Annotated in this window: 55 protein-coding genes, 1 tRNA gene and 2 pseudogenes (1 of these 58 only partly in view); 30 read left to right on the top strand and 28 right to left on the bottom strand. The window is 70.0% G+C overall.

The features are described from left to right. The 4 genes from ACFYW7_RS12375 to pdhA form a co-directional block, all read right to left on the bottom strand. Nucleotides 1-929 carry the 5' portion of a DUF6457 domain-containing protein gene (locus ACFYW7_RS12375; RefSeq protein ID WP_389501638.1) on the bottom strand. 244 nt of this gene lie to the left of the window's left edge, so 929 of the gene's 1,173 nt are visible here — the first part of the coding sequence; its start codon is at nt 927-929; its stop codon lies beyond the left edge, outside the window. A gap of 197 nt (nt 930-1,126) precedes the next feature. Further along, complete coding sequence (locus tag ACFYW7_RS12370; RefSeq protein WP_389500953.1) at nt 1,127-2,665, bottom strand: dihydrolipoamide acetyltransferase family protein; 1,539 nt, start codon at nt 2,663-2,665, stop codon at nt 1,127-1,129. Next, nucleotides 2,665-3,669, bottom strand: coding sequence for an alpha-ketoacid dehydrogenase subunit beta (locus tag ACFYW7_RS12365; protein WP_389500951.1), 1,005 nt, complete (start codon nt 3,667-3,669; stop codon nt 2,665-2,667). Before ACFYW7_RS12365 ends, ACFYW7_RS12370 begins: the two co-directional genes overlap by 1 nt. Continuing rightward, on the bottom strand, nt 3,666-4,835 hold the full coding sequence (gene pdhA, locus ACFYW7_RS12360) for a pyruvate dehydrogenase (acetyl-transferring) E1 component subunit alpha (RefSeq protein WP_389500948.1): 1,170 nt from the start codon (nt 4,833-4,835) through the stop codon (nt 3,666-3,668). Before pdhA ends, ACFYW7_RS12365 begins: the two co-directional genes overlap by 4 nt. A 174-nt stretch (nt 4,836-5,009) precedes the next feature. Between pdhA and ACFYW7_RS12355 the strand changes: the two genes are divergently transcribed. Beyond that, nucleotides 5,010-5,510, top strand: a complete 501-nt coding sequence (locus tag ACFYW7_RS12355; RefSeq protein WP_389500945.1) for an Lrp/AsnC family transcriptional regulator — start codon at nt 5,010-5,012, stop codon at nt 5,508-5,510. A 132-nt stretch (nt 5,511-5,642) separates the two neighbouring features. Here ACFYW7_RS12355 and ACFYW7_RS12350 read toward each other — a convergent pair whose 3' ends face one another. Further along, the gene (locus ACFYW7_RS12350) at nt 5,643-6,233 is read right to left on the bottom strand and encodes a TetR/AcrR family transcriptional regulator (RefSeq protein WP_389500943.1); all 591 of its coding nucleotides are present in this window, start codon (nt 6,231-6,233) and stop codon (nt 5,643-5,645) included. Beyond that, a complete protein-coding gene (locus ACFYW7_RS12345; protein ID WP_389500941.1) occupies nt 6,230-7,744 on the bottom strand; it encodes a 3-hydroxyacyl-CoA dehydrogenase in 1,515 nt (504 codons plus the stop codon). The genes ACFYW7_RS12350 and ACFYW7_RS12345 overlap by 4 nt, the downstream gene beginning before the upstream one ends. Before the next feature lie 148 nt (nt 7,745-7,892). On the opposite strand from ACFYW7_RS12345, the gene paaN reads away from it, so the two are divergent. Beyond that, a complete protein-coding gene (gene paaN, locus ACFYW7_RS12340) occupies nt 7,893-9,617 on the top strand; it encodes a phenylacetic acid degradation protein PaaN (protein ID WP_389500939.1) in 1,725 nt (574 codons plus the stop codon). 39 nt (nt 9,618-9,656) lie between these two features. On the opposite strand, the gene ACFYW7_RS12335 is transcribed toward paaN, so the two are convergent. Genes ACFYW7_RS12335 through ACFYW7_RS12325 form a run of 3 tightly spaced genes read right to left on the bottom strand, consistent with a single transcriptional unit; the run spans nt 9,657 to nt 12,495 of the window. Next, complete coding sequence (locus ACFYW7_RS12335) at nt 9,657-10,406, bottom strand: TrmH family RNA methyltransferase (protein ID WP_389500937.1); 750 nt, start codon at nt 10,404-10,406, stop codon at nt 9,657-9,659. Next, nucleotides 10,403-11,650: an HTTM domain-containing protein gene (locus ACFYW7_RS12330; protein WP_389500935.1), complete on the bottom strand. Its 1,248-nt coding sequence runs from the start codon at nt 11,648-11,650 to the stop codon at nt 10,403-10,405. Before ACFYW7_RS12330 ends, ACFYW7_RS12335 begins: the two co-directional genes overlap by 4 nt. Then, entirely contained in the window at nt 11,650-12,495 is an 846-nt protein-coding gene (locus ACFYW7_RS12325; protein ID WP_389500933.1) for a DUF5819 family protein, read from the bottom strand. The genes ACFYW7_RS12330 and ACFYW7_RS12325 overlap by 1 nt, the downstream gene beginning before the upstream one ends. Before the next feature lie 553 nt (nt 12,496-13,048). Between ACFYW7_RS12325 and paaA the strand changes: the two genes are divergently transcribed. The 6 genes from paaA (at nt 13,049) to ACFYW7_RS12295 (ending at nt 17,925) form a co-directional block, all read left to right on the top strand. After that, nucleotides 13,049-14,089 (top strand): 1,2-phenylacetyl-CoA epoxidase subunit PaaA, encoded by a 1,041-nt coding sequence (gene paaA / locus ACFYW7_RS12320; RefSeq protein WP_389500931.1) that lies wholly within the window; start codon nt 13,049-13,051, stop codon nt 14,087-14,089. Then, entirely contained in the window at nt 14,086-14,373 is a 288-nt protein-coding gene (gene paaB / locus ACFYW7_RS12315; protein ID WP_389500929.1) for a 1,2-phenylacetyl-CoA epoxidase subunit PaaB, read from the top strand. The genes paaA and paaB overlap by 4 nt, the downstream gene beginning before the upstream one ends. Continuing rightward, entirely contained in the window at nt 14,370-15,089 is a 720-nt protein-coding gene (gene paaC / locus ACFYW7_RS12310) for a 1,2-phenylacetyl-CoA epoxidase subunit PaaC (protein WP_389500927.1), read from the top strand. The genes paaB and paaC overlap by 4 nt, the downstream gene beginning before the upstream one ends. Then, nucleotides 15,083-15,625, top strand: coding sequence for a 1,2-phenylacetyl-CoA epoxidase subunit PaaD (paaD, locus tag ACFYW7_RS12305; RefSeq protein ID WP_389500925.1), 543 nt, complete (start codon nt 15,083-15,085; stop codon nt 15,623-15,625). The genes paaC and paaD overlap by 7 nt, the downstream gene beginning before the upstream one ends. Continuing rightward, nucleotides 15,625-16,689 carry a 1,2-phenylacetyl-CoA epoxidase subunit PaaE gene (gene paaE / locus ACFYW7_RS12300; RefSeq protein WP_389500923.1) on the top strand — a complete coding sequence of 355 codons (1,065 nt, stop codon included), beginning with the start codon at nt 15,625-15,627 and terminating at the stop codon, nt 16,687-16,689. Before paaD ends, paaE begins: the two co-directional genes overlap by 1 nt. Nucleotides 16,690-16,791: 102 nt before the next feature. Then, nucleotides 16,792-17,925 (top strand): acyl-CoA dehydrogenase family protein, encoded by a 1,134-nt coding sequence (locus tag ACFYW7_RS12295; RefSeq protein ID WP_389500921.1) that lies wholly within the window; start codon nt 16,792-16,794, stop codon nt 17,923-17,925. A gap of 37 nt (nt 17,926-17,962) precedes the next feature. Here ACFYW7_RS12295 and ACFYW7_RS12290 read toward each other — a convergent pair whose 3' ends face one another. From ACFYW7_RS12290 to ACFYW7_RS12275, 4 genes are all read right to left on the bottom strand, one after another. Further along, entirely contained in the window at nt 17,963-18,310 is a 348-nt protein-coding gene (locus tag ACFYW7_RS12290; protein ID WP_389500919.1) for a rhodanese-like domain-containing protein, read from the bottom strand. 36 nt (nt 18,311-18,346) lie between these two features. Then, entirely contained in the window at nt 18,347-19,360 is a 1,014-nt protein-coding gene (locus ACFYW7_RS12285) for a hypothetical protein (RefSeq protein ID WP_389500917.1), read from the bottom strand. A gap of 127 nt (nt 19,361-19,487) precedes the next feature. Then, nucleotides 19,488-20,906, bottom strand: coding sequence for a DUF2252 domain-containing protein (locus ACFYW7_RS12280; RefSeq protein ID WP_389501635.1), 1,419 nt, complete (start codon nt 20,904-20,906; stop codon nt 19,488-19,490). A gap of 383 nt (nt 20,907-21,289) precedes the next feature. Continuing rightward, nucleotides 21,290-21,664, bottom strand: a complete 375-nt coding sequence (locus ACFYW7_RS12275) for a winged helix-turn-helix transcriptional regulator (RefSeq protein ID WP_389500915.1) — start codon at nt 21,662-21,664, stop codon at nt 21,290-21,292. Nucleotides 21,665-21,935: 271 nt separating this feature from the next. Here ACFYW7_RS12275 and ACFYW7_RS12270 point away from each other — a divergent pair, with 271 nt between their 5' ends. Next, a complete protein-coding gene (locus tag ACFYW7_RS12270; RefSeq protein WP_389500913.1) occupies nt 21,936-22,589 on the top strand; it encodes an FMN-dependent NADH-azoreductase in 654 nt (217 codons plus the stop codon). 1,064 nt (nt 22,590-23,653) lie between these two features. Continuing rightward, entirely contained in the window at nt 23,654-23,980 is a 327-nt protein-coding gene (locus ACFYW7_RS12265) for a MerR family transcriptional regulator (RefSeq protein WP_389500883.1), read from the top strand. 514 nt (nt 23,981-24,494) lie between these two features. On the opposite strand, the gene ACFYW7_RS12260 is transcribed toward ACFYW7_RS12265, so the two are convergent. Together ACFYW7_RS12260 and ACFYW7_RS12255 are read right to left on the bottom strand one after the other, a co-directional pair. Next, complete coding sequence (locus tag ACFYW7_RS12260) at nt 24,495-24,656, bottom strand: hypothetical protein (RefSeq protein ID WP_053676175.1); 162 nt, start codon at nt 24,654-24,656, stop codon at nt 24,495-24,497. 233 nt (nt 24,657-24,889) lie between these two features. Further along, the gene (locus ACFYW7_RS12255) at nt 24,890-25,528 is read right to left on the bottom strand and encodes a type III effector protein (protein WP_389500911.1); all 639 of its coding nucleotides are present in this window, start codon (nt 25,526-25,528) and stop codon (nt 24,890-24,892) included. A gap of 129 nt (nt 25,529-25,657) precedes the next feature. On the opposite strand from ACFYW7_RS12255, the gene ACFYW7_RS12250 reads away from it, so the two are divergent. From ACFYW7_RS12250 to ACFYW7_RS12240, 3 genes are all read left to right on the top strand, one after another. Beyond that, the gene (locus ACFYW7_RS12250; RefSeq protein ID WP_389500909.1) at nt 25,658-26,089 is read left to right on the top strand and encodes an Hsp20/alpha crystallin family protein; all 432 of its coding nucleotides are present in this window, start codon (nt 25,658-25,660) and stop codon (nt 26,087-26,089) included. A gap of 93 nt (nt 26,090-26,182) precedes the next feature. Then, nucleotides 26,183-26,578, top strand: a complete 396-nt coding sequence (locus ACFYW7_RS12245) for a DUF2267 domain-containing protein (RefSeq protein ID WP_389500907.1) — start codon at nt 26,183-26,185, stop codon at nt 26,576-26,578. Between the two features lie 68 nt (nt 26,579-26,646). Further along, nucleotides 26,647-27,084, top strand: coding sequence for a DUF2267 domain-containing protein (locus ACFYW7_RS12240; protein WP_389500905.1), 438 nt, complete (start codon nt 26,647-26,649; stop codon nt 27,082-27,084). A 157-nt stretch (nt 27,085-27,241) separates the two neighbouring features. On the opposite strand, the gene ACFYW7_RS12235 is transcribed toward ACFYW7_RS12240, so the two are convergent. Beyond that, nucleotides 27,242-27,802, bottom strand: coding sequence for a hypothetical protein (locus tag ACFYW7_RS12235; protein ID WP_389500903.1), 561 nt, complete (start codon nt 27,800-27,802; stop codon nt 27,242-27,244). 270 nt (nt 27,803-28,072) lie between these two features. Here ACFYW7_RS12235 and ACFYW7_RS12230 point away from each other — a divergent pair, with 270 nt between their 5' ends. The 5 genes from ACFYW7_RS12230 (at nt 28,073) to ACFYW7_RS12210 (ending at nt 32,523) form a co-directional block, all read left to right on the top strand. Beyond that, nucleotides 28,073-28,858 carry a hemolysin III family protein gene (locus ACFYW7_RS12230; protein ID WP_389500901.1) on the top strand — a complete coding sequence of 262 codons (786 nt, stop codon included), beginning with the start codon at nt 28,073-28,075 and terminating at the stop codon, nt 28,856-28,858. 775 nt (nt 28,859-29,633) lie between these two features. Further along, nucleotides 29,634-29,837 (top strand): cold-shock protein, encoded by a 204-nt coding sequence (locus tag ACFYW7_RS12225; protein ID WP_389500898.1) that lies wholly within the window; start codon nt 29,634-29,636, stop codon nt 29,835-29,837. A gap of 326 nt (nt 29,838-30,163) precedes the next feature. After that, nucleotides 30,164-31,705, top strand: coding sequence for a DEAD/DEAH box helicase (locus ACFYW7_RS12220; protein ID WP_389500896.1), 1,542 nt, complete (start codon nt 30,164-30,166; stop codon nt 31,703-31,705). Nucleotides 31,706-31,751: 46 nt separating this feature from the next. Beyond that, nucleotides 31,752-32,156: a CBS domain-containing protein gene (locus ACFYW7_RS12215; RefSeq protein WP_389500894.1), complete on the top strand. Its 405-nt coding sequence runs from the start codon at nt 31,752-31,754 to the stop codon at nt 32,154-32,156. Between the two features lie 55 nt (nt 32,157-32,211). Beyond that, nucleotides 32,212-32,523 carry an SCO5918 family protein gene (locus ACFYW7_RS12210; protein ID WP_389500892.1) on the top strand — a complete coding sequence of 104 codons (312 nt, stop codon included), beginning with the start codon at nt 32,212-32,214 and terminating at the stop codon, nt 32,521-32,523. Between the two features lie 103 nt (nt 32,524-32,626). Here ACFYW7_RS12210 and ACFYW7_RS12205 read toward each other — a convergent pair whose 3' ends face one another. Together ACFYW7_RS12205 and ACFYW7_RS12200 are read right to left on the bottom strand one after the other, a co-directional pair. After that, on the bottom strand, nt 32,627-32,986 hold the full coding sequence (locus ACFYW7_RS12205) for a hypothetical protein (protein WP_389500889.1): 360 nt from the start codon (nt 32,984-32,986) through the stop codon (nt 32,627-32,629). Nucleotides 32,987-33,492: 506 nt separating this feature from the next. Next, complete coding sequence (locus tag ACFYW7_RS12200; RefSeq protein ID WP_389500885.1) at nt 33,493-34,335, bottom strand: RNA polymerase sigma factor SigF; 843 nt, start codon at nt 34,333-34,335, stop codon at nt 33,493-33,495. Nucleotides 34,336-35,346: 1,011 nt separating this feature from the next. On the opposite strand from ACFYW7_RS12200, the gene ACFYW7_RS12195 reads away from it, so the two are divergent. From ACFYW7_RS12195 to ACFYW7_RS12185, 3 genes and pseudogenes are all read left to right on the top strand, one after another. Then, nucleotides 35,347-35,673: a MerR family transcriptional regulator gene (locus ACFYW7_RS12195; protein ID WP_389500883.1), complete on the top strand. Its 327-nt coding sequence runs from the start codon at nt 35,347-35,349 to the stop codon at nt 35,671-35,673. A 163-nt stretch (nt 35,674-35,836) separates the two neighbouring features. Beyond that, a pseudogene (locus ACFYW7_RS12190) lies at nt 35,837-36,042 on the top strand (Tn3 family transposase); the annotation flags it as partial. Nucleotides 36,043-36,132: 90 nt separating this feature from the next. Beyond that, nucleotides 36,133-36,336: a hypothetical protein gene (locus tag ACFYW7_RS12185; RefSeq protein ID WP_389500880.1), complete on the top strand. Its 204-nt coding sequence runs from the start codon at nt 36,133-36,135 to the stop codon at nt 36,334-36,336. A gap of 502 nt (nt 36,337-36,838) precedes the next feature. On the opposite strand, the gene ACFYW7_RS12180 is transcribed toward ACFYW7_RS12185, so the two are convergent. After that, nucleotides 36,839-36,924: transfer RNA gene (locus ACFYW7_RS12180), tRNA-Leu, on the bottom strand. A gap of 589 nt (nt 36,925-37,513) precedes the next feature. Here ACFYW7_RS12180 and ACFYW7_RS12175 point away from each other — a divergent pair. The 6 genes from ACFYW7_RS12175 to pknB all read left to right on the top strand — a co-directional run bounded on the left by ACFYW7_RS12175 (nt 37,514) and on the right by pknB (nt 45,667). Beyond that, on the top strand, nt 37,514-38,356 hold the full coding sequence (locus tag ACFYW7_RS12175; protein WP_389500877.1) for an FhaA domain-containing protein: 843 nt from the start codon (nt 37,514-37,516) through the stop codon (nt 38,354-38,356). A 10-nt stretch (nt 38,357-38,366) separates the two neighbouring features. Further along, the gene (locus ACFYW7_RS12170) at nt 38,367-38,891 is read left to right on the top strand and encodes an FHA domain-containing protein (RefSeq protein WP_389500875.1); all 525 of its coding nucleotides are present in this window, start codon (nt 38,367-38,369) and stop codon (nt 38,889-38,891) included. A gap of 128 nt (nt 38,892-39,019) precedes the next feature. Continuing rightward, complete coding sequence (locus tag ACFYW7_RS12165; RefSeq protein WP_389500873.1) at nt 39,020-40,558, top strand: Stp1/IreP family PP2C-type Ser/Thr phosphatase; 1,539 nt, start codon at nt 39,020-39,022, stop codon at nt 40,556-40,558. Nucleotides 40,559-40,584: 26 nt separating this feature from the next. Next, a complete protein-coding gene (locus tag ACFYW7_RS12160; protein WP_389500871.1) occupies nt 40,585-42,027 on the top strand; it encodes an FtsW/RodA/SpoVE family cell cycle protein in 1,443 nt (480 codons plus the stop codon). Then, a complete protein-coding gene (locus ACFYW7_RS12155; protein WP_389500869.1) occupies nt 42,024-43,499 on the top strand; it encodes a peptidoglycan D,D-transpeptidase FtsI family protein in 1,476 nt (491 codons plus the stop codon). Before ACFYW7_RS12160 ends, ACFYW7_RS12155 begins: the two co-directional genes overlap by 4 nt. Nucleotides 43,500-43,666: 167 nt before the next feature. After that, nucleotides 43,667-45,667, top strand: a complete 2,001-nt coding sequence (gene pknB, locus ACFYW7_RS12150) for a Stk1 family PASTA domain-containing Ser/Thr kinase (protein WP_389500867.1) — start codon at nt 43,667-43,669, stop codon at nt 45,665-45,667. Between the two features lie 106 nt (nt 45,668-45,773). Here pknB and ACFYW7_RS12145 read toward each other — a convergent pair. Further along, nucleotides 45,774-46,037 (bottom strand): annotated as a pseudogene (locus ACFYW7_RS12145) (sortase domain-bontaining protein); the annotation flags it as partial. Between the two features lie 121 nt (nt 46,038-46,158). Here ACFYW7_RS12145 and ACFYW7_RS12140 point away from each other — a divergent pair. Then, nucleotides 46,159-47,190, top strand: a complete 1,032-nt coding sequence (locus tag ACFYW7_RS12140; protein ID WP_389500864.1) for a restriction endonuclease — start codon at nt 46,159-46,161, stop codon at nt 47,188-47,190. 110 nt (nt 47,191-47,300) lie between these two features. Here ACFYW7_RS12140 and ACFYW7_RS12135 read toward each other — a convergent pair whose 3' ends face one another. The 6 genes from ACFYW7_RS12135 to ACFYW7_RS12110 all read right to left on the bottom strand — a co-directional run bounded on the left by ACFYW7_RS12135 (nt 47,301) and on the right by ACFYW7_RS12110 (nt 52,178). Then, complete coding sequence (locus tag ACFYW7_RS12135) at nt 47,301-48,062, bottom strand: class E sortase (protein ID WP_389500862.1); 762 nt, start codon at nt 48,060-48,062, stop codon at nt 47,301-47,303. An 86-nt stretch (nt 48,063-48,148) separates the two neighbouring features. After that, a complete protein-coding gene (locus ACFYW7_RS12130) occupies nt 48,149-49,243 on the bottom strand; it encodes a class E sortase (RefSeq protein ID WP_389501632.1) in 1,095 nt (364 codons plus the stop codon). A gap of 488 nt (nt 49,244-49,731) precedes the next feature. Further along, nucleotides 49,732-50,370 carry an aminodeoxychorismate/anthranilate synthase component II gene (locus ACFYW7_RS12125; RefSeq protein WP_365869323.1) on the bottom strand — a complete coding sequence of 213 codons (639 nt, stop codon included), beginning with the start codon at nt 50,368-50,370 and terminating at the stop codon, nt 49,732-49,734. After that, on the bottom strand, nt 50,367-50,528 hold the full coding sequence (locus ACFYW7_RS12120) for a hypothetical protein (protein ID WP_389500860.1): 162 nt from the start codon (nt 50,526-50,528) through the stop codon (nt 50,367-50,369). The genes ACFYW7_RS12125 and ACFYW7_RS12120 overlap by 4 nt, the downstream gene beginning before the upstream one ends. A gap of 31 nt (nt 50,529-50,559) precedes the next feature. Continuing rightward, a complete protein-coding gene (locus ACFYW7_RS12115; protein WP_389500858.1) occupies nt 50,560-51,330 on the bottom strand; it encodes a class E sortase in 771 nt (256 codons plus the stop codon). A 68-nt stretch (nt 51,331-51,398) separates the two neighbouring features. Continuing rightward, the gene (locus ACFYW7_RS12110) at nt 51,399-52,178 is read right to left on the bottom strand and encodes a DUF881 domain-containing protein (RefSeq protein ID WP_389500856.1); all 780 of its coding nucleotides are present in this window, start codon (nt 52,176-52,178) and stop codon (nt 51,399-51,401) included. 142 nt (nt 52,179-52,320) lie between these two features. On the opposite strand from ACFYW7_RS12110, the gene crgA reads away from it, so the two are divergent. Then, on the top strand, nt 52,321-52,575 hold the full coding sequence (crgA, locus tag ACFYW7_RS12105) for a cell division protein CrgA (protein ID WP_389500854.1): 255 nt from the start codon (nt 52,321-52,323) through the stop codon (nt 52,573-52,575). A 291-nt stretch (nt 52,576-52,866) separates the two neighbouring features. Here crgA and ACFYW7_RS12100 read toward each other — a convergent pair whose 3' ends face one another. Continuing rightward, nucleotides 52,867-53,778: a rhomboid family intramembrane serine protease gene (locus ACFYW7_RS12100; protein ID WP_389500852.1), complete on the bottom strand. Its 912-nt coding sequence runs from the start codon at nt 53,776-53,778 to the stop codon at nt 52,867-52,869. Nucleotides 53,779-53,930: 152 nt separating this feature from the next. Then, nucleotides 53,931-54,464, bottom strand: a complete 534-nt coding sequence (locus ACFYW7_RS12095; RefSeq protein WP_389500850.1) for a peptidylprolyl isomerase — start codon at nt 54,462-54,464, stop codon at nt 53,931-53,933. Between the two features lie 393 nt (nt 54,465-54,857). Here ACFYW7_RS12095 and ACFYW7_RS12090 point away from each other — a divergent pair, with 393 nt between their 5' ends. After that, complete coding sequence (locus ACFYW7_RS12090; protein ID WP_389500848.1) at nt 54,858-55,559, top strand: DUF5324 family protein; 702 nt, start codon at nt 54,858-54,860, stop codon at nt 55,557-55,559. The last annotated feature ends 138 nt before the right edge of the window (nt 55,560-55,697 follow it).

The following is a 55,697-nucleotide window of genomic DNA, read 5'->3' as shown; positions in this document are numbered from 1 at the left end:
CCGTGCGCGGCGTCGCGGGCCAGGTCGAGCAGAACGCCGACGTCGACGTCCAGGTCGATGCCCAGCTCGTCCTTGACCGCGGAAATCCATTCATCCAACACGTGTCCATGCTCCCTGATGCGTGCCCGAGCGGCGGCGATGTCGTCCCAGGTGTCGCAGTCGAAGGACGCGACGGGGTCGGAGATACGAGTGAGGTCGAGGGCGGCGACGAGGCCGCGCAGCGGCAGCCCGCCGAGTCCGCCGTGCGCGGCGGCGAGCACGTCCAGCTCACGGCGCAGCGCGTCCGCGCGATACACGGCCACGAGCGGCTGATCCCGTCCGCCGGGATCGGTGAGGAGAACACCCTCGGGACCGGGGTGCTGCCGGTCGCCGGCGGGGCGGGGCTCTGTGGCCCCGGTCGAAATCCCGTACGTGCCGCCCGCCGGGCGGCTGCCTGGGGTGATTCCCGTGCGGCCGGTGTCGGGGGCGCCGTCGGAGCCGGGGCCCTGCCCGTCGCCGGCCTGCCGGGGGTCGGCCTGCCCGGGGTCGGAGGAACCGGGCGACGTCAGACGCGTGCCGCCCGCCCGGCGGGGGTCCGGTTCCGGGGTGGTTCCCGGTCGGAGCGGGTCCGGGGGGCCGGCCGGAAGCTGGGGCGGGCTGCCGCCGGTCCGGAGGGCGTCCAGCAGGGTCCGTACCGTCCTCGCCTCCAGGAACGGCAGGTCGGCCGAGAGGACGACGACGTACGGAGCCGTGGTGCGCCGCAGTCCGGCGTCCAGCGCGGCGAGCGGTCCCCCGCCGGGCGGGTCCTCGCGGGCCCATTCCACGGGGCGCGCGGTGGTCCTGGGCGGGGCCACGACCACCGTGCGGGTGGCCCCGGCGCAGGCGGCCAGCACCCGGTCCAGCAGCGCCCTGCCGCCCACGCGCACGCCGGGCTTGTCCGCGCCGCCCAGCCGTCGCGCCGCTCCGCCCGCCAGCACGACGGCGTCGTACACGGCATCGGTTCCGGACGTGCCCGGCGGGCCGGAGCCGCCCGGTCGCCCGGTCGCGCCCTCGGACTCGTACGCGGTCATGCCCCGAGTATGGGCGTCCGAAGGATCATTGCCACCCCCGGCACCACATGGGGACGGGGGTGGCCGGACCATCGGGGCTACAGGGTCCGCAGCAGCACCGCCGGCTGTTCCACGCAATCCGCCACATACCGCAGGAATCCGCCCGCCGTACCGCCGTCGCACACCCGATGGTCGAAGGTGAGCGAGAGCTGGACGACCTGACGCACCGCCAACTCCCCCTGGTGCACCCAGGGCTTGGGGATGATGCGGCCGACGCCGAGCATGGCCGCCTCGGGGTGGTTGACGATCGGCGTGGAGCCGTCGACACCGAACACCCCGTAGTTGTTCAGCGTGAAGGTGCCGCCCGTGAGGTCACCGGGCGTCAGCGTCCCGGTCCGGGCCGCCTCGGTCAGCCGGCCGAACTCCGCGCTCAGCCCCTCGGAGTCCCGCGTGTGCGCGTCCCGCACGACGGGAACGACGAGTCCCCGTTCGGTCTGCGCCGCGAAACCCAGGTGCACGTGGTCGAGCCGCACGATCTCCCGCGCGTCCATGTCGACCGTCGAGTTGAGCTCGGGGAACCGGGCCAGCGCGGCGGTGCAGATCCGGGCCAGCAGGGCGAGCAGGGAGATCTTCGGTCCGCCGGCGGCGTTCATCGCCCTGCGCGCCCGCATGAGCTCCGTCGCGTCGGCGTCCACCCAGCAGGTGGCGTCGGGGATCTCGCGCCGACTGCGCGAGAGCTTGTCCGCGACGGCCCCTCGGACACCCCGCAGGGGGACACGGACACCGTCCGGGGCGGCGCCCCGGGAGACACCGGCCGCACCGGGTACGACCGGCGCGACGTCCCCGTACGCGGGGTACGAGGGTGCCGCGACCGGCGGGTCGGGAACGAACCCGGCCGCCGGAGCGTGGTGCGGCTCCCTGACGGCGGACCGCAGTTGCCCGGTCGCCGCCGCGCGCAGCGCGTACTCGACGTCGGCCCGCAGGATGAGTCCTTCGGGGCCGGAGCCCTCCAACTCCCGCAGATCCACGCCGTTCTCTCGGGCGAGCCGTCGCACGAGGGGCGAGATGACCGGCACGGGGCCGTCGCTCCGTGCAGCGGTCACGCCGTTCCGGGCGGATTCCGCGGGGCCGGCCGAGGCGGGCCGTGCGGCACCGACGGGCTCGGGACGGACCGTCCCGGGCCGGCTTGCCGGAGTCTCCGTCACCGCCGGGGACGGTGTCCCCATGGGTGCGTCGGCCGTCCGTCGGCCACCGGCCGCGAGACCGCCGGCCGGGCGGACCCTCCGGCGCCGTGCCGGGGGTGCTCCCGTGCCGTAGCCCACCAGCACGTTCCCGGAGCCCTCGGCGTCCGTGCCGTCCGCGCTGTCCGTGACGGTCTCACCGACGTCCGGCGAGCCGACGGCGACGGTCAGCAGCGGTGCCCCCACGGGCATTTCCGTGCCCTCCTCGCCGAAGCGGGCGGTGACCACGCCGCCGTAGGGGCAGGGGACCTCCACCATCGCCTTGGCCGTCTCGACCTCGACGACGAGCTGGTCGACGGCGACGACGTCGCCGACCTCCACCAGCCAGCGGACGATCTCCGCCTCGGTGAGTCCCTCCCCGAGATCGGGGAGCTTGAACTCCAGAACCTGTGCCATCAGCTGTCCGCCTCCCACTGCAGACGCCCCACGGCGTCCAGGATCCGGTCGACACCGGGCAGGTGGTGCCGTTCCAGCATCGGCGGCGGATACGGGATGTCGAACCCCGCGACGCGCAGCACCGGCGCCTCCAGGTGGTGGAAGCAGCGCTCCGTGACGCGGGCCGCGATCTCCCCGCCCGGGCCGCCGAACCCGCCCGACTCGTGCACGACGACCGCTCGTCCGGTCCGCCGCACCGACGCCGCGACCGTCTCGTCGTCGAACGGCACCATCGAGCGCAGATCGACGACTTCGAGGTCCCAGCCCTCGGCCCGCGCCGCCTCGGCGGCTTCGAGGCACACGGGTACGGACGGCCCGTACGTGATGAGCGTGGCGCTCCGGCCCGAGCGCCGCACCACCGCGCGGCCTATCGGCTCAACGGCCGGCGGCTCGTCCGGGTTCCAGGAATCCTTCGACCAGTACAGCCTCTTGGGCTCCAGGAAGACGACCGGATCGTCGGAGGCGATGGCCTCGCGCAGCAGCCCGTAGGCGTCGGAGACGGTGGCGGGCATGACGACGTGGAGCCCCGGGGTCGCCATGTAGTACGCCTCGGAGGAGTCGCTGTGGTGCTCGACACCGCCGATGCCGCCGCCATAGGGGACGCGGATCGTGATGGGCATCGGCATGGCGCCCCGCGTGCGGTTCCGCATCTTCGCCACGTGCGAGATCAGCTGCTCGAACGCCGGGTAGGCGAAGGCGTCGAACTGCATCTCCACGACCGGCCGCAGGCCGTACATGGCCATGCCGACCGCCGCGCCGAGAATGCCGGCCTCGGCGAGCGGGGTGTCCGTGCAGCGGTCCTCGCCGAACTCCTTGGCGAGCCCGTCGGTGACCCGGAAGACGCCGCCGAGGGCGCCGACGTCCTCGCCCATGACGTGGACCGCCGGGTCGGCGGCCATGGCGTCCCGCAGGGCGCGGTTGAGCGCCTGCGCCATGGTGGCCGGCTTGAGGGCAACGGTCGTCATCGCCCGGCTCCTTCCGGGCCGTGCGGGCCCGCTTCGTGCGAGCCGTCCGCCTCGGCGTCCAGCTCCGCTCTCAACTGGGTCTCCTGCTCGAGCAGTTGAGTAGTGGGTTGGGCATACACATGGGCGAACAGGTCCATGGGGTCGATCACCGGGTCCTGGTTCATGCGCTCGCGCAGGTCCGCGGCCATCTTCTCGGCGTCGTCGCGCACCGCCTGCAGGGCGGCCTCGTCGAGCAGACCGCGCTCGGTCAGCTCGCGCTCCAGGAGCAGGATGGGGTCGTGGCCGCGCCAGGTCTCGACCTCGGAGTCGCCGCGGTAGCGGGTGGCGTCGTCGGCGTTGGTGTGGGCGTCGATGCGGTACGTCACGGCCTCGACGAGGGTGGGACCGCCGCCGGCACGCGCGTGGGCGATGGCCTCGCTCAGCACCTGGTGGACGGCCACCGCGTCGTTCCCGTCGACCAGGCGGCCCGGCATCCCGTAGCCGACGGCCTTGTGGGCCAGCGACGGGGCGGCGGTCTGCTTGGCGAGCGGGACGGAGATCGCGAACCCGTTGTTCTGCACGAGGAAGACGACCGGCGCCTGCCAGACCGCGGCGAAGTTGAGCGCTTCGTGGAAGTCGCCCTCGCTGGTGCCGCCGTCGCCGACCAGGGCGAGCGCGACCACGTCGTCCCCCTTGAGGCGGGCGGCGTGCGCGAGGCCCACGGCGTGCGGGAGCTGGGTCGCGAGGGGGGTGCACAGGGGGGCGATGCGGTGCTCGTGCGGGTCGTAGCCCGTGTGCCAGTCGCCGCGCAGCAGCGTCAGGGCCTGGACGGGGTCGAGCCCCCGGGCGACGGCGGCGAGGGTGTCGCGGTAGCTGGGGAAGAGCCAGTCGCGCTCCTCCAGGACGAGTGCCGCGGCGACCTCACAGGCCTCCTGTCCCGTGCTGGAGGGGTATACGGCGAGACGGCCCTGCTTGGTGAGCGCGGTGGCCTGCGTGTTGTACCGGCGGCCACGCACCAGCTCCGTGTGCAGACGGCGCAGCAGGGCCGGGTCGGCCTTCGCGGCCGCCTCGGTGCCGAGGACGCGGTGGGGCAGCGCGTCGGGCAGCAGCGGCGCGGGGTCGGTGCGGGGCTGCCAGGCGGGCGGCGGCGTGGGCCGGTAGGCCCCTCGCTGCTCCATGACCGTCATGACGGCACCTCCTCGTGGGAGCGGCTTCAGACGCGTCACGGGTGTGACGGGCCTCACCTACCGATTGTTCGGTCGTCGGCACATTTTGGCTACAGGCGCCGCCAGGCTGTGGACAAACGGTTCTGCAGAGCCTGAGATGGACGCAGTACGTCCATGGTAGAGAGGCGGGGGGACATGGCACCTGAACAAATGGCCGAGCCGCCGGAGGCCGGCTCCGTCGCGCCGCCCGCCCGTCCGCTCGACGCGATCGACCAGGACATCCTGCACATGCTCCAGGCGGACGGCCGCGCCTCCATACGCTCCGTGGCCGAACGCGTCCATGTGTCACGGGCCAACGCCTACGCGCGGATCAACCGCCTCATCGACGACGGCGTGATCCGCGGCTTCGGTGCGCGGGTCGACCACGAGCGGGCCGGGCAGGGCACCTCGGCGTACATCACGCTCAAGATCGTGCAGAACTCGTGGCGCACGGTGCGGGAGCAGCTGAGGGTGCTTCCCGGGGCCTCGCACATCGCTCTGGTGGGCGGTGACTTCGACGTGCTCCTGCTGGTCCACACGCCGGACAACCGGTCGCTGCGCGAGTTGGTGCTCACCCGGCTGCAGGCCATCCCGGAGGTGCTCAGCAGCCGGACGCTGCTGGTCTTCGAGGAAGAGGACCTGGAGCCGGAGGGCTGAGCCTCCCGGACCCGCCCCGGGACCTCCCCGCCGACCGGGCCGACAGGCCCCCGAGCCGCGCGGCTGCCCGACTCCCGGTTCTCGACCCCCGCCGAAGCCCGGCGGAGGCCCGCCCGGCCGGCTCCCGGCGCCTCACGACTCCTTCCGGAGCCCCCCGAACACCAGCAGCACCACGGCGTCGGCGACCTCACGCGCGCCCATGCCCCGCGCGTCGGGCCGGTACCACTCCACGAGCGAGTTGATCATTCCGAAGACCAGCCTGGTGACGAGCCGGACCTCCACGTCACCGCGTACGTCCCCGTCGGCGGCCGCGGCCTTCAGCAGCTCGGCGACCCTGTGGTCGAAGTCGCGGCGCCGCTCCAGGGCCCATCGCTCGGCGTCCGTGTTGCCGCGGACCCGGAGCAGCAGCGTCACGTAGGGCAGCTCGGAGGTGAGCACCTCGACCATGCGCCGTACGACGTACTCCAGGCGCTCCACGGCACGTCCCTCGCGCGCGTGCTCCTCGTCGAGGATCTCGAAGAGGCCGTCCAGTGCCCGGCTCACCGCGCGCCGCAGCAGCTCCTCCTTGCCCGCGACGTGGTGGTAGATCGACGACTTGGAGATGCCCGCCGCCTTGGAGAGGTGCTCCATGGAGGTGCCGTCGTAGCCGCGTTCGTTGAAGACCCGGACGGCGACGGAGAGCAGTGTCTCGGGGGTGTACGTGTCCCGCTTGGCGGTGGTCACGCGGTGCCCTCCCGCTTCCCGGTGGCGTACGCGTGACGGTAGAGCGCCAGCGACGGCGCGTAGCGCCCGGAGGGGTCGCGCACGTGGAGTTCGTCCAGGACGTCGTACGACCAGTTCGTGCCGAGCCTGCGGCTCCACTCGAAGGGGCCCAGGGGGTAGTTCACGCCGAGACGCATCGCGGTGTCGATGTCCTCCTCGGTGGCCACCCCCTTGGCGACGGCGTCGTGCGCGAGGTCGACGATCCGGGCCACCGTGCGGGCCACGATCATCCCCGGGCAGTCCCCGATGACGCTAACGTCCTTGCCCAGCGCCTGGAAGAGGCCGATGGCCTCGGAGAGCGTCTGGGGGGCGGTGTCCTGGGAGGCCGACAGGGCGATCCGGGTGGCCTTGCGGTAGTCGAGCGCGAGGTCGAAGTAGACGACGTCGCGGAACTCGACCGAGGTCTGGCCGTCGGCGAGGACCAGCTGGCCGCCGCTCGGCAGCACCAGGCGGGTGCCGTGGTCCTCCTCGTCCTCCCGGACCTGGATGCCCGCCTCGCGGATCAGGCCGAGGACCTCGGCCGCGGGTCCCAGGTCGCCCTCGGCGACGACGTAGGCGGGTGGCTGCGCCTTCTCGGCGGTGTGCGGCTCGGCCCGCTCGGCGTCGTCCCCGTGGTCGTACCAGCCGTGTCCCGTCTTGCGGCCGAGCCGGCCCGCCTCGACGAGCCGCCGCTGGGCGAGCGAGGGCGTGAAGCGGACGTCCTGGAAGAAGGCCTGCCAGACGGAGTGCGTGACCGCCTCGTTGACGTCCTGGCCGATCAGGTCCGTGAGTTCGAAGGCGCCCATCCGGAAGCCCCCGGACTCGCGCAGGACGGCGTCGATGGTCGCGGGGTCGGCGGCCTGGGACTCGTGGACCGCGAAGGCCTCGGCGTAGAAGGGCCGCGCGATGCGGTTGACGATGAAGCCGGGGGTGTCCGCGCAGGCGACGGGCGTCTTGCCCCAGGCCCGGGCCGTCTCGTACGCGCGCGTGGCCGACGAGACGTCGGTCGCGAACCCGGAGACGACCTCCACGAGGGGCAGCAGGGGCGCCGGGTTGAAGAAGTGCAGCCCGACGAGGCGGCCCGGGTTGCGCAGGGCGCCGCCGATGGCCGTGACGGACAGCGAGGAGGTGTTGGTGGCGAGCAGGCAGTCGTCCCCGACGATGTCCTCGAGGTCGCCGAACAGCCGCTGCTTGACGTCGAGCCGTTCCAGTACCGCCTCGACGACGAGTACGCAGTCGGCGAGGTCGGCGAGGTCCGTGGCCGGGTGGAGCCGGGCGCGGGCGGCGTCCCGGTCGGCGCCGGTGAGCCGGTCCTTCGCCACGAGCCGGTCGAGCCGGGCGCCGATGGCCTCGGCCGCCGCCTCGGCACGCCCGGGCACAGCGTCGTAGAGCCGTACGGGGTGGCCCGCGACCAGCGCGACCTGGGCGATGCCCTGGCCCATGGTGCCGGTTCCGACGACTGCCACGGGGCTGCTGAGGTCGATAGCTGTCATGTGCGCGATCCTCCCGCACGGGGATTTCCACAGATGCGGCGGACCCCCTTGTCCCGACCGATCGTTCGGTTACTCTAACCCTGACTGTCCCTTTCTGCCCAGCTCGCGAGCCCGATGAAGAGCTCTTGAGACGAGGAGTTGGTCCTTGATGGCCGCCGAACTCACCGCGCACCAGCTGATCGCACAGCACCGGCCCACCCTGGATCAGGCGCTGGAAGCGATCCGCACGCGCGCGTACTGGTCCCCGCACCCCGAGCACCCCAAGGCGTACGGCGAGAACGGCAGCCTGGGCATGGCCGAGGGCAAGGCCGCCTTCGACGCCCTCCTGGGCACGCGCCTCGACCTGGGCCAGCCCGGCACGGACGACTGGGTCGGCGGCGAGGTGTCGCCGTACGGCGTCGACCTGGGCGTCACGTACCCGCACGCGGACATCGACGCCCTGCTGCCCGCCATGCGCGCGGGTCAGCGTGCCTGGCGCGACGCGGGCGCGGAGATCCGCGCGATGGTCTGTCTGGAGATCCTCAAGCGGATCAGCGACCGCACCCACGAGTTCGCGCACGCGGTCATGCACACCAGCGGCCAGGCCTTCATGATGGCGTTCCAGGCGGGCGGCCCGCACGCGCAGGACCGCGGCCTGGAGGCGGTGGCGTACGCGTACGTGGAGCAGGTCCGCACCCCCGACACCGCGGATTGGAGCAAGCCCCAGGGCAAGCGCGACCCGCTCGTGCTCACCAAGCAGTTCACGCCCGTCCCGCGCGGCATCGCGCTGATGATCGGCTGCAACACCTTCCCGACGTGGAACGGCTACCCGGGTCTGTTCGCCTCCCTGGCCACGGGCAACGCCGTGCTGGTGAAGCCCCACCCGCGCGCGGTGCTGCCGCTCGCGCTGACCGTCCAGGTCGCGCGCGAGGTGCTCGCCGAGGCGGGCTTCGACCCGAACCTGGTGGCACTGGCCGCCGAGCGTCCCGGCGAGGGCATCGCGAAGACGCTGGCCACCCGTCCCGAGATCCGGATCATCGACTACACCGGCTCCACGTCCTTCGGCGACTGGCTGGAGACCAACGCCCGCCAGGCGCAGGTCTACACGGAGAAGGCCGGCGTCAACACGGTGATCGTCGAGTCGACCGGCGACTACAAGGGGATGCTGTCCAACCTGGCGTTCTCCCTGTCGCTCTACAGCGGCCAGATGTGCACCACCCCGCAGAACCTGCTGATCCCCCGCGACGGCGTCTCCACGGACGAGGGCCACAAGTCCTACGACGAGGTGGTCGCCGACCTCGCGAAGTCGGTCGGCGGACTCCTCGGCGACGACGCCCGCGCGAACGCGCTGCTCGGCGCCATCGTGAACCCGGACGTGAAGGCCCGCCTGGAGGCCGCCGCCGGACTCGGCGAGGTCGCCCTGCCCTCACGGCAGATCGACAACCCGGAGTTCCCCGGCGCCGTCGTGCGCTCACCGGTCATCGTGAAGCTCGACGGCGCGCGCAAGTACTGGGACCACCCGGACGGCGGCACGGACGCGGACGACGAGGCCGCGTACATGAGCGAGTGCTTCGGCCCGGTCTCCTTCGCCGTCGCGGTCGACTCGGCGGCGGACGCCGTCGCGCTGCTGCGCCGCACCATCAGGGACAAGGGTGCGATGACCGTCGGCGCGTACACCATCGACGAGGCGGTCGAGCGCGACATCCAGGAGGCCTGCCTGGAGGAGTGCGCCCAGCTCTCCCTGAACCTGACGGGCGGGGTCTACGTCAACCAGACGGCCGCGTTCTCGGACTTCCACGGCTCGGGCGGCAACGGAGCGGCCAACGCGGCCCTGTGCGACGGAGCCTTCGTGGCGAACCGCTTCCGGGTGGTCGAGGTACGCCGCGAGGCGTGAGCCCCGGCGCCCGTGAGGGCGGCCAGGGCGAAACACGCCCTACGCCGGTGCGCCCCCGGTGGCACTCCAGTGGAACAGCGTCATGGCCACACTGGTCGCGAGGTTGTAGCTGGAGACCTGGGGGCGCATCGGCAGGGACACCAGATGGTCGGCGCGCGCCCTCAGCGCGGCGGACAGACCGCTGCGTTCCGAGCCGAAGGCGAGCAGGGCGTCGTCGGGAAGCTTCGACCCTCGGATGTCCTCGCCCTCCGGGTCGAGCGCGAACACCGGGCCCGGCGGCAGTTCGTCCACCGTCAGCCGCTCCACCGCGGTCGCGAAGTGCAGTCCGGCCCCGCCGCGGACGACCGTGGGGTGCCAGGGGTCGAGCGTGCCCGTGGTGACCACCCCGGTCGCGCCGAAGCCCGCCGCGAGCCGGATCACGGCGCCGGCGTTGCCCAGGTTGCGCGGATCGTCGAGGACGACGACGGGCGCGCTGCGGGGCATCCGGCCCAGCGTCTCCAGATGGGCGGCCCGGGAGGGCCGTACGGCGAGCGCGGCCACCGAGGTGGGGTGCGGACGCGGGACGAGCGCCGTGAACGCCGCCTCCGGGACCTCGGTCAGAAGCTCGTCGAGAGCGGCGCGCACATCGGGGGCGAGTCCGTCGGCCAGTTCGAGGGCCGCCCGCCGGTCGGTGGTGACGGCGACCTGGACGCGCGCTCCGAAGCGCACCGCGTGCTTGAGCGCGTGGAAGCCGTCGAGCAGGACCGCGTCCTCGGCGAGCTGACGCCATGCGCGTACCGGGTCGTTCATGCGGTGAAGCCTACGTGCGTGTGCCCGGGCTCCCCCTGAACACGCGCCTCGGGCTCCCGCGGCCCGGGCACCGGCACCTCACGGCCGCGGCCGCGACCGCGGAACAGCCCGCCACGCGCGCGTGCCACGCGTCCGCCGAGTCGCCGCAGGAAGGTCGTCGGCAGGAACACCGCGTCCGCGGCGATCATCGCGAGCGAGAAGAACGGCAGCCCGAGAACCACGGCGATCACGGCGTGCTCGGTCATCATGGCCGCCAGCAGGACGTTCTTGACCCGCCGGTTGAACAGGGTGAACGGGAAGGCGACCTGTACGGCCACGGTCCCGTAGGTCACCAGCATCACGATCGTGCCGTGCGCCGAGAGCAGATCGGACAGGGCCGGCCAGGGCGAGAAGGACTCCAGGTGGAGCGGGTAGTAGACGGCGGTGCCGTCCTGCCAGCGCGAGCCCTGGATCTTGTACCAGCCTGCGGTCGCGTAGATCAGGCACGCCTCGGCCATGATGATCATCAGGGCCGCGTTGTGCATGAGGTTGGCGAAGACGTCCAGCAGGATGTGCGGCTGCGCGGTACGCGCGATCCGGCCGGCGACCCACCAGAGGGCCTGCGCCGTCCACAGCACCCAGAAGAACGTGAGCCAGCCGCCGAGCAGGCCGCTCCCGTCGATCCGGCCCGCGCCCGTCGCCGCCGCCAGCAGGAAGCCGAGCACCCCCCACAGGACGGGCCCGCCGCGGTCGGGCCTGGGCCACTCTCCTCGCGCGAGGGCCTCGTCGGCGCGGCGGAACCGCCGCGCGTCGAGGGACCACACCTGGCCGCACCGGGTGAACACCAGGTAGATCGACATCAGGTGGAGGACGTTGTCCCCGCCGTCCCCCATGAAGACGCTGCGGTTCTGCAGGGACAGCACGCCGATCATGAAGAGCACGGACATCGCGCGGGTCCGCCAGCCCACCAGAAGCAGGGCACTGGAGAGGACGGCGACGAGATAGACGATCTCGAACCACACCTGGCTGTCGGACCACATCAGGACCGTGAAGGCGTGGTTGCTCGCCACGAGCTGCTGGGCGAGGTCCCAGCTCCACGGGCCGTCCGGCCCGTACATCTCCCGGCGGTGCGGGTACTCCCGCAGCAGGAACAGCAGCCAGGTGACGGCGAAGCCGATACGGATCACGGCGCTCTGGTACGGGCCGGCGGCGGTCTCGGTGACCCGGGCGATGCCGCGCGAGACCGTCGGAACGATGCGGCTCATCAAGCACCCGCCTCGGTCCGCGCGTCCGCGCGGTCCCTCTCGGGAACCGTCCACCAGGGCAGCTCACGGACCACGGGCCGGCCGGACACCTTCTCGTCGCTCCACTCGGGCGGCGGCACGTCGGTGGTGCTGGAGCGGAACTGGACGCGCTCGACGACGGCACCCTCGCCGGCCGCGTGCTCGCGGGTGAGCCGCAGCACGGCGATGCGGCGCAGGTAGCGCTCGGAGAGGTCGCCGCGCAGGCCCGTCGGCCGGTTCTCGCCGTCGTGCGTGCCGATGTAGAAGTCCCAGGCGCGGCGCAGCTCGTTCTGCTGGGTGTGGCTGGGCAACGGATTCCCGTCGATGGCGAGGCCGTCGAGCGCGGAGAGGTCGTACCAGCCGGTCTCGCGGCTGGTGCCGTCCGCGCCGCGGATCATCGCCCGGGCCTGGATCGCTATGTCCAGCTGCAACGGGTTGGGGGCGAAGAGCTTCCAGTTCTGCTCGAACTCGGGGTAGATCCAGTCGTCGATCGCGCGGCCGTGCTGCTTGGTCAGCGTGTTCGACGGCGCGATGTGCAGGAACACCACCCCGAGGTGCACGCAGGCGGTGACGGCGACGACGGCCAGGGCGAGGGCGGCGGCGATCTGACAGGGGAGGGAGAGCGCGGCCAAACCGACAGGAGTCTCGGGACACGGGCCCGCCACGATCTCGGGACCCTCGGACTCCGCTCCCGCGGACCCCGTTCCCTCGGGCACAGCCCGCGCCGCGAGGTGGGGAAGGGTCGGCGGCTCCACCGCCCCGGACCCGGGACGAGGAACCACCGCCCCGGATTCCGTCCCCTCGGACTCCGCGGGAACGGCCGGCACGGGCGCCGGGTCTCCGGCATCCGACCCGTCGGGGAACGGCCTGCCGCCGGCGCCCCCACCAGGCACGGAACCGCCGGCCCCAGCACCATCGGACTCGGCACGACCGGACCCATCGACTTCGGACCCAGCACCACCAGACGCAGCACCATCAGACGCAGCGCCATCGGACCCGGCGTCTTCGGACGCCGCGTCATCGGACGCCGAACCCTGGACCCCGGCCCGCTCGGGCGCGGCACCGTCGGGCGTGTCCGGCCCGGGCGCCGGCTCCGGCTGCGAGCCCTCGTCGTTCACGTCCATCCCGCCCCGATCCACGATCCCGAACCGACTGCCGGCCGCCGGGCTGCGGGCACCGCCACCTGGCGCCACTCCACGACATTCGCAAGCGAACCGTACTCATCCGCGCCCGTCCGGCACAGCCCCGTGTGCCACAACGGCCACGCCGACGCGCACGAGGTCATCCACAGCGGTTGACACCATACGGCGCTCGACCGACCATTGATGCGAGCGGACCGAACGATCGGTCGGTCGGGAGAGAGAGGTCGAGGGGGACCGCATGGCGACAGCATCAGCGCACCACACGGCCCGCACACAGGCGGACGAATCCGCCGACGAAGCGGCGCGCACAGCGGCATACGAGGTCGTCTTCGACGCCGCGGTGGCGGCCGACGAACGCATCGAGCCCCGCGACTGGATGCCCGACGCCTACCGCTCCACCCTGGTCCGGCAGATCGCGCAGCACGCCCACTCCGAGATCATCGGCATGCAGCCGGAGGCCAACTGGATCACCCGCGCGCCCTCGCTGCGCCGCAAGGCGATCCTGATGGCGAAGGTCCAGGACGAGGCCGGCCACGGGCTGTACCTGTACAGCGCGGCCGAGACCCTCGGCACCAGCCGCGACGAGCTGCTGGACAAACTGCACTCAGGCCGCCAGAAGTACTCGTCGATCTTCAACTACCCGACGCTGACCTGGGCGGACGTCGGCGCCATCGGCTGGCTCGTGGACGGTGCCGCGATCACCAACCAGGTCCCCCTGTGCCGCTGCTCGTACGGCCCGTACGCCCGCGCCATGATCCGCGTGTGCAAGGAGGAGTCCTTCCACCAGCGCCAGGGCTACGAACTGCTGCTGGCCCTGAGCCAGGGCACCCCCGAGCAGCACGCGATGGCGCAGGACGCGGTCGACCGCTGGTGGTGGCCCTCCCTGATGATGTTCGGCCCGCCCGACGACGAGTCCTCGCACTCCGCCCAGTCGATGGCGTGGAAGATCAAGCGCCATTCGAACGACGAGCTGCGCCAGCGTTTCGTCGACATCGCCGTGCCCCAGGCCGAGTCCCTCGGCCTGACCCTGCCCGACCCGGACCTCGTGTGGAACGAGGAGCGCGGGCACCACGACTTCGGCGCCATCGACTGGACCGAGTTCTGGGACGTCCTCAAGGGCAACGGCCCGTGCAACGACCAGCGGATAACCCAGCGCCGACGCGCCCACGAGGAGGGCGCGTGGGTACGGGAGGCGGCGTCGGCGTACGCCGAAAAGCAGACGAGGTGGACCGGCGGCTCCGCGAGCACGACCGGTGAGACAGGAGCGACCCGAGCATGACGAACACCGACTGGCCGCTGTGGGAGGTCTTCGTGCGCTCGCGCCGCGGGCTCTCGCACACCCATGCCGGCAGCCTGCACGCGCCGGACGCCGACCTGGCCCTGCGCAACGCCCGCGATCTGTACACGCGGCGCGGCGAGGGCGTCTCGATCTGGGTCGTCCCGTCCACCGCCGTCACGGCCTCCTCGCCCGACGAGAAGGACCCGTTCTTCGAACCCTCCGCGGACAAGCCGTACCGCCACCCGACGTTCTACGAGATCCCGGAAGGGGTGAAGCACCTGTGACTCTCACCGTGAACAGAGCGGCCGTTCTGGCCCTCGGCGACGACGCCCTGGTGCTCTCGCACCGCCTGGGGGAGTGGGCGGGCCACGCGCCCGTCCTCGAGGAGGAAGTCGCCCTCGCCAACATCGCGCTGGACCTGCTCGGCCAGGCCCGGGTCCTGCTGTCGATGGCCGGGGACGAGGACGAACTGGCGTATCTCCGCGAGGAACGCGCCTTCCGCAACCTCCAGCTCGTCGAGCAGCCGAACGGCGACTTCGCGCACACGATCGCCCGCCAGCTGTACTTCTCCACCTACCAGCGGCTCCTCTACGCACAACTGGCGTCCGGGGAGAGCGAGTTCGCGCCCCTCGCCGCGAAGGCGGTCAAGGAGGTCGCCTACCACCAGGACCACGCCGAGCAGTGGACGCTGCGCCTCGGCGACGGCACGGCCGTCAGCCACGAGCGGATGAACCGGGCGTGCGAGGCGCTGTGGCGCTTCACGGGGGAGATGTTCCAGCCGGTCGACGGCATCGACATCGACTGGGAGGGGACACAGGCCGCCTGGCTGGAGTCCGTGGAAGACGTCCTGCGCCGGGCCACGCTGTCGGTCCCCGAGGGACCCCGGTCCGGGGCGTGGGCGGCCGGCGCCGGACGCCAGGGCCTGCACACCGAGCCGTTCGGGCGGATGCTCGCCGAGATGCAGCACCTCCACCGCAGCCACCCGGGGGCGTCGTGGTGACGACGACCGAACTCGAGGAGGAGCTGCGCAGGCTGGCCGGCTCCGTGCTCGACCCCGAGCTTCCCGTTCTCACCCTGGAGGACCTCGGCGTGCTGCGCGCCGTGCACGTACGCACCGCGGACTCCGTCGAGGTCGAGCTGACACCGACCTACACCGGCTGTCCGGCCGTCGAGGCCATGTCCATGGACATCGAGCGGGTGCTCCACGAGCACGGCATCCGCGAGGTGTCCGTGCGCACCGTGCTCAGCCCCGCGTGGTCGACCGACGACATCTCGGACGAAGGTCGCCGCAAACTGCGGGAGTTCGGGATAGCGCCGCCGCGCGGCGGGCGCCCGGCGGGCCCCGTGACGCTGGGCCTGGGCCCGACCCGGACGCTCACCCTCGAAGGGGAGCCGCAGGAGCTGGAGCCGGTCCGCTGCCCCGCCTGCGGATCGGCCGACACCGAGTTGCTCAGCCGCTTCTCCTCCACCGCGTGCAAGGCGCTGCGCCGTTGCCTGTCCTGCCGCGAACCGTTCGACCACTTCAAGGAGTTGTGATGGCCCGCTTCCACCCGCTCCCGGTGGCCGCGGTCGACCGGATCACCGACGACTCCGTGGCCCTGACCTTCGCGGTGCCCGCGGAGCTGCGCGAGGACTACCGGCACTCCGCCGGCCAGCACCTGGCGCTGCGCCGCACGGCCGACGGCGCGGAGATCCGCCGTACGTACTCCATCTGCTCCCTTGCACCCGCCCCCGACGGCGAGGGCCCGCGCACGCTGCGGGTCGGCGTGCGTCTGGTCGACGGCGGCGCGTTCTCGACCTACGCGCTCAAGGAGATCGCCGTGGGCGACGAGGTGGAGGTGATGACTCCGGCGGGGCGCTTCACGCTGGAGCCCTCGGCCGGCCTGTACGCGGCGGTGGTGGGCGGCAGCGGGATCACCCCGGTGCTGTCGATCGTCTCGACCCTGCTGGCGCGGGAGCCGGAGGCGAGGTTCTGCCTGGTCCGCAGCGACCGCACGTCGGCCTCGACGATGTTCCTGGAGGAGGTCGCCGACCTCAAGGACCGCTATCCGCAGCGGTTCCAGCTGGTGACGGTCCTGTCCCGGGAGGAGCAGCAGGCCGGGCTGCCGTCCGGCCGGCTCGACCAGGAGCGGCTGGCCGGACTGCTGCCGGCGCTGCTGCCCGTGGACCGGGTGGCGGGATGGTTCCTGTGCGGGCCCATGGGGCTCGTGCAGGGAGCCGAGCGGGCGCTGCGCGGGCTCGGGGTGTCCCGGACACGGATCCACGAGGAGATCTTCCACGTGGACGCCGGTGCCGCGACCGCTCCCGCCGTACCCGCCCCGGCGCACAGCACGGTGACCGCGCGGCTCGACGGACGCGGAGGCACCTGGCCGGTCCAGGACGGTGAGTCGCTGCTGGACGCGGTGCTGCGCAACCGTCCGGACGCGCCGTACGCCTGCAAGGGCGGCGTGTGCGGCACCTGCCGGGCGTTCCTCGTCTCGGGCGAGGTGCGGATGGACCGCAACTTCGCGCTGGAGCCGGAGGAGACGGAAGCCGGGTACGTACTGGCCTGCCAGTCGCATCCGGCCACGGAGAAGGTGGAGCTGGACTTCGACCGCTGAGCGGCCGTTCCCTTCTCATAGAACCTGTTCTATCTTGACGCACCGTCAGATCAGATGCCTTGTCTGGTCGTTGGTCCGACGCGTGTGCGGGAGGACGGGATCGTGGATTTCACCTTCACCGAGGAGCAGCAGGCGGCGGTCGAGGCGGCGAAGGCGGTGTTCGCCGGGGTCTCGCCCGACGGGGTGCCCAGTCCCGCGCTCACCGCGGGCGCCGTCGCCGAGGACCTCGACCGCGCCCTGTGGGCGAGGCTCGCCGACACGGACCTGCTGAGCCTGCTGCTCGACGAGGAGTGCGGTGGGGCGGGCCTCGACCCGATCGCGTTGTGTCTGGTGCTGCGGGAGTCGGCGAAGGTGCTGGCGCGGGTGCCGTTGCTGGAGCACAGCGCGGCAGCGGCGGTGGTGCGGCGGTACGGCGGCGAGGAGGCGCGGGCGGAGCTGCCGGCGCGGGCGGGCCGGGGCGAACTGGTGCTGACCGTCGCCGCCAACGGCAGGACCGGGCACGACCCGGCCGAACGCGCCGTCACCGCGCGGCGGGACGGCGCCGGCTGGGTGCTGGACGGTGCCCAGACAGCCGTCCCCTGGGCCCACGACGCCGACTTCGTCGTCGTCCCCGCGCACACGGACGCCGACCGGACCGTTCTCGCGCTGGTTCCCCGCGGTCACGGGGGGACCGTCCTCGCCGAGCAGATCTCCACGACCGGTGAGCGGCTCGGTGAACTCCGCCTGGAGTCCGCGCGGATCGCCTCCCGCGACGTCATCGACACGGAGGGGGCGTGGGAGTGGCTGCGCGAACTGCTGGCCACCGGGACGTGCGCGCTGGCGCTCGGGCTCGGGGAGGCTGTGCTGCGGATGACGAGCGCGTACACGAGCGAGCGGGAGCAGTTCGGGTTCCCGATCGCGACCTTCCAGGCGGTCGCCGTGCAGGCCGCCGACCGCTACATCGACCTGCGCGCGATGGAGGCGACGCTCTGGCAGGCCGCCTGGCGGATCGGTACGGGAGCCGGGGGCGCGCTCCCCGCCTGCGGTGACGTGGCCGTCGCCAAGATCTGGGCCTCCGAAGGGGTACGCCGCGTCGTGCAGACCGCGCAGCATCTGCACGGAGGGTTCGGCGCCGACACCGACTACTCGCTGCACCGGTACCACGCCTGGGCCAAGCACCTGGAACTGTCGCTCGGCCCGGCGGCGGCCCACGAGGAGGCCCTGGGCGATCTGCTGGCGGCACACCCCCTGGGCTGAGGGGCGCTCCGTCGGCCACCCGACGGAGCGGCCCCTGCTACAGGACGAAGCCGGACTCGCCCTTGGCGTTCTCGACGGGTCGGCCCATGGCCTCCCAGGTGTGCATGCCGCCTTCGACGTTCACGGCGTCGATGCCCTGCTGGACGAGGTACTGCGTCACCTGGGCCGACCGGCCGCCGGAGCGGCAGATCACGTTGACCCGGCCGTCCTGGGGGGCCGCCTCGGTCAGTTCGCCGTAGCGGGCGACGAATTCGCTCATGGGGATGTGCAGCGCCCCGTGGGCGTGACCGGCCTCCCACTCGTCGTCCTCGCGGACGTCCAGCAGGAAGTCGTCGACCGCGAGGTCGCCGACCTCGACCGTGGGCACACCGGATCCAAAACTCATGCCTCCGACGCTACCCGACGCCGCGGGCGGGAAGACTCAGGGAGCCTGGGAGATCAGCTCCACCAGCTCGGCCTCGCGCACGCCGACCTGGGTCAGCAGTTGCTCGGCGATCTCCTCCAGAAGACGGTCCGGGTCCTCCGGCGCCATCTTGAGCATGGCTCCGATGGCGCTCTCCTCCAGCTCACGGGCGGCGAAGGTGAGCATCTCCTTGCGCTGGGCGAGCCATTCGAGGCGGGCGTAGAGCTCCTCGCTCCGGCTCGGCTTCCACTCCTCGGGCGCGGGCCCGGCGGCCCACTCCGCGGCCAGTTCCCGCAGCAACGGCTCGTCGCCCCGGGCGTACGCCGCGTTCACCCGGGAGATGAACTCGTCACGCCGCTTGCGCTCGCCGTCGTCCTGCGCCAGGTCGGGGTGGGCCTTGCGGACCAGTTCGCGGAAGAGCTTGCGGGCCTCCTCGCTGGGGCGGACCCGCTGCGGAGGCTGCACGGGCTGGTCCGTGAGCATCGCCACGGCCTCGGGGAACAGACCGTCCGAGTCCATCCAGCCGTGGAAGAGTTCCTCGACACCGGGCATGGGCATGACCCGAGCCCGTGCCTCGTGCGCCTTCCGTATGTCCTCCACGTCGCCGGTGCGCGCGGCGCGCGCCTCGGCGATCTCGGCGTCCAGTTCGTCGAGACGGGAATACATCGGACCGAGCTTCTGGTGGTGCAGCCTGGAGAAGTTGTCGACCTCGACCCGGAAGGTCTCCACGGCGATCTCGAACTCGATCAACGCCTGCTCGGCCGCCCGCACCGCCCGTTCGAGCCGCGCCTCGGGCCGGGTGTCCTCACCCTGCGCCGCACCGGCCGGCGCCTCGCTCCGCACCCCGGCGTCACCCTCGTCGCCCGCGGCGTCCTCGGCACGCGAGGCCGCTTCCGCGCCCTCCGTGTCCGCGATGCCTCCGGCGTCGCCGAGGGAGGCTTGGGGCGTCCCGCCCTCGGGGGCACCGGACTGTTCCCGGCCTCCCTCGTCGGTGGGCTCGGACTGACTCTGATCGGCTTCCGGGGTCGTCACCCGACCAGCGTAGGCCACACTCCCCCGAAGCTCACCGCCTTCCCCACCTCCGCAACCACCTGACCGGCCACAACGGCCCCAAAGACCCCAACCACCACGGTCACCCCGGTCACACGGGTCGCCACGGTCACACCCCCGGTTCGGAAGCGATCCGCCCGCTCCGGACCGCGGCCACCAGTGCCGCGTGATCCGCCTCCGTACGGTCGGCGTAGGCGACGGCGAAGGAGGCGATGGCCTCGTCCAGTTCCTCCTTCTTGCCGCAGTAGCCGGAGACGAGACGCGGGTCGGCGCTGTGGCTGTGGGCGCGGGCCAGCAGGGCGCCGGTCATACGGCCGTAGTCGTCGATGTGGTCGGCGGCCAGGGCCGCGGGGTCCACGCTGCCCTTGCGGTTGCGGAACTGTCGTACCTGGTAGGGCCGGCCGTCGACCGAGGTCCAGCCCAGGAGGATGTCGCTGACGACCTGCATGCGCTTCTGGCCGAGGACGACCCGGCGGCCCTCGTGCACCGGCTCGGGCATCCGGTGGCCGGCGGTCGCGAGGTGCGGGAGCAGCGCCGAGGCGCGGGCCTCCTTGACCTGGAGGACGAGGGCCTCGCCCCGGTGGTCCAGGAGCAGCACGACGTACGAGCGGGTGCCGACGCTGCCGGTGCCGACGACCCGGAAGGCGACGTCGTGCACCGCGTAGCGGGCGAGCAGGGGGTGGCGGTCCTCGGAGAGCGTCGTCAGATAGTGCTCCAGGGACGCCGCGACCGCGGCCGCCTCCTGGTCGGGAACGCGGCGCAGGACGGGCGCCGCGTCCACGAAGCGGCGGCCACCGCCCTCCACGGCCTCCGTGGACCGGGCGGCGAACCGCCCGCTGGTGTTGGCCCGCGCCTTCTCGGAGACCCGCTCCAGCGTGCCGAGCAGGTCGTGGGCGTCGGCGTGGGAGACCAGCTCCTCGTCGGCGATGGCGTTCCACGCGTCCAGCGCCGGCAGTCTGGCCAGCAGGCGCATGGTGCGGCGGTAGGCGCCCACGGCGTCGTGCGCGGCCGCTCGGCAGGTGTCCTCGTCCGCTCCGGCCTCCCGGCCCGCGAGCACGAGCGAGGTGGCGAGCCGCTTGAGATCCCACTCCCAGGGGCCGTGCACCGTCTCGTCGAAGTCGTTCAGGTCGATGACGAGACCGCCGCGCGCGTCCGCGTACAGACCGAAGTTCGCCGCGTGCGCGTCACCGCAGATCTGGGCGTCGATGCCGGTCATGGGGGTGCGGGCGAGGTCGAACGCCATGAGGCCCGCGGAGCCGCGCAGGAACGCGAAGGGCGTGGCCGCCATCCTGCCCACCCTGATCGGGGTCAGTTCGGAGAGCCGGCCGCGGTTGGACTCCTCGACGGCGGTCACGGCGGCCGGCCGGTCGGCGTCCATCGTCAGCTCGGCGTGCGCCCGGCGCGGCACCCGTCCGCGCAGGGCCTTTCCCTCGTCCTTGGGCGAGCCCTTCACCGGCCAGGCGGCGAACCCCGGAACGGTCAGTCCCCGGGCGTCGGACGCCCCGGACTCCGACCGGCTTCCGGGCATGGGCCGCCTCTCGGACCCCGGCTCGGACCCGGCCCCGGGCCGTAGGCCTTCACGGTCCTCCTCGCGGGCCCCCTCGCCCCGCTCGACGGGCCCGGCCCGCTCCACCAGTCCGGCCCCCGCGGACGGCATCGTCTGCCGCTCCGCGCCCACCGCATCCGCCATACCGATCTCGGCCATCACGACCGCCTCCCCCGCACACGAACATCAACTCGTGCTGACCGTACCGCCGGTCGGGAAAACGCGTCAGACCCTGTGGAAAACCTTGGTATCGCCCGGGGAATCGCCGCGGCCGTGACGGCGGACGAGGGACGCCCGGCCGCGCGGACGCCCGTCCGGCACCGCCGGTCCCTGGCCGGTTCGCGCGGGTCCGCCCTCGTCCCGGGCTACTGATTCCGCGGTCGTCCCGCGCACGGTCCGCTCTCCGGCAGATACCTCTCCGCCCAGGAGCCCAGCTCCTTGAGCGCGGGCTCCAGCGCCTCGCCCGCCTCGGTCAGACGGTACGAAACCCGCAGCGGGGGGCCCTCGTCGACCTCGCGCACGACCAGTCCGGCCGCGCCCAGTTCGGTGAGCCGGTCCGAGAGCATGCGCTCGCTGATGCCCGGGATCGCCCTGCGCAGATCGGCGAAGTGGACGGGGTGCTGCATCAGAACCGAGACGACGAGGCCCGTCCAGCGCTTCCCGAGCAGCGTGAAGACGCGGGTCATGCCGTCGTCGACCTTCTGACACGGCCCCGCGTCGTGGCTTCCCGGTTCTGGCATGTCCTCAGGGTACTGCGTCCCCACAAGGGGATGAAAAAAAGTAAGTAGCTGTGTTATCTCTAGTTAGGAACGAAAGAGAAGCCCATCACGGGCGGCTCCCTGGGACAGCCCTGTCCCGAGTCCCTGCTCACGGCCCCACCCGGCCGCGACCGAAGAACATCCCAGGACGGGTTCCATTGCGAGGGCCCCACGCCCCCGACCCACCGTCCGACCCGGGGCCGACCGCCCCGAAGAGCCACGCCCAGCACCTCCCCATCCCCTGGAGATCCCCATGGCCACCCTCCTCCACATCGACTCCTCCGTCTCCCCGGACGGCGTCTCCTCCTCCCGCGCCGTGACGGACGCGTTCCGCACGGCCTGGCAGGAGCAGCACCCCGACGGCACGGTCGTCTACCGCGACCTCGCCGCGCACCCGGTGCCGCACATCACCGCCGACGCCCACACGGCCGGCTTCGCCGCCCCGGACACCCACACCCCCGAGCAGGCCGAGGCCTTCGCCGCACGCGTGCGGCTCATCGAGGAACTGGAGAACGCGGACGCGATCCTGATCGGCGCCCCCATGTACAACTTCGCCATCCCCTCGACCCTCAAGGCCTGGCTGGACAACGTCGTCCTCATGGGGCGCACCGCCATGGCCGAGGACTCGAAGGCCAAGGGCACCCCGGTCACGGTCGTCGCCAGCCGCGGCGGCTCGTACGCGCCGGGGACTCCGCGCGAGGGCTACGAGTACGTGCAGAACTACCTGGAGGCCGTACTGCGGGACATGCTCGCCCTCGATCTCGACTTCATCGTCCCGGAGCTGACCATGGCCCCGCACAACCCGGCGATGGCCGAACTGGTCCCGCTTTTCGAGGCGTCCCGCAGCAAGGCCCTCGACGACGCGGCGACCAAGGCCAAGGAGGTCTCGGAGCGCCTCGCCGTGTAGCCGCGGCAGCCGGCGACACCGGCGACCACCGTCGCCGTGTCCGGAGACTTCCGACCCTCGTGGAACCCAGTTCCGCCCCTTGCCGCCCGGGTCCTGCAACGCGGTGGTCGGGCGGCAGGTGCGGCAGACCGGTCCGGGCTCCCCGGAAGACCTCGCCGGCGATCGCGGGACCATCGGTCGCGGCTCTGCCGCTCGCCCCGCCCCTCCGATCGCCCGTCGCACAGGCCGTCAGCGAAGCCGGACGGCGTCCGCGCTCGCGGCGCAGCGAGCCACCATCGGCGTCGGCTGAGGTGATGTCGCCCTGGAGCGGGCCGCTCTCGCGCCTGCTCCGTTCGAGGGTGACTGCCTCACTGCCGAACACGAGAAAGTCTGTGTTGGCTGGAGTAGACATTGGGTGGTGGGCGTGGTTATGGTTTCTCTCGTAACGGAGATCGACAAGGGCCGGGCAGAGATGAACTGCCGGGCAGCGGTAGCGCAGTTGCAGGGCGGTGCGGCGGTGGAGTTCCGAAGCCAGAGCGGTTGCAGGACGGCGACGGGACTGACGGCCGGACCGGGTGGCCCGCAGTGTTCAGGGGCCGCCACCAGCAGGACCGAAGTAGCAGTTCAGTAGGTTGCAGTTCGCAATACCAGCAGTGCGGTGAGTGGTTCCTCGGTGAAGGCGTCGGCTGCGGACGCGCGCGCCGGGAGGTTCGGCAGTGGGGTTCCAAGCCAGAGCAGACGCAGGACGGGCGACGGGGCTGGCCGCCGAAGAGTGGCGCTGCCACAGGCCACCAGCAGTACACGTTCGGCAAGTGATCGGTTCATCAGAGGGAAAGAACGGAGGGACCAGGCGCCATCAGGATCGCCCGGGCGGAAATCTGAGCCCGGGTACCGCAGGACATCGATAGTGAGGTGGTCTCCGGTCAAGCAACTGCGATCCCCGCACCCCCGACAGGATGTCGGTCGGGTCTGCGGAAACAGAGAGCCGGCGCACAACCAAGCCGGCAGATGGTGTTAGCAGTTCCTTCGGGGCCCCGGTGCCACAGCACCGGGGCCCCTCCACGCGTTTTTCCAGAGAGGTGCAAGTGACAGCAGACGATTCCTTCGGCCGTCTCGACGACGACGACTACCCCGCCTACACCATGGGCCGGGCCGCCGAACTCCTCGGCACCACCCAAGGCTTCCTCCGCGCCATCGGAGACGCCCGCCTCATCACCCCACTGCGCTCAGCAGGCGGCCACCGCCGCTACTCCCGCTACCAACTACGCATCGCCGCCCGCGCCCGCGAACTCGTCGACAGCGGCATGCCCATCGAAGCCGCCTGCCGCATCGTCATCCTCGAAGACCAACTCGAAGAAGCCCAACGCATCAACACCGAACACCACCGCACCACCGAAACCAAAAACCCCTGAACCACAGAACACCCACCCGGAAACGGGTCGTCCAAGATGCCTGCGAAGCCCACACTGAGATGATCTTGAAGCCTTGATCCCCTGTCCGGGGTCGCCCTGAGCGGATCAACATCACCTGACGAGCTGTCGTGTCATGGCTTGGGGTGTGCCGCCCCCTCCCGGCCTGACCGAGAAGACCAGAGGTTCGGTGAGTACTCGACCCACGAGCCGGGCCTGCCCCGGAAGGCGGGCCTGGGGTTTCGGTGGCAGGGGTTTTGTCGCCAGGCGGGCGAGTGGCCGATTCCCAGGCGGCCTGGGCCGGGAGTTGCCGTAGCGGGCGGCTGCTCCGACCGGCGTTCCCGACCGCGCCCACGGCAACCACCCCGGTCGGCCCTCACCTACCCGAAATCGTCAGCCTCACGGGGAAACCGCGAGGAAGGACGTGCTGCGCTTCCTGATTTCCCACGGATACGGCGGCGGGGGCCCAACCCTGAGGAAGGGCCCCCGCAGGGCCGGGTGTCTGCAGGTCGCGCCGCTACCAGCGATACCAGCGTCCGCTGCCGCCCTTGGGGCGAGCGACGAATCCGACCAGCCACAACACCAGGACGGCGATCGCGACCCACCACAGGATCTTGACCGCGAAACCGGCACCGAAAAGGATCAGAGCGAGCAGAAGAACGAGAAGCAGGGGAACCATGGTTATCAACCTCCGAGCAGCCGTGTGCCCTGGCGATCCCCGCTCATGCGCTTGAGATTTACGTTCTTCTTATTCTCTTGGACGGGTCCACTCGGCCCCGTATCTGCCGGTGACCGAGAAGGGAGCCGGGTACAAGCCCGCCCGCCAGGGCCCGGCCTGCGACCGTCCGCGATGGTGCGCACATGACTGTCCGGCCGACACGCGCGGTCTGGAACAGGCGCCCCGAAGTCCGGTCAGGGACGCTGCCCGCCGTGGCCGAGAAGGGTGTCGAGTCGGGCCGCGAGGCCGGGATGGGCGGCGGCCAGGTGGGGGAGGAACGCGGTGAGGGGTGGGACGAGGGCGGCTGGGTCGTCGTGGGCGAGGGCGGCGTCGAGCCGGCCGGCCGGGATGCGGGAGGCAGGGGGGAGGTCGGTCAGGGCGGTGATCTCGCCGGCGAGGCGGCGCAGGGCTGCGGCGTTGTCGCGTGCCCAGGCGGCGACGGCACGGTCGGTCGCGCGGCGGTCGCGGGTGGCCTGGACGCGTTGTTCACCGGTGGTTCCTGCGGGTCCGGGGTGGCCCCGCAGGTAGCGGCGTTCGGCGGCCTGACGGCTGGCCACGCCGAGGGGGTGGGCGAGGTCGGCCCAGCTCGCTCCCGCGTGACGGGCGGTTTCGATCAGGCCGGTTTCCCATCCGACGAGCTGCTCACGAACCTGCCGCAACAGCAGCAGGGAGGCCAGGGCCTGCTCGGGTCCGGCGCCGCGAGCGTCTGGGGCCTCCTGCCGGGCGGCGCGCAGTTCGGCGTCCATGGCCTCCAGGGCCGCCGTCGCGGCGAGAAACGATGCCGGACTCCGGGTGTCGGTACAGGCGGAGGGCGGCTGGTCGGCTGCTGTCATGGGACCTCCGTCAGAGCTGTCAGCCTTTGGACGACACTCATGTTTGTCATCCATTGGATGACATGCTACAACGGTGGCAGTGAAGCGCATTGGCGGGTACAGCCCGAACCTTCTGGAGGTGTTTTCGCGATGTTGATGCGCACCGACCCCTTCCGCGAGCTCGACCGGCTCGCCCAGCAGCTGACCGGCTCCGGCACCTGGACGCGGCCGTCCGCGATGGCGATGGACGCCTACCGCGAGGGTGACGAGTACGTGGTGGCCTTCGACCTCCCCGGCGTCAGCGCGGAGGCGATCGACATCGACGTCGAGCGGAACATGCTGACCGTCAAGGCCGAGCGCCGGCCCGCGGCGAAGGCCGACGGCGTCCAGATGGAACTCTCCGAGCGTCCGCTGGGTGTGTTCTCCCGGCAGCTCGTGCTGGCCGACAGCCTGGACACCGAGCGCATCAAGGCCGACTACGACGCCGGGGTGCTGACCCTGCGCATCCCGATCGCCGAGCGCGCCAAGCCCCGCAAGGTCTCCATCGGCGGGGAGTCCTCCCGCAAGCAGATCTCCGGCTGAGCCCCCGCCGACCGGAGCCGATGCGGCGGAGGACGGGCGCCCGACCCCCTTCACCCCGTCCTCCGCACCGGATGCAGAAGGGTGGCGGCTGATATGACCTTGCGTTGGGAAGCGTTCCTGGACCAGGTGAGGGAACGCGGCGAGTACGGGAGCCGGCAGGAGGCGGAACGCGCGGCCCGCGTGGTGCTCGCCCTGCTCGGCGCACACCTGGTCGGCGAGGTGCGCGCCCAGCTGGCGGCGCGCCTGCCGGAAGGCTTCGCCCTGATCCTGCTCAACCCGCTGCAGAGCGCCGAACCCCTCTCACCGGAACGGTTCCTGCGAGCGACGGCGGCCTGGATCGAAGGCGCCACCGAAGCGACCGCGGCCTGGGACGTCAGCGCCGTCCTCAGCACGGTCGCCGACGCGGCCGGCGACGACCTGATCAAGCAGGTCCTGCTCCAGCTGCCCGCGGGCTACGACCTCCTCTTCGGCCGCCTCCAGCCCCACTGACCCCACCCACCGGTGCCCGCGCCCCCGCCGGGCACCACCATCTCGGATACAGAAAGGCAGCCACCGCAGTGATGTCCGACCTGCGTGTACCGCTCGAGCACCTGCCCGTGATGACGTTCGAGCAGATGCTCGAGAGAGTCCGCTACGAAGGCGCCTACCCCACCCGCGAACGGGCCGCAGAAGCCGTCCACCTGATCCTTTCGGGACTCGGACGGCGACTGACCGGCGACGAACGCGTCGAACTCGCCGCCCGTCTGCCCTTCGAGGCGGCCTCCGTCCTCACCGCCCAGATCCCCGACCCTCAGCCCATCACCGGCTGGGCCTTCGTCAAAGACCTGGCCGACCGCTCCGGCGCCACCCCCGCCACCACCCGCTGGGACACCGGCGCGGTCCTCGCCGTCGTCGCCGCCATGGCCGGCCCCGACCTGATCACCCGCATCCTGAGCCGGCTTCCCTCCGGCTACCCGCTTTTGTTCGGCCGCGCCGAACTCATCCAAGCCGCCTGAGAGGACACGCAGCCCCCGCACGGCGCTCTCCAGGACGGAGTCGCAACTCCGATTCGGCGGCGCTGCCGGGCGAGAACGGCCCTCACGGTCTTCCCGTCGGCCGTCCAGGGGCGAGACGGTTGACCCTGGGCCGGCCGCATCCTCCCGGTACCGCCGTTCAGGCCTTCGTCCAGGCTTCGAGGAAGGCTTTGCGTCCATCGGGATCGTCCGACCTGCGGTCGGCGTGCAGGACGTGCCAGGCGGTCAGTTCGAGATCTCGGAGCCACAGTTCTCCGATGACCTGTGTCTTGAGGTCCGGTAGATGGTCGGACTCGACGAGGGCCTGGCCGATCACCTCCCCGACTGCGACGCGTTGGGGCGGGGTCATCTCATCGACGGCCGAGAGGATCTGTCGGGCCAGGGCGGTTCCTTCGCCTGCCAGGGATTGCAACACCGCCGGCTTGATGTTGGCGGGTAGCAGATAGGCGGTGCCCGAGGCCCTCCACAGGTCCGACCAGAAGCGTTCTCCGGTCTCGGTGGGGCAAGGAAGCGCGGCCAGCAGTCCGAGGAGATGACCGATGGCGGCGTACCCGCCGGAGTGGGCGGCTGCGACGACTGCGATGCCGGCGACGCGCTCCACGTCGAGATGGCCTGCTCGGAGGTCTGGAGCCAGGCCCAGTCGGCGTTCCAGCTGGTCGGTGAGGGGCGCGGATACGTGGGGGCGGACCTCAGGAAGCATCGGCGATCCTTGCGTGCAGGCGAGCGGCGGTACCCGTGCGGAAGCTCTGATCGTTCCCACGCCCAGCGGATCTACTCGGTTTCGGTCGTCCCCATCGGCGGCAGCACCGACGGCGGGGCCGGAGGTCACGGTGGCGAACCAGCCTGTACCCGGCGACGCGACCCGGGGTCCTGGACCGACCTCCTCCTGTCATGCTGCCGGAGGGAGATCTTTTAGCATGACCGCATGGTTGCCAGTGACTCTCAGGAGCCCAGAGGAGGACGAGCAGCTGTGTCCCGCGACGCCGCCGAAGTCGAATCTGGTCACGTCGCCTCAGGGCGTGGAGAGCTTCGTGAAGCCGGGCCGGCCGACGGATCACGAGGCGACCGTGCAGGGGAGACGGTTCACTCGGTTGCCGCACTGGTGGGGCGGGCGGGCGACCTGGTGGAGCCGGTCAAGCCGAGGTTGCGCGGCTGGCTCCACGCCTCCATGGTGCCCGCCGCGCTGATCGCAGGCATCGCACTCATCTGCCTGGCCCGCACCCCGCAGGCGGCCGTGGCCTGCGCCGTGTACTCGATCACCGCCTGGCTGCTGTTCGCAACGAGCGCTGTTTACCACCGCGGTACCTGGGGTCCGCGCGGGGAGGCTCTTCTGCGACGGCTGGACCACGCCAACATCTTCCTGATCATCGCCGGCACCTGCACCCCCCTGGCCGTTCTCCTCCTCCCGCCGGACCAGAGATCAGTGCTGTTGTGGATCGTGTGGGCGGGCGCGTTGGCCGGCATCGCGTTCCGGGTCCTGTGGGTCGGGGCCCCGCGCTGGCTGTACACCCCCTGCTACCTGGCCCTGGGATGGGCACCGGTGCGCTACCTGCCCGACTTCCTGCACACCGGCGGAGCGGCCGTACTCACCCTGATCGTGGCCGGCGGTCTCCTCTACAGCGCGGGCGCGGTCGTCTACGCCCTGAAGCGCCCTGACCCCTCACCCCTCTGGTTCGGCTTCCACGAGGTCTTCCACGCGCTGACCGTGGCAGCCTTCACCGCGCACTACATCGCCATCTCCCTGGCCGCCTACTGACCGCGAACCCGTACGGCTCACGCCGCTCGTCACACACGTCACACGACCAGGGCGGTCTCCCTGTCCTTCACGGGGAGTGGGAGTCAACTGTGCGGCGGCCCGGTCGTCTTCGGGCGCTGCCTCGCGATCGGCTCCCCGGGCCGGCGTGAGTTCCAGGAAGGCCAGGCGGTGACGTTCGACTCCGCCCGGGCGGAAAGTCCCCAGGCCGAGAACATCAACTCCGTCCGGCCTTCCCGTCCGCACCGGCAGCATCCGGCTGCCTCAGGACCGCCTGTGCGGGTTCCCCCCGAGAGCGGGGCGCCGACCCGCTGGCGACGGTGGCGGATCCTGGGCGGCGCGTGATCGGGGCCGCCCAGCTGCTGCCGGGCGGCCCCGATGGTGTCGAGACGGGCCGATGGGGCTGATGCCGAGGAGGATGCCGATCACCGGAATAGTTGTTCCTTTGAGCCGGGAAACAGGTCCGCTCTTCCTGAGACGCTGCACTTCGGACGGGGCAATATCTATGACGGTGAGGTGAGGGTTTGACGTGTCGTGCGGGGAGTGTTTTTGCCCCATCTAATAGAGTGGGGTTATTTATCGTACGCGGGCCGCTACCCCATGCTACTGTCGATCTCAGTTGCAGTTGTGGTTCCCAGACTTCAAGCACCTTCGCCCATATCTTCTGGCCGTTGGAAGCTTTTTTGTAATTCCGGTCGCTTCCGGGGCGGGGCATCATCTCAGCGACCCGGTATCCGCGTTTCGCGGGTCCCGGCGCACTGCCCTAAGGAGATATACCGTGGCGTCAGGCACCGTGAAGTGGTTCAACGCGGCCAAGGGTTTCGGATTCATCGAGCAGGACGGCGGGGGTGCCGACGTGTTCGCCCACTTCTCGAACATTGCCGCCCAGGACTTCCGCGAACTGCTCGAAGGCCAGAAGGTCACCTTCGACATCGCGCCGAGCCAGAAGGGCCCGACGGCCGAGAACATCGTTCCCGCCTGACGCCGACGCGCACTTCATGGTTGGGGCCCGCACCCTCGGGGTGCGGGCCCCAACCACGGCATTCCCACAGTGGTGTCACCTGAACACTGCCCGCATCCCGGGCCCGTGTTCCTTATCTTCAGGGATCCGAGCGGCGCCGCAACCAGCCGATGTCCGGGTTCTACGCCCGTATGACGTCACCTGTTTCGCTTCTTGCGCCCCTCGCTGGATCCACTGCAAGCAAAATTCCTTTTCGCATTCCATTCGGCCCGTTCTTGTGATTCCCTGCGCCGCTCTTTTGCTGCGGGAATTCCTTGGTACGTGCCGTGTATCAAGGAAGGTTCTCGATGAACCCCACACGTACGAACAGCCGTTCCTCCAGTCGTTTCTCCCGCTCCCGCCGGACCGAGGTCTCCGCTTTCGACTCCAGTGCCGGGTCGGGGCGGGGCGCGCGCTTCGGCTCGTCCGCCCCGAGCCGTTCAGGGGGTCAGAGCCGTTCAGGGGGTTCGAGCCGTTCGGGCGGCCAGGGCCGGCGGCCCGCAGCGGTGCAGGGTGAGTTCGCCCCGCCGAAGACGATCACTCCCGCCCTGCCCGCGGTCGAGACGTTCGCCGCTCTCGACATGCCAAGGCCGCTGCTGGCCGCGCTGACGGCGCAAGGTGTGACCGTCCCCTTCCCGATCCAGGGCGCGACCCTGCCCAACACCCTCGCGGGGCGTGACGTACTCGGCCGGGGCCGCACCGGCTCGGGCAAGACCCTGGCCTTCGGCCTCGCCCTGCTGGCCCGCACCGCCGGACAGCGCGCCGAGCCCCGCCAGCCGCTGGCCCTGATCCTCGTGCCCACCCGGGAACTGGCCCAGCAGGTCACCGACGCGCTCACTCCGTACGCCCGCTCCGTGAAGCTGCGCCTGGCCACCGTCGTCGGCGGCATGTCGATCGGCCGGCAGGCCGGTGCCCTGCGCGGCGGGGCCGAGGTCGTCGTCGCGACGCCGGGCCGTCTCAAGGACCTCATCGACCGCGGGGAGTGCCGGCTGAACCAGGTCGCCATCACCGTCCTGGACGAGGCCGACCAGATGGCCGACATGGGCTTCATGCCCCAGGTCACCGCGCTGCTCGACCAGGTCCGCCCCGAGGGCCAGCGGATGCTCTTCTCCGCCACCCTCGACCGCAACGTCGATCGCCTGGTCCGCAGCTACCTCACCGACCCGGTCGTCCACTCCGTCGACCCGTCCGCGGGCGCCGTCACCACGATGGAACACCACGTCCTGCACGTCCACGGCGCCGACAAGCACCGCACGACGACGCAGATCGCGGCGCGCGAGGGCCGGGTGATCATGTTCCTGGACACCAAGCACGCCGTCGACCGGCTGACGCAGGATCTGCTGAACAGCGGTGTCCGCGCCGCTTCCCTGCACGGCGGCAAGTCCCAGCCGCAGCGCACCCGGACCCTCGCGCAGTTCAAGACCGGGCACGTGACGGTCCTGGTGGCGACGAACGTCGCGGCCCGCGGCATCCACGTCGACAACCTCGACCTCGTCGTCAACGTCGACCCGCCGACCGACCACAAGGACTACCTCCACCGCGGCGGCCGCACCGCCCGCGCCGGAGAGTCCGGCAGCGTCGTCACCCTGGTCACCCCCAACCAGCGCCGCGACATGACCCGCCTCATGAACGCCGCCGGCATCGTGCCCCAGACCACCCAGGTCCGCTCCGGCGAGGAGGAACTCAGCCGGATCACCGGTGCCCAGACCCCCTCCGGTATCCCTGTGACGATCACCGCCCCGGTGACCGAGCGGCGTCAGCGCAGTGCCTCCTCACGGGGCCGGCGCAGCCCCGCTTCGGCTGCCCGGCGCGTGAGCGGGCGCCAGACCTCCTTCGACGCGGCGGCCTGAAGACTTCGTGTTCCGGATGTCGGCCCACTCATGCAGGAGGCACCTTTTGACGCTGGTTCAGATGCAGCCCGGCCCCACGAGTGCCACCCCCGTGCACAGGACGGTCGCCGACGTCATGGACGCCGCCGGACCACAGGTGTGTGACGACATGACCGTAGAGGTGGCGCTGTCCGTCATGACCAGTGCCCGCACCGGGCACCTGCTCGTCTGCGACGACAGCGGCCTGTGCACCGGACTGCTCACCCAGGCCCAGCTCACCGCCGCCCGTGACAGCTCCGCGTACCCGGACCGGGTCCAGCTGCGCGACGTCCTCGGCGACCGCGGGCCGTTCACCTCGCCCGTGACCACCATGGCCGAAGCCGAACACGCGATGCGCCGCAGCAGAATCGATGCCCTGGCAGTGGTCGACGAACACGGCAGCGCTTTGGGCGTCCTCGCCCTTGCCCGGTGAACCGCCTCACCGCGGCAGCACCGTCCCCCTCTCGTTCTTCTCCCTGTGAGGCTTCATGCGCTGTGTCATCGCCCGCTTCCCGTTCGACCTCACCAAGAGCGGCGTCCTGCAATCGATGAAGGGCATCAAGCCCGAGCAGGCTTTTGGCAAATCCGTGATCATCGGCCGCCGCACCTACCCCGTCAAACAGGTCGGCCAGGTCATCACCCGCCAAGACCGCCGCGACTTCAGTGCCGGCGAAGTCCTGCGGGCCATGGCCCAGCTCGGCTTCACCTGCCGCGACCTTTCCCAGGCCCCCACGCCCACGCGCGGCCTCACCCCCTTGCAACTGGCGTCCGCCATGCTCGGGGCCCCCGCGGCCGCCTGACCGACGGGCCGGCGCGAGCCGCCATCGAAGCAACGCCGAGGGTCCGACCGGAATGCCGGTCGGACCCTCGACGCGTACCCAGGACTCTCGGCGCGAGGGCGGGTCAGTGGCTGGAATAGCTGAAGTCGCCCATGGTCCAGGCACTGACGTCCTCGATCGCGACGCGGTACATCCCGCCCGTCTCCGGGATCCCCACCTCGCCCTGCAAAATCCGCGCCACATGGAAATGCAGATGCGTAGGCGGCCCTTCCGCGCGCGTCCCAGCGGTGAACGCGGCGGAGAAATCGCTCAGGCGGGCCGAGTCCGCCAGAACCTCCGACACCCGCTGCCTCCAGACGGCCTCGGGAGCCAGCCGCCCCGTGATGACAGCACCGCCGGCGACCACGGTCACAGACATCTGATTGCTGCGCCCGGACTCCACCAGGGCGACAACGTCAACAAGCAGTTCGTCAGGCTTCGACATGAGAGAGGATTTTAATCAGCGCCGCGGTCCGCCCCTCCCGCCTCCTGAGCTCCGGCCTGCCGTCTCGGCCTTTGGTCCGGTCGGCCGGCGCCGTTCGCCGCAGGACGGTCACCGGGACGCTGGACCGTGCCGGCCGGAGCACGGCATCCCCCTGCGAAGCCCGAACCGATGACGAAGACCCGGTGTCTCCCGGGGCAGTGGGATGCAGGCCCCGGTGCGGCGCGCGCCCAAGAGCTGCGACGGCGCCCACCGCGGCGGCCGAAGCGAGACGGGTACGCCTGGTCGTGAGCGCCAATCAGCCATGCTGTGGCCTGCTCCCGAGGACGCCCCGCCCGTCTCCATGCCACGAAACGCCACCCGATCCGCCCAGGCCTTCGCTCACATCGATCGCAGCCGGCCGGTTGGGGTCAACGCGCCCGCACCGACTCTCGCGGATGAAATGAACTGGAGGCGCTGCCCACCCGGCCGGGTGGGCAGCGCCTCCGGCGTGTTGTGAACAAGTGAGGTCAGTTGGTGGTGAGCATGCCTTCGCGCAGCTTGGCCAGGGTGCGGTTGAGCAGGCGGGAGACGTGCATCTGGGAGACGCCGAGGTGTTCGCCGATCTGAGCCTGGGTGAGTTCGTCGACGAACCGCATGTGGATGATCCGCCGTTCGCGGTCGTCGAGTTGGGCGATCATCGGCGCGAGGGCGTTGAAGTCCTCGACGAGTTCGAAGGCGTGGTCGTCGGTGCCGATGAAGTCGGCCAGCGCGGCTTCGCCGTCTTCGCTCGAGGTGATGGCGGCGTCCAGCGAGGAGGAGTTGTAGCCGTTGGAAGCCAGACGCGCTTCGTTGACCTCCTCCTCACTGAGGCACATCAGCTCGGAGAGTTCCTTGACCGTAGGCATGCGGCCGAGCCGGCAGCGCAGTTCCTCGGTGGCCTTGGCCAGGGCGACGCGGGCTTCCTGGAGGCGGCGGGGCACGTGGACGGCCCAGGAGGTGTCGCGGAAGAACCGCTTGATCTCGCCGACGATGTAGGGAACGGCGAAGGAGGTGAACTCGACTTCGCGGGTGAGGTCGAAGCGGTCGATGGCCTTGATGAGCCCGATCGTGCCGACCTGGACGATGTCCTCCATCTCGTCCTGGCTGCGGCTGCGGAAGCGCGCGGCGGCGAAACGGACGAGGGTGACGTTCATCTCGATGAGGGTGTTGCGCGCGTACTGGTACTCGGGCGTGCCCTCTTCCAGCACCGTGAGCTGGTCGAAGAACAGCCGGGACAAGTCGCGGGCGTCCTTTGGAGCGACCTGCGCGGGGTCGGCTATCTCCGGAAGCGCCGCCACCGTGCGTGCTTGCGTTGTCTCGGTCACCGTCATCTCAGGACCCCTCCCTACGTGCGTGATCCAGCCCATGCCGCCGGCCGCTGCTGGCCGACCAGCGCACCGTATACCCGCGTTGGGGGAAGGCATGCCACGCTCCCTGAACGAGTTCGGCCCGTCCTGGACCGCCTCCCCCTCCGTCCCACCCGGCGCGACACCCTCATCGGGCACCGTGCCCGACCCGAGGCGCTCGCGCGCGGAGCCACAAACGGCGCAGGCCCTGGCAGCGGTGCAGCCCATGCGGATGCTCCCCCTTCTCCTGCTCCGTTCGAGGGTGACTGCCTCACTGCCGAACACGAGAAAGTCTATGTTGGCTGGAGTAGACATTGGGTGGTGGGCGTGGTTATGGTTTCTCTCGTAACGGAGATCGACAAGGGCCGGGCAGAGATGAACTGCCGGGCAGCGGTAGTGCAGTTGCAGGGCGGTGCGGCGGTGGAGTTCCGAAGCCAGAGCGGTTGCAGGACGGCGACGGGACTGACGGCCGGACCGGGTGGCCCGCAGTGTTCAGGGGCCGCCACCAGCAGGACCGAAGTTGATTCAGTGGCAGTACCGCAAGTGCAGTTCGCAATACCAGCAGTGCGGTGAGTGGTTCCTCGGTGAAGGCGTCGGCTGCGGACGCGCGCGCCGGGAGGTTCGGCAGTGGGGTTCCAAGCCAGAGCAGACGCAGGACGGGCGACGGGGCTGGCTGCCGAAGAGTGGCGCTGCCACAGGCCACCAGCAGGACAGGTTCGGTAAGTGATCGGTTCATCAGAGGGAAAGAACGGAGGGACCAGGCGCCATCAGGATCGCCCGGGCGGAAATCTGAGCCCGGGTACCGCAGGACATCGATAGTGAGGTGGTCTCCGGTCAAGCAACTGCGATCCCCGCACCCCCGACAGGATGTCGGTCGGGTCTGCGGAAACAGAGAGCCGGCGCACAACCAAGCCGGCAGATGGTGTTAGCAGTTCCTTCGGGGCCCCGGTGCCACAGCACCGGGGCCCCTCCACGCGTTTTTCCAGAGAGGTGCAAGTGACAGCAGACGATTCCTTCGGCCGTCTCGACGACGACGACTACCCCGCCTACACCATGGGCCGGGCCGCCGAACTCCTCGGCACCACCCAGGGCTTCCTCCGCGCCATCGGAGACGCCCGCCTCATCACCCCCCTGCGCTCAGCAGGCGGCCACCGCCGCTACTCCCGCTACCAACTACGCATCGCCGCCCGCGCCCGCGAACTCGTCGACAGCGGCATGCCCATCGAAGCCGCCTGCCGCATCGTCATCCTCGAAGACCAACTCGAAGAAGCCCAACGCATCAACACCGAACACCACCGCACCACCGAAACCAAAAACCCCTGAACCACAGAACACACTCGGAAACGGGTCGGCAGCCCCCCAGCGTTTCCTCCCCCGCTCCACCAGCCTGGGACGTGACCGTCCGGGCTACCGGCCACTCGATCCACCGACCGGTGGTGACCGTCTTCAGAGCGGTTCATGATCGCCGGCCCGGATACGTGGGCACAGCTACCGGCGTCGGACGAAGCGGCAGCTCACCGTGCGGGAGTCCCGCCACGGGCCGGCCCGGGACGTGTGCCGCGGCAGGCGCGGCAGCATCCACCAGGCGTACCGCGACGGCTGGAGGACCCACTCGGCGCGCTCGGCCTGGTCCTCGACGCCATCGTGTTCTGGACGACGAAGTACATCGACACCTCCGTCGCCCAGCTCCGGCCGAGATCCGCGAGATCCCCGACGACGACCAGGGTTGCGAAGCGGGCTGTGCCGTCGTGCGCCGCCTCTTGCAGCGATGCGCAAGGGGCCATGGCCCCCTCACCACCGCCGGCCGACGAGCACCTGTCCCACGAGGAGGCGGACCGTCTCACCGCTGCGGCCGATCCCGATGTGCCGGCCGCACGAGAACACCGCCTCGCCCTGGTCACCGAAGGTCCTCAGCCGCCTTCGGGAGCGCGGCTGCGAGCCTGGCTGCCTCGCCGGGGCTCGATCCGGGTCGAAGGCACCTGGTAGTGCACCTCGATGCCACTGCCCCTCATCGACGCCACAAAGATCTCTACGCCGAGCGCATCGACCGCGGCACCTGGACGCGGCTCATCGCCGCCCACGGGACCGCTCAAGGTCTGCCGCCGGCGCAGCATCACGCTCGCCCCGGCAGAGGGGGCCAAGCACTGGCAGTCCCTCGGCTCCGGAGACGCCGGATGGGAGAAGGTCTGCTTCCGGCTGCGCGACAGACGCACTCACCGCCGGCGCCGCACGAGGCCGATCGGCCGCCGGACCCCCACCGGCCACCTGAAGCCAACCGGTTGATCACCCGTCACAGCCACACAAATCGACGATCAAGAAATGAGGCTCGCTCCGTGACGTTTGTCACGTAGCGAGCCTGGCCGCGCAGTGGTCGCCCCGAACCGCAACACCCCGACGACACCCGGGGCCAGCTGGGCAACCGATCAACGAGAAACGGGCCCCACCAGGACTTTCGTCTCTGGTGAAGACCCGTTTCATCGGTCCTTCTTGGTGCGCGAGGGGGGAGTTGAACCCCCACGCCCTTGCGGGCACTGGAACCTGAATCCAGCGCGTCTGCCATTCCGCCACTCGCGCAGTGAGTATGTCGTCCGTCTCCCACCGAGTGGTGCGAGCGCCTGCCGACATCCAGAAGATTAGCACGCTGTCAGGGGTGGGATCACATCCCTTTCCACCACCCCCGGGACCCGCCATTCCCCGCCTCCGCACCCCGCATCCCCAGGCCCGGCGCCTTGCCCCGCCCGGCCTCGCTCCCCGCGCGGTCCCAGCTCCGGCACCGGCCGCCGCCCTCCCGGCGCCCCCATGCGCACCATCCGTCCCGGAACACGTCGCGGACGGAACCTGTTCACGTATCAACCTCGTACCGGTCCTGCGCATCTCCCCATGAGCAGGACGGGCCGCACAGTCAGGTGCGGGACACTGGTCACGAGGCGCCTCTACGATCCATGGCAGGAGCAGTGCCGGGAAGAGTTCGAAGAGGGGCCTCTCAGGGAACGTGCGGAGGGGACTTCGGAAGGCGTCGACAACCCGTCGACCGTGCCGACAGGGGGAACCAGCCGATTTCCCGACGCGTGGATACGATCAGTAAGCAGTACCAGCAAGGCCCGCAGGATCAGGAAGACGACAGCAAGCTGTACCAGGACGGCTACGCAGGAGGAGGTGCCCCATGGGAGTCCTGAAGAAGTTCGAGCAGCGTCTCGAAGGTCTGGTCAACGGCACCTTCGCCAAGGTGTTCAAGTCCGAGGTCCAGCCCGTGGAGATCGCCGGAGCGCTGCAGCGCGAGTGCGACAACAACGCCACGATCTGGAACCGCGACCGGACCGTCGTCCCGAACGACTTCATCGTCGAGCTGAGCACGCCGGACTTCGAGCGTCTCAGCCCCTACTCCGGCCAGCTCGGCGACGAGCTCGCGGGCATGGTCCGCGACTACGCCAAGCAGCAGCGCTACGCCTTCATGGGACCCATCAAGGTCCACCTGGAGAAGGCCGACGACCTCGACACCGGTCTGTACCGCGTGCGCAGTCGTACGCTCGCCTCCTCCACGAACCAGCAGTCCCCCGAGCGCGCCCCCGCGGGCCCCGCCCCGGCGGCTCCTCGCGGAGCCCAGGGCGGCTACGGCTACCCGCCTTCGGCCGCTCCCCCCATGCCGTCCGCGCCGCCGCCAGGCGGTCGCGCGGGCGCGGCACCGATGGGTGCCCGGCCGCCGGCCGGCCCGGCGGCGGGGGGCCGTATGCGGCACTGGGTCGAGATCAACGGCGCACGCCACCAGATCTCCCGCCCGACACTGGTGCTGGGCCGCAGCACCGAAGCCGACGTACGGATCGACGACCCCGGCGTATCGCGCCGGCACTGTGAGATCCGGACCGGAACGCCCTCGACGATCCAGGATCTCGGGTCCACCAACGGCATCGTGGTGGACGGGCAGCACACCACCCGCGCTACGCTCCGCGACGGCTCGCGGATTGTCGTGGGCAGCACCACCATCATTTATCGGCAAGCCGAAGGGTGAAGCGGGGGCAATGTCAGAGCTGACCCTCACGGTCATGCGGCTGGGTTTTCTGGCCGTACTGTGGCTGTTCGTGATCGTGGCCGTGCAGGTCATCCGCAGCGACCTGTTCGGAACGCGTGTCACACAGCGCGGCGCGCGCAGGGAGGCCGCGAGGCCTCAGCAGGCCGCGCGGCAAGCCGCGCCGCCGCAACAGCGCCAGCAGCAGCCACCGTCCGGTGGCGGCGGCCGGCAGCGCCGCGGCGCCCCGTCCAAGCTCGTCGTCTCGGAGGGCACCCTCACGGGCACCACCGTGGCGCTCCAGGGGCAGACCATCACCCTGGGCCGCGCGCACGACAGCACCATCGTGCTGGACGACGACTACGCGTCGAGCCGGCATGCCAGGATCTACCCGGACCGGGACGGCCAGTGGATCGTCGAGGACCTCGGCTCCACCAACGGCACGTATCTCGACCGGAACCGACTGACGACTCCCACGCCCGTTCCGCTGGGCGCGCCGATCCGCATCGGCAAGACCGTCATCGAACTGCGGAAGTAGTGCCACGTCATGATTGAGCGCGAGCGGAGCGAGCACGCAGCGGCGGTCCACACGACGGACCCCGGCGCGCTCCCGACCGGAGGGTGGGCACCGTGCGGATGTACCCGGAGCCGACGGGCGAGGTGCGCATGAGTCTGTCACTGCGCTTCGCCGCCGGATCGCACAAAGGCATGATCCGCGAGGGCAACGAGGACTCCGGCTACGCCGGTCCTCGCCTGCTCGCGATCGCCGACGGGATGGGCGGTCAGGCCGCCGGTGAGGTCGCCAGTTCCGAGGTGATCTCCACCATCGTCGCGCTCGACGACGACGTACCCGGATCCGACATCCTCACCTCGCTCGGCACCGCCGTGCAGCGCGCCAACGACCAGCTCCGGATGATGGTCGAGGAGGACCCGCAGCTCGAGGGCATGGGCACCACGCTCACCGCCCTGCTGTGGACCGGCCAGCGTCTGGGTCTCGTCCACGTCGGCGACTCCCGCGCCTACCTGCTGCGCGACGGCGTGCTGACGCAGATCACGCAGGACCACACCTGGGTGCAGCGCCTCGTCGACGAGGGACGCATCACCGAGGAGGAGGCCACCACCCACCCGCAGCGCTCCCTGCTGATGCGCGCGCTGGGCAGTGGCGACCACGTCGAGCCCGATCTCTCGATCCGCGAGGTCCGCGCCGGCGACCGCTACCTGATCTGCTCCGACGGCCTCAGCGGCGTCGTCTCCCATCAGACGATGGAGGACACCCTCGCCAGCTACCAGGGCCCGCAGGAGACCGTGCAGGAGCTCATCCAGCTCGCGCTGCGCGGAGGCGGTCCGGACAACATCACCGTCATCGTTGCCGATGTCCTCGACATCGACTCCGGGGACACGCTCGCCGCGCAGCTCTCCGACACCCCTGTCGTGGTCGGCGCGGTGGCCGAGAACCAGCACCAGCTGCAGGACAACGGCGCCATGCAGACCCCCGCGGGCCGCGCGTCCGGCCTCGGCCGGCCCGTGCCCGGCCAGGGCGGCGGCGAGTTCGGCCCGCCCGGCAGCGGCGACACCACCGGCTACGTGTCCACGGGCGGCTTCGACGACTACTCGGACGAGGACTTCGTCAAGCCGCGCACCGGACGCAAGTGGCTGAAGAGATCCTTCTTCGGCATCCTGACGCTCGCCGTCATCGGCGGCGGCCTGTACGGCGGCTACCGCTGGACGCAGACGCAGTACTACGTCGGCACCAAGGGCGAGCACGTCGCGCTGTACCGGGGCATCAGCCAGGACCTCGCCTGGGTCTCGCTCTCGAAGGTGGAGAAGGATCACCCCGAGATCGAACTCAAGTACCTGCCGCCGTACCAGCAGAAGCAGGTCAAGGAGACCATCGCCGAAGGCGGTCTCAGCGACGCGAAGTCGAAGATCGCCGAGCTCGGCGTGCAGGCGTCCGCGTGCAAGAAGGACTCCGAGCGCCGCTCCGCCGAGAGCGACAAGAACGCGAAGACCGGTGAGGGCGAGGCCGGTGGGACCACGGGAACCACAAAGACCTCCCTGACGTCCAAGGCCACGTCCACCCCGAGCCCGACCCCGTCGGGCTCGGCACCCTCGTCCTCCAAGTCCACGACCGCACCCACTCCCACACCCGGCCCCAGCCTCTCCGACGAGGAGCAGAAGCTGGTCTCGCTGTGCGGTAAGCAGTAAGAAGCCGTGAGGGGCCCTGTCACACGATGAGCAGTACGAACACGCCGACGCACCACACGTCCACGATCGGATCGATCGGCGCACCCAGCAGACGTAACACCGAACTGGCACTTCTGGTGTTCGCCGTCCTCATCCCGATCTTCGCCTACGCCAACGTGGGCCTGGCCATCGACGACGAGGTGCCCACCGGCCTGCTCGGCTACGGCGTGAGCCTCGGCCTGCTGGCCGGCGTCGCCCATCTCGTCGTACGGAAATTCGCTCCGTACGCGGACCCGCTGCTGCTGCCGCTGGCCACGCTCCTCAACGGGCTGGGTCTGGTGGTCATCTGGCGGCTCGACCAGTCGAAGCTGCTCCAGTCGATCAACCAGGCGGGCAACGCGGCGCCCCGCCAGCTGCTGTACACCGCGCTGGCCATCGGCCTGTTCGTCGTCGTGCTGATCTTCCTCAAGGACCACCGCGTCCTGCAGCGCTACACCTACATCTCCATGGTCGGCGCCCTGGTGCTGCTGCTGCTGCCGCTGGTCCCGGGCCTCGGCGCCGACATCTACGGCGCCAAGATCTGGATCTCGGTCGCCGGATTCTCCATCCAGCCCGGTGAGTTCGCGAAGATCGTCCTCGCGATCTTCTTCGCCGGCTACCTGATGGTGAAGCGCGACGCGCTCGCCCTGGCCAGCCGCCGTTTCATGGGCCTGTACCTGCCGCGCGGCCGTGACCTCGGGCCGATCCTGGTCGTCTGGTTCATCTCGATCCTCATCCTGGTCTTCGAGACGGACCTCGGTACGTCGCTGCTGTTCTTCGGAATGTTCGTCATCATGCTGTACGTCGCCACCGAGCGGACCAGCTGGATCGTCTTCGGTCTGCTGATGTCCGCGGCCGGCGCCGTCGGTGTGGCGAGCTTCGAACCGCACATCCAGACGCGTGTGCAGGCCTGGCTCGACCCGATGCACGAGTACCTGCTCAGCCAGGCCGGCACCAAGGACGGCATCATCCACTCCGAGCAGGCCATGCAGGCCCTGTGGGCCTTCGGTTCCGGCGGCACGCTCGGCACCGGCCTCGGCCAGGGCCACTCCGAACTCATCCGGTTCGCCGCCAACTCCGACTTCATCCTCGCCACGTTCGGCGAGGAACTGGGTCTGGCGGGCGTCATGGCGATCCTGCTGATCTACGGCCTGATCGTCGAGCGCGGCATCCGCACCGCCCTCGCCGCCCGCGACCCCTTCGGAAAGCTCCTCGCCGTCGGTCTCTCCGGCGCCTTCGGGCTCCAGGTCTTCGTGGTCGCCGGCGGCGTCATGGGCCTGATCCCGCTGACCGGTATGACGATGCCGTTCCTGGCCTCCGGCGGTTCCTCCGTCATCGCCAACTGGGCGCTCATCGGCGTGCTGATCCGGATCAGCGACACCGCCCGCCGGCCGGCCCCGGCCCCCGCTCCCAACCCCGACGCCGAGATGACCCAGGTGGTCCGCCCGTGAACAAGCCCCTGCGCCGGATCGCGATCTTCTGCGGGCTGCTCGTCCTCGCCCTGCTCATCCGCGACAACTGGCTCCAGTACGTGATGGCGGACGAGCTGCGGACCGACACGGCCAACCGCCGCGTGAACATCGAGCGGTACGCCACCCCGCGCGGCGACATCATCGTGGACGGCAACCCGATCACCGGTTACGTGAAGTCCAAGACGGGCGACTACGAGTACAAGCGCACCTACAAGGACGGCGCCATGTGGGCGCCCGTCACCGGGTACGCCTCGCAGGCCTTCGGCGCCAACCAGCTCGAGAAGATCGACGACGGCATCCTCACCGGCAACGACGACCGGCTCTTCTTCCGGAACACCCTCGACATGATCACGGGCAAGAAGAAGCAGGGCGGCAACGTCGTCACCACCCTCAACGGCGCCGCGCAGAAGGCCGCCTTCGAGGGCCTCGGCGACAAGAAGGGCGCCGTCGCCGCGATCGACCCCAAGACGGGCGCGATCCTGGCTCTGGCCTCGACGCCGTCGTACGACCCGTCGACGTTCGCCGGCAACTCCACGAGCACGGACGCCAAGGCCTGGAACAAACTCCAGAAGAAGAACAACCCCGACGACCCGATGCTCAACCGGGCGCTGCGCGAGACCTACCCGCCGGGTTCCACCTTCAAGGTCGTCACCGCGGCCGCCGCCCTGGAGAACGGGCTCGTCCCGGACGCGGACACCGACACGGACTCCCCGGACCCGTGGATCATGCCGGGCACCACGACCAAGCTGCCCAACGAGGGCGACCTCCCCTGCAAGAACGCCACCCTGCGCGTCGCGCTCAAGGTCTCCTGCAACACGGTCTTCGGCAAGGTCGGCGCGGACCTCGGCAACGACAAGATGCTGGAGCAGGCCAAGAAGTTCGGCTTCGGCACCGAGCAGTTCACCCCGATCCGCTCCAGCGCCTCGGTCTTCTCCGACGACATGAACACGTCGCAGACCGCGCTGTCCTCGATCGGCCAGTACAACACCGCGGCCACCCCGCTCCAGATGGCCATGGTGGCCTCCGCGGTCGCCAACGACGGCATCCTGATGAAGCCGTACATGGTCAGCGAGCTGAGCACGCAGGACCTGGACGTCATCGAGCAGACCGATCCCGAGGAGCTGAGCCAGCCGCTCTCCAAGGAGAACGCGCAGGTCCTCCAGTCGATGATGGAGACGGTGATCAAGCCGGGTGGCACGGGCACGAAGGCCGCGATCCAGGGTGTCACCGTCGGTGGCAAGACGGGCACCGCCCAGCACGGCGTCGACAACAGCGAGAAGCCGTACGCCTGGTTCATCTCCTACGCGAAGCTCGCCGACAACAGCTCGCCGGTCGCCGTCGCCGTGGTCGTCGAGGACGGCAGCGCCGACCGCGGAGACATCTCCGGCGGTGGTCTCGCCGCCCCCATCGCGAGAAGTGTGATGAAGGCGGTCATCGACAGCAAGAAGTGACCCCGCTCACGTCCCCATCACATCGGTGCACGTTGCGATACCGGTCCTGTCACGGGTGATGGTCTTGGCCAGGTCACAGAAGGCGATCCGGGTACGGTATGCCCGGACGGCACGCCGGACCACACAAAGGTGCGGTCGGGACCGACGGAGAGGGCTGGTAGGTAGCTATGGAAGAGCCGCGTCGCCTCGGCGGCCGGTACGAACTGAGCCACGTGCTCGGTCGTGGTGGCATGGCGGAGGTCTACCTCGCACATGACACCCGGCTCGGCCGTACGGTGGCGGTGAAGACGCTGCGGGCTGACCTCGCACGCGACCCGTCGTTCCAGGCCCGGTTCCGCCGGGAGGCCCAGTCGGCCGCCTCGCTCAACCATCCCGCGATCGTCGCCGTGTACGACACGGGTGAGGACTACATCGACAACACCTCCATCCCGTACATCGTGATGGAGTACGTCGACGGGTCCACCCTGCGCGAACTGCTGCACTCCGGGCGGCGACTGCTGCCCGAGCGGTCCATGGAGATGACCATCGGCATCCTCCAGGCCCTCGAGTACTCCCACCGCGCCGGCATCGTGCACCGCGACATCAAGCCCGCCAACGTCATGCTGACGCGCAACGGCCAGGTCAAGGTCATGGACTTCGGCATCGCCCGCGCCATGGGCGACTCGGGTATGACGATGACGCAGACCGCCGCGGTCATCGGCACCGCCCAGTACCTCTCGCCGGAGCAGGCGAAGGGCGAGCAGGTCGACGCCCGCTCGGACCTCTACTCCACCGGCTGCCTGCTGTACGAACTCCTGACGGTGCGCCCGCCCTTCGTCGGCGACTCCCCGGTGGCCGTCGCCTATCAGCACGTCCGCGAGGAGCCCCAGCCCCCGTCGGTCTTCGACCCCGAGATCACGCCCGAGATGGACGCGATCGTACTGAAGGCCCTCGTCAAGGATCCGGACTACCGCTACCAGTCCGCCGACGAGATGCGTGCCGACATCGAGGCCTGCCTCGACGGCCAGCCCGTCGCGGCCTCCGCCTCCATGGGCTCGGTCGGCTACGGCGGGTACGGCGACGACCAGGCGACCACGGCCATGCGCGCCTCGGACGCCCAGGCCACGTCGATGCTGCCGCCGATGAACCCGGACGACGGCGGTTACGGCTACGACGACCGCCCCGACCGCCGCCGCCAGAAGAAGAACAACACCTCGACGATCCTTCTTGTCGTCGCGGGTGTCCTGGTGCTCATCGGCGCGATCCTGATCGGGAAGTACGTCGTCTCGGGCAAGGACAAGAACGACGAGCCGTTCGGCGCGCCGAACTTCGTCGGGCAGACCCTGCCGGTCGCCAAGGAGATGCTGGCCAACAGGGAACTGGAACTCGGGACTGTCACGAAGAAGGCCTGCAAGGACCAGAAGACCGGCAACATCTGCACGCAGGACCCGGCGGTCGGCACCGAGGTCAAGAAGGGCGACACGGTCAACCTGGTGGTGTCGACGGGAGCGCCCAAGGTGGCTGTTCCCAACGTCACGGGCAAGGATCTGGCCGAGGCAAAGAAAATCCTCGGGGCCGAGAAGTACGGGTTCCAGGTCGAGACGAAGCAAGAGGAATCGACGGAGAAACCGAACACTGTCCTGGAGCAGGACCCAGGTCTCGGTGAAGAGGTGCAGAAGGGGTCGACGATCACCCTGACCGTCGCCAAGGCGAAGAAGCAGTCCACCGTCCCCGACGTCTCCGGCAAGACCTGTGACGAGGCCAAGGCGCAGATCGCGGAGAACGACCTCGTCGGCGAGTGCACCGAAGTGGAGACCGACGACCAGAACCTGGTCGGCAAGGTCATCGGGACCACCCCGGCGGCCAACGCACAGGCGGACCCCAACTCCAAGGTGGCCATCCAGATCGGCAAGGCCAAGGAGCAGCAGAAGTCGACCGTGCCGGACGTCAAGAACAAGACGTTGAAGGACGCCAGGCAGATCCTGCAGCAGGCCGGCTTCAACAACATCCAGTTGACGAACGGCAGCAGTCAGGACGAGAACGCGCTCGTGATCGGCCAGAACCCGAACGGCAACAGCCAGGTCGACAGCCCCGACAACACGACGGTGATCCTGACGACGGTCGGCCTCAACAACAACGGCGGTAACAACAACGGCGGTGGCGGCTTCTTCGGCGGCAACAACGGATAGCCCCACCGAGAACCCTGGTCGGACGACCGACGGAAGGGCCCCGGCACTCTTGAGTGCCGGGGCCCTTTCGGCTGAGCTGTTCGGAAGGACGGTCGCGGTCAGCGGGTCAGCGCAGTTCCTTCGGAGGCGTCCGGGCCTCGTCCACCTTGTCCACCCGCACCAGTTCGCCCCACACCACGTAGCGGTAGCGGCTCGTGTAGACCGGCGTGCAGGTCGTCAGGGTGATGTAGTGACCCGGCTTCTTCTTGCCGGACTGCGCCGGGACCCTCTGGAGGACCTTGACGTTGTACTTCGAGGTCTCCGGGAGGATGCCGAAGACCTTGTAGACGTACCACTTGTCCCTGGTCTCGAAGACGATCGCGTCGCCTCTGTCGACCTGCTGTGCGAGATTCGACCGTTTCTTCATACTTTCCGCCTCGTTGAAGGCATGGGTGGGGAATCGAAGTTCTGCCCCGGCCGCAAGACCGCGACACGAGTAAAAGGGGCAGTACGTGATCAACGAATCGGCTCTGCTGGAATCGAAGGCTCTACGGGATAGTGCACTGGAGCGCACAGAAGTACTCGACAGGGTCAAGGCGCTGACTCTGCTGCCGGACGGTATGCATGTGACGACGGCGATGGTCGCGGCGTACTTCGGCGCCACTACGGAGGCCATTCGAGCCCTCGTACACGACCACCGAGCGGAGCTGGAAGCGAACGGGTATCAAGTTTTGGCAGGTTCAGAACTGAGTGACTTCAAGCAACTCAGTGGCATTCAGTCACGCACCCGGTCGCTTGCTCTCTTCTCTCGGCGAGCCGTCCTCAACGTCGCCATGCTGCTCCGGGACAGCGAAGTTGCGCGTCAAGTTCGTGTGTACCTCCTCGACATGGAGTACCTGGCACGCACGCAACCTGTGGATAACCCCGTCCCCGGGGACACCGTCGCACTCGACGACCGCATCGACCAGCGCATCACCCACGTCCTCGGCAAGACCGTCGTCCCGATGTTCAACGCCCTGATCGAGACATCAGGCGAGCACCGCAGGGAACTGATCGCACTGCGAGCAGGGGTCCAGACCGTCGAACGGCGGCTCCGCCAACATCACGCCCGGCTGCAACGGCTGGAAAGCCCACGGGAGGACCGCGCCCTCGCCGGAGCCATGGCCTCAATCGACGCCATGAACGGCCGCGAGTTCGAGGAGTACGTCGCCGAGCTACTGCGACGCGACGGCTGCTCCGCCGTCGTGGTGCGGGGCGGCAGCGGAGACCGAGGAATCGACATCACCGGTCGTACGGCTGACGGGCGAACCCTCGTCGTCCAGTGCAAGAGATTCGCGCCCTACCTCTCCGTCACCAGCCCCGACGTCCAGAAGTTCATCGGAGCGGCCAAGGTTCTGCACACGTCGGAGGTTGCCCTCTTCGTGGCGACATGCCCTTTCACACGTGACGCCCTGAACATCGCCACCGCCGGCGGCATCACCGCCGTACACCGCGGCCTGCTGGAGGAATGGAGCACCGGAACAGCACTGGCGGTTCTCGAGTAACCGCTCCGCGACGCAGAAGGACCCGAAGTCGCAAGGGCTGTTTGCGACTTCGGGCCCAGTTCATGCCGGGAGTGACAACGTGTCACTCCCGCACACCAGCTCCGACGACGCTAACGCAGTTCCTTCGGGAGCGTCCGGGCCTCGTCCACCTTGTCCACCCGCACCAGTTCGCCCCACACCACGTAGCGGTAGCGGCTCGTGTAGACCGGCGTGCAGGTCGTCAGGGTGATGTAGTGACCCGGCTTCTTCCTGCCGGACTGCGCCGGGACCCTCTGGAGGACCTTGACGTTGTACTTCGAGGTCTCCGGGAGGATGCCGAAGACCTTGTAGACGTACCACTTGTCCCTGGTCTCGAAGACGATCGCGTCGCCCGTGCGCATCTTGTCGATGTTGTGGAACTTGGCGCCGTGGCCGTCCCGGTGCGCGGCGAGCGTGAAGTTGCCGTCCTTGCCGCTCGTGGGCAGGGACGACTTGACGGGTTCCGTGTAGTAGCCGGCGACCCCGTCGTTGAGGATCTTCGTCGCCGTGCCCTTCTCGACGAGGACCTCTCCGTTCCTCATCGCCGGAACGTGCAGGAAGCCGATGCCGTTCTTGGTGTCCAGGGCACCCGGACCGCCCCTGCCCTGCGCCCAGTTGTCGCGGACCTTGTCACCCTGCTTGTGCGCCTCGCGGTCGGCCATGACGTTCGTCCACCACAGCGAGTAGACGACGAACAGGCCGAGCACCAGCCCCACGGTGATGAGCAGTTCACCGAAGACGCTGAGCGCCATCGCGAGCGGCCCCATGCTCCGGCGCCCCACGGGTGCTCCACCGGTGGCCGCAATTCGGGCGCGCGATCCGGCGCGCTCGTCGTGGTCGGTCCTCGCTGCCACTGTTCATCTGCCCCGTCTGGTCTGTCTCAGGTTGTCTCACGTGCCCGTGGCGCGCGCACGCTCCGCGCGTGCCTCGGCGCCTGTCCTCAGCCGATCAGCGCGTCCGGTTTGCCCTTGCTGCGCGGCCGGTCCTCGACCATCTTGCCCCAGACGATCATCCGGTACTTACTGGTGAACTCCGGTGTGCAGGTGGTCAGTGTGATGTAGCGGCCGGGCCCGGTGAATCCCGAGCCCTTGGGGATCGGGTCGAGCACGCTCGTGTTGCTCGGACTCGTCACCGGCAGGATCGACGCCATCTTGTAGACGTAGTAGTCGTCCTGCGTCTCGACCACGATCTCGTCGCCCGGCTTGAGCCGGTTGACGTAGCGGAACGGCTCACCGTGGGTGTTGCGGTGTCCGGCGACCGCGAAGTTGCCCGTCTTGGCGTCCGGCATCGCCGTCTTGAGCTCACCCTCGCCGTAGTGACCGACCATTCCGCGGTCGAGCACCTTCGTCTTGTCGATGCCCTCCGCGATCGGCGCGACCACGTCCAGCTTTGGTATGTGCAGGATGGCGAAGCCCTGGCCGGGCGAGAACGTCCCCGGATTCCGCTTGCCGTTCGCCCAGTCCTGCTGGAGGTTCTGCGCGGCATTGCCCGCCTGCTGGTGCGCCCGCACGTTCGACCACCACAACTGGTAGGTCACGAACAGCAGCATCAGTACGCCGGTGGTGATGAACACCTCGCCGACCATCCGGCTCGCGAGGACACCCGCGCTGGGTTTCCGCTCACGTGCCGCACGCCGGGCGCCCATACGGCTCAGAGGGGCCTCGGCGGCCCCCTGCGGCGTCTCCTGGGGCTCATGGGGCTCCTGCGCGCCTCCGTGCCGTCCCTGGCTCCTGGCCGCCTTACGACGGGCCGCACGGCCACCGGCGGCGGGTACGGCCCCGCTCCCGGCCGCGCCCGCGTTCCGCTCCCCTGTCCGGGGTGGCTCCTGGAGGTGTTCCTGGAGACGCAACGCGACCGTCTCGTCGTCCCGAGGCGGACGCGCGGCGATCGGTTCCGCCCGGGCGGCGGCGACGGGCCCGCCGTACGGAGCGGCCGTCGGCGCTCGGTAGGGGGTGGCCCGGTCCTCGTACGGCGGCGAGTACGTCTGCTCGTACATCTGCGCGTAGGGCGGCGCCTGCGAGGACGCGGACGGCATCGCCGACGTCCGGGCGTGCCCCCGAGCCGCCTGGACCTGAGCTGCGGCCTGGGCGTGGGCGTGGGCCTGCGCCGCCTGGGCTTGGGCCTGCGCCGCCTGGGCTTGGGCCGCTTGCGCCTGGGCCTGTGCCGCCTGGGCCGCTTGAGCCTGGGCCTGTGCCGCCTGGGCCTGGACGGCCTGTGCGTAGGCCGCCGCCTGGGCCTGCACGGCCTGGGCATGGGCTGCCTGTGCCTGCGCGGCCTGCACCTGGGCCGCCTGCGCCGCGTACCAGTCGGATCCGTACCCTTCGGCGCCGTAGCCCTGCTGCTGTGCGCCCTGTCCCTGGCCGGGCAGCGGATCCGTCAACGGGTCCGCGAGGCCCCCGACCGCCGTCTCGTAGGCACCCGCGCCCGTATAGGCCTGGGCCTCCGCGCCCTCGAACGCCCCAGCGCCCCCGTACGCGGCCTCGCCGCCGTAGGGGGAGCTGTCGCGCTCGGGGCGCAGCGCGGTCACGCCGTGGCCCTGCCCACCACCGGGGCGAGCCCCGCCGATCTCGCCACGGCCACCTTGTCGCCGCACTCCAGCAGCCAGTTGGCGAGCATCCGGTGGCCGTGCTCGGTCAGCACCGACTCGGGGTGGAACTGCACACCCTCGACGGGTAGTTCCCGGTGTCTGAGCCCCATGATGATCCCGTCGTGCGTACGGGCCGTGACTTCCAGTTCGGCCGGAACCGTCTCGGGTTCGGCGGCCAGCGAGTGGTAGCGGGTCGCGGTGAACGGCGAGGGCAGACCGGCGAAGACGCCCTTGCCCTGGTGCTCGACGAGCGAGGTCTTCCCGTGCAGCAGCTCGGGCGCCCGGTCGACCACACCGCCGTACGCCACCTGCATCGACTGCATGCCCAGACAGACACCGAAGACGGGGACCCCGGTCGCGGCGCAGTGCCGGACCATGTCGACGCAGACACCGGCCTGTTCCGGAGCGCCGGGTCCCGGGGACAGGAGCACCCCGTCGAATCCGTCCTGGGCGTGCGCGGTCGACACCTCGTCGTTGCGCAGCACCTCGCACTCGGCGCCCAACTGGTACAGGTACTGGACCAGGTTGAAGACGAAGCTGTCGTAGTTGTCCACGACGAGGATGCGCGTGCTCACTGGTTGTCCACCGTCACATCGTTGAAGGGCAGCAGCGGTTCGGCCCAGGGGAAGACGTACTGGAAGAGCACGTAGACCACGGCCAGGACGAGGACGAGCGAGACCAGTGCCCTCACCCATGCGCTCCCCGGCAGATGCCGCCAGATCCACCCGTACATGCCGTCCCTTCCGTCGCCGTACGCCAACAGACTAACGGCGCAGGGCCGCCGGTTTCCCTGCCTCCACAGGCTGCGTGGAATCGAGGTGAGCCCAGACGATCAACCGGTGGCTGTGCCCCCACTCCGGATCGCACGTGGTCAGCGTGAGATAGCGACCCGGACGTGTATACCCCGACTTACGTGGCACAGGGTCGATCACCTCAATGTCGGACGGCACCGTTTTGTAGGGGCCTTTGTCGATCCGATACGTGAACCAGGTCGTCCCGTCCGTCAGCACCACCGCGTCACCCCGCCGGAGCTCGGGAAAGTCCTTGAAGGGGTCGCCATACGTACGCCGGTGGCCGGCGACCGGGAAGTTTCCCTCCTGGCCGAGCTGGGCCGTGCCCCGGTAGTGCCCCAGCCCCTTCTTCAGGACGTCCGTGGCGGTGCCTTCGAGCACGGGCTTGTTCCATGTGGAACCCAGCCGTGGGATGTACATGACCGCGAAGGGGCCGCCGTACTTGTAGGGGCCCGGCGCTCTAGGGCTCGCCGAGGCGGGGGTGCCGGTTCCCCGCGGCGTGGGCGGGGCGGTCGCGGCGCCGGAGGGTGCCGAGGAGGCCGAGGGGCCCGGTGCAGCCGTCGGAGACGCCGGCTCCGGGGTCGGCGTCGCCTCGGCCCACTGTTTCCGGAGCAGGTCGATCTGGTGCTCCATCGCGCTGTCGGCCTTCACTCCGGTCCAGAACAGCACGTAGACCACGAAGAGCACGATCAGGGCGCCGACGGTGACGCACAGCTCGCTGATCGTCCTGACGACCACTCGCACCGACACAAGGTCCCCCCGGCGGCAGTTCGCTCCACAGGATGCGCCCACTGCTCCACGAAGCCGGGCGGCTACTCCACGGGCTTCGCGTAGTGGAGATCCACTGTGCCCGAGTACCCGGGAAGAGTCACCGTCCCGTTCTCCTCGACTTTCCAGCCGAGTCCGTAGACGTTGACGTACACCATGTAGTTCTGGATCGCCGGCGAGGTGGCGAGTGCCCTCTGGAGCTTCTTCGGGTCACCGATGGCGGTGATTTTGTAGGGAGGCGAGTAGACACGGCCCTGGAGGATCAGGGTGTTGCCGACGCAGCGCACGGCGCTGGTGGAGATCAGCCGCTGGTCCATCACCTTGATGCCCTGGGCGCCGCCCTGCCACAGGGCGTTCACCACCGCCTGGAGGTCCTGCTGGTGGATGACGAGGTAGTCGGGCTGCGGCTCGGGGTAGCCGGGAAGCTTCGCCGTCGCGTTCGGCGGGGCGTCGTTGAGCGTGACCGTGACGGCCTCGCCCTTGAGCTTCTGGGTGCCCGCGTTCTTCTCCAGCGCCGCGAGCGCGGCGTCGTCCGCCCCGCCGCTGCCGTCCTCGCGGTCGGCGAGGGCATCCACGTCGTCGCGCAGGGTGCCGTTGGACTCGTCCAGCGTCGCGTTCTTGTGGCTGCGCTCATGGATCAGGTCGGAGAGCTTCAGCATGGACGCGTCCGTACGGATGTTCGTACCCTTGGCGGTGTCGAAGCTCATGAAGAAGATGAGACCGGCGAGGGCGAAGACGGCGGCCGTGAGGACACGTACGGGCCGGAAACGGCGCGTACCGCCAGGACTGGATTCCGTCCTGGGTGAGTCGGCAGAATTGCTCAACGTACCCTTATCTCCTTCGGCGCCGCGGAAGCACTACGCTAACGGACGCCCGGGGGAGCACTCAGTGTCCCCTTGTACGCTGCCCCGGAGCCCGCCCCAGTTCCCTGCGCGGCCACGCAGCGCATCGACAGGAGAGACCCTCGTGCCGAAGTCACGTATCCGCAAGAAGGCCGACTACACGCCGCCCCCGGCGAAGCAAACGACCAACATTAAGCTGACCAGCAATACCTGGGTCGCCCCGGTCATGCTGGCCATGTTCCTCATCGGTCTCGCCTGGATCGTCGTCTTCTACGTCACGGACGGCACCCTGCCGATCGACGCGCTCGACAACTGGAACATCGTGGTCGGTTTCGGCTTCATCGCTGCCGGTTTCGGCGTCTCCACGCAGTGGAAGTGACCGTCCCCGCTCACGCGGGAACGGCCGGTCCTGCAGCTCTGCCCACGGTTATCCACTGAGTTATCCACAACAGTTGTCCACAGGTGGAAAAGAAAGACGATCTGTGGATAACCCATCGGTGGTTGACGCTGGTGTGATTGATCCGACAGGCACCCGCAAACCTGTTCGCCCCCTGTCCTACCTGCGAAAACTCGGGTCAGTGACAGGGGGCACAGTTGTTCCCGGACACGGTGCACAACAACCGCCCCGGTCTGTGGACAACATCACTTCTCACGTGAGCCGTACGGGTTCTCAGGTGAGCTGGGTGGTCCTGATCAGTGTCGTGACGACGACCGCGACCAGCACCAGCGCGCACACCCCGTACTGGACGAGGTTCCGTCGCTCACGCGGCGCGTGGACCATCGCGTAGCCGACCAGCACCCCGGCGACCAGTCCGCCGATGTGCGCCTGCCAGGCGATGTTGCTCCACCCGAACGTGAAGATCAGGTTGATCACCAGCAGGGCGATGACCGGGCGCATGTCGTAGTTGAGCCGGCGCATCAGGACCGCGGTGGCGCCGAACAGACCGAAGATCGCGCCGGAGGCGCCGAGCGTCGGCTGACCGGGAGCGGCGAGGAGGTAGCAGAGCGCGCTGCCGGCGAGTCCCGAGATGAGGTACAGGGCGACATAGCGGGCGCGGCCGAGGGCCGCCTCCAGGGGACCGCCGACCCACCACAGGCCGAGCATGTTGAAGATGATGTGCATGGGGTTGTCGGGGTCGTGCAGGAACATCGACGTCAGCATCCGGTACCACTGGCCCTCGGCCACGCCCTGGATCTCACCGGACAGGAACGCCCGGCCGAAGAGCAGGAAGCGGTCGGTGAAGGCGTCGCCCACCGCGAGCTGGACCAGGTAGAAGGCCAGGTTGAGGCCGATCAGCACCTTGGTGACGAGTCGCGGGTCCCGGGCGACCGTGCCGCCCGCGAGCGTGCGGGGCTGGGTGGCCGTCGGAGGGTGGCCGGTGCCGGAGCCCTCGCGGACACAGGCGGGACACTGGAATCCGACGGAGGCGCTGACCATGCACTCGGGGCAGATCGGGCGCTCGCAACGGGTGCAGCGGACGCCGGTCTCACGATCCGGGTGCCGGTAGCAGCCGGGCAGGTCATCGGCATCCCGCGGTCCCTGATTCCGCGGGCCCTGCGGGCTGCCGGGCGGCTGGTTCATGGGGTCCCCTCAATCTCCGTAAGACGACTGGCACACGGTCACGCCGGGCCCGTGCGCACAAGGCACCGCCCCGCCCATCCTTACGGATGAACGGGGTGTTTGGTTCCCTGCGGGAGTCTTCGGGATCAAGGACGGAAATGCCCCGGGCGGGATCAGTTCCCGCGGGTCTCGACGACGACCGACTCGATGACGACGTCGTTGACCGGACGGTCGGTGCGCGGATTGGTCTGGGCGCCCGCGATGGCGTCCACGACCTTCTGACTGGCCGGGTCGGTGATCTCACCGAAAATGGTGTGCTTGCGTGTCAGCCAGGCCGTCGGGGAGACGGTGATGAAGAACTGCGAGCCGTTGGTGGCCGGGCCGGCGTTGGCCATGGCCAGTAGGTAGGACTTGTCGAAGCGAAGGTCCGGGTGGAACTCGTCCTCGAACTGGTAGCCGGGGCCGCCGGTGCCGTTGCCCAGCGGGTCACCGCCCTGGATCATGAAGCCGCTGATCACCCGGTGGAAGACCGTGCCGTCGTACAGCTTGTCCGTGGACTTCACGCCCGTCTCGGGGTTGACCCACTCACGCTCGCCCTTGGCGAGTTCGACGAAGTTCCGGACCGTCTTGGGCGCGTGGTTCGGCAGGAGCCGGATTTCGATGTCGCCCTGGTTGGTCTTCAGGGTGGCGTAAAGCTGCTCGGCCACGATCTGCCTTCCGTTGCCTTCTCTTGACATTCTGATCCTCGCACGGTCCGGCCCGCTCAGCTCCCGACCGGCGCCTCCGCACGCACATGCGGACAACGCGCTCGGAGAAAACCGGTCGAGTCGCACCGGGACGGGAGCGAGGAGAGGCGATCCGTGGCATTGTCGACGACAAGCTCCCGTTGCCCCGTATTAATCCGCTATCTCACTTGATCGACACCTGACCGGCTCCGCCTCGGGAGTCCCCGGAGGTCGGCACCCGTGACACGGATGCCCGCCCTCACATGCCCCGGCCTCTTTGGACGGGCATGATCCGCATAGGGGCGGAAAGGTGAACTGTGTGTCATGGGGGGTACCCGATGCCCCCGACGTACGCCACCGAGGAGGAGGAAACCCGTGACCCGCATCGACAGCGTGCGCGCCGCGACCGGCTCGGCGAAGGACAGCGTGCTGCACGCCGCGGAAGTGGTGGCGCCCTACGCCGACACGGCCAAGGACAGGGCCTCGTACTACGCGAGCGAAGCGCGCGTACGGCTCGCGCCGAGGGTGTCGCAGGCCGCCGAACAGGCCCGTGTCCAGTACGACGCCCATCTCGCGCCGCGCATTGAGCAGGCCCGCACGCATGTGCCGCCCAAGGTCGACCAGGTCGCTCAGGAAGCGGCCGTCCTTACCCGCAGGGCGGCTCGTCAGGCCGCCGACTATTCCAAGCCGAGGATCGAGCAGGCGGTGGCCGCGGCCCAGCCCGTTCGGGACGAAGCCGCGGCGCGTGGCGTGGCGGCGATCGCCGCACTGCGCGGTCAGGTCACGCCCCAGGAGATCCAGAAGCTGCTCCGCAAGCACGAGCGGCGGGCGAGGACCGGCCGTCTCGTGAAGGGCCTGGCCGTGCTGGGGATCCTGGCGGGCGGCGCTTTCGCCGCCTGGAAGTGGTGGGACAAGCAGGCCAACCCCGACTGGCTCGTCGAACCGCCGGCCGCGACCGAGGTACCCGAGAGCGGACACCTCGCGTCGGTCGACGGCAGCGGCCAGTCCGCCCTGGACCCCGAGGTCCAGGCCAAGGAAGCCGAGGAAGAGGCGGCGGAGCGCGACGACCGCCACTGATTCCGACTCAACATCGCCGCGGGGGGGGGGGCGGGGGGGGGGGGGGGCCCCCCCCGGGGGGGGGGGGGGGGGGGGGGGGGGGGGCCGGCGGGGGGGGGGGGGGGGGGGTGAGGAACCCCCCCCCCGGGGGGGGTGGTA

Origin of the sequence: Streptomyces sp. NPDC002580, assembly GCF_042889485.1 — a bacterium.
In the GTDB taxonomy this organism is placed as follows: domain Bacteria; phylum Actinomycetota; class Actinomycetes; order Streptomycetales; family Streptomycetaceae; genus Streptomyces.
This window is presented reverse-complemented; position numbering and strand designations above follow the sequence as displayed.

Coding starts and splice junctions, on each gene's coding strand:
- ACFYW7_RS12370 (WP_389500953.1), bottom strand. CDS start 2,665: ATGGCACAGGTTCTGGAGTTCAAGCTCCCCGATCTCGGGGAGGGACTC.
- ACFYW7_RS12365 (WP_389500951.1), bottom strand. CDS start 3,669: ATGACGACCGTTGCCCTCAAGCCGGCCACCATGGCGCAGGCGCTCAAC.
- pdhA (WP_389500948.1), bottom strand. CDS start 4,835: ATGACGGTCATGGAGCAGCGAGGGGCCTACCGGCCCACGCCGCCGCCC.
- ACFYW7_RS12355 (WP_389500945.1), top strand. CDS start 5,010: ATGGCACCTGAACAAATGGCCGAGCCGCCGGAGGCCGGCTCCGTCGCG.
- ACFYW7_RS12345 (WP_389500941.1), bottom strand. CDS start 7,744: ATGACAGCTATCGACCTCAGCAGCCCCGTGGCAGTCGTCGGAACCGGC.
- paaN (WP_389500939.1), top strand. CDS start 7,893: ATGGCCGCCGAACTCACCGCGCACCAGCTGATCGCACAGCACCGGCCC.
- ACFYW7_RS12335 (WP_389500937.1), bottom strand. CDS start 10,406: ATGAACGACCCGGTACGCGCATGGCGTCAGCTCGCCGAGGACGCGGTC.
- ACFYW7_RS12330 (WP_389500935.1), bottom strand. CDS start 11,650: ATGAGCCGCATCGTTCCGACGGTCTCGCGCGGCATCGCCCGGGTCACC.
- paaA (WP_389500931.1), top strand. CDS start 13,049: ATGGCGACAGCATCAGCGCACCACACGGCCCGCACACAGGCGGACGAA.
- paaB (WP_389500929.1), top strand. CDS start 14,086: ATGACGAACACCGACTGGCCGCTGTGGGAGGTCTTCGTGCGCTCGCGC.
- paaE (WP_389500923.1), top strand. CDS start 15,625: ATGGCCCGCTTCCACCCGCTCCCGGTGGCCGCGGTCGACCGGATCACC.
- ACFYW7_RS12290 (WP_389500919.1), bottom strand. CDS start 18,310: ATGAGTTTTGGATCCGGTGTGCCCACGGTCGAGGTCGGCGACCTCGCG.
- ACFYW7_RS12280 (WP_389501635.1), bottom strand. CDS start 20,906: ATGCCCGGAAGCCGGTCGGAGTCCGGGGCGTCCGACGCCCGGGGACTG.
- ACFYW7_RS12275 (WP_389500915.1), bottom strand. CDS start 21,664: ATGCCAGAACCGGGAAGCCACGACGCGGGGCCGTGTCAGAAGGTCGAC.
- ACFYW7_RS12270 (WP_389500913.1), top strand. CDS start 21,936: ATGGCCACCCTCCTCCACATCGACTCCTCCGTCTCCCCGGACGGCGTC.
- ACFYW7_RS12260 (WP_053676175.1), bottom strand. CDS start 24,656: ATGGTTCCCCTGCTTCTCGTTCTTCTGCTCGCTCTGATCCTTTTCGGT.
- ACFYW7_RS12255 (WP_389500911.1), bottom strand. CDS start 25,528: ATGACAGCAGCCGACCAGCCGCCCTCCGCCTGTACCGACACCCGGAGT.
- ACFYW7_RS12250 (WP_389500909.1), top strand. CDS start 25,658: ATGTTGATGCGCACCGACCCCTTCCGCGAGCTCGACCGGCTCGCCCAG.
- ACFYW7_RS12245 (WP_389500907.1), top strand. CDS start 26,183: ATGACCTTGCGTTGGGAAGCGTTCCTGGACCAGGTGAGGGAACGCGGC.
- ACFYW7_RS12235 (WP_389500903.1), bottom strand. CDS start 27,802: ATGCTTCCTGAGGTCCGCCCCCACGTATCCGCGCCCCTCACCGACCAG.
- ACFYW7_RS12220 (WP_389500896.1), top strand. CDS start 30,164: ATGAACCCCACACGTACGAACAGCCGTTCCTCCAGTCGTTTCTCCCGC.
- ACFYW7_RS12210 (WP_389500892.1), top strand. CDS start 32,212: ATGCGCTGTGTCATCGCCCGCTTCCCGTTCGACCTCACCAAGAGCGGC.
- ACFYW7_RS12205 (WP_389500889.1), bottom strand. CDS start 32,986: ATGTCGAAGCCTGACGAACTGCTTGTTGACGTTGTCGCCCTGGTGGAG.
- ACFYW7_RS12200 (WP_389500885.1), bottom strand. CDS start 34,335: ATGACGGTGACCGAGACAACGCAAGCACGCACGGTGGCGGCGCTTCCG.
- ACFYW7_RS12185 (WP_389500880.1), top strand. CDS start 36,133: ATGGCCCCCTCACCACCGCCGGCCGACGAGCACCTGTCCCACGAGGAG.
- ACFYW7_RS12175 (WP_389500877.1), top strand. CDS start 37,514: ATGGGAGTCCTGAAGAAGTTCGAGCAGCGTCTCGAAGGTCTGGTCAAC.
- ACFYW7_RS12170 (WP_389500875.1), top strand. CDS start 38,367: ATGTCAGAGCTGACCCTCACGGTCATGCGGCTGGGTTTTCTGGCCGTA.
- ACFYW7_RS12165 (WP_389500873.1), top strand. CDS start 39,020: ATGAGTCTGTCACTGCGCTTCGCCGCCGGATCGCACAAAGGCATGATC.
- ACFYW7_RS12160 (WP_389500871.1), top strand. CDS start 40,585: ATGAGCAGTACGAACACGCCGACGCACCACACGTCCACGATCGGATCG.
- pknB (WP_389500867.1), top strand. CDS start 43,667: ATGGAAGAGCCGCGTCGCCTCGGCGGCCGGTACGAACTGAGCCACGTG.
- ACFYW7_RS12130 (WP_389501632.1), bottom strand. CDS start 49,243: ATGCCGTCCGCGTCCTCGCAGGCGCCGCCCTACGCGCAGATGTACGAG.
- ACFYW7_RS12120 (WP_389500860.1), bottom strand. CDS start 50,528: ATGTACGGGTGGATCTGGCGGCATCTGCCGGGGAGCGCATGGGTGAGG.
- ACFYW7_RS12100 (WP_389500852.1), bottom strand. CDS start 53,778: ATGAACCAGCCGCCCGGCAGCCCGCAGGGCCCGCGGAATCAGGGACCG.